The sequence below is a fragment of the Streptosporangium subroseum genome, assembly GCF_900188345.1.
GTDB lineage: Bacteria > Actinomycetota > Actinomycetes > Streptosporangiales > Streptosporangiaceae > Streptosporangium > Streptosporangium subroseum.
Genome location: NZ_FZOD01000001.1, coordinates 56,231 through 113,452, shown reverse-complemented (window position 1 = coordinate 113,452; position 57,222 = coordinate 56,231). Strand labels below are relative to the sequence as shown.

Here is a 57,222-nt window from a genome sequence, read left to right as displayed (position 1 = left end):
GACTCCTCCGGGATCGGGGGCGCCGCGAAGCCGTACAGGAACTCGCCGGAAGTCCCCGCCTGGGCGTTGCGCCAGCGGGACAGGTCCCAGACCAGGGTCTTGAGCACGTCCTTGATGGGGGCGAAGCCGCCCGCGGAGTCGCCGTAGAGGGTGGAGTATCCGGTGGCCAGCTCGCTCTTGTTGCCGGTGGTCAGGACCAGGTGGCCGTGCTGGTTGGACAGGCCCATCAGGATCATGCCGCGCACCCGGGCCTGCAGGTTCTCCGACGCTATGCCGGACAGCTCGATCTCCTTCTCGAAGCCGGTCACGATGTCGGCGATCGGCGCGATCCGGGCGTTGATCCCCTGCCGGTTCACCAGCTCCTGGGCGTCGCCCAGGGAGTGCTCGGAGGAGTAGCGCGAGGGCATCATCACCACGTGCACCCTGTCCGGGCCGATCGCGTCGGAGGCGATCGTGGCGGTCAGGGCCGAGTCGATGCCGCCGGAGAGGCCCAGGATGACCGACTTGAAGCCGTTCTTGGCCACGTAGTCGCGGACCGCGAGGACCAGCGCGGAGTAGATCTCGGCGACGTCGTCGAGGTGCTCGGAGATCGAGGGGGTCTCCGGTTCGTACGGTTCGACGGGGGACGCCGACAGCTCCAGCCGCTCCACCGTGATCACGGTCCCGTCCCCGGCGTCCACCTGGAACGTCCCGAGACCCCCGAACCTGGCCTCGGGCAGCTCCAGATCCGTGATCAGCAGTTCCTCGGTGAATCTCGCGGCCCGCGCGATCAGCTCACCGGAGGCGGAGACGACGACCGAGTCGCCGTCGAAGACCAGCTCGTCCTGCCCGCCCACCTGGTTGACGTAGGCGAGGGCGCAGCCGGCCTCGCGGGCGCGCCGGGCGACCAGCGCGAGCCGTACGTCGTCCTTCTCCTTCTCGTACGGCGAGGCGTTCGGCACCACCAGCAGCCCGGCTCCCGCCTCGGCCACCACCGAGACCGGTCCGCCCTCCTGCCACAGGTCCTCACAGACCGCGATCGCCACGTCGACCCCGTGCAACCGGAAGACGGGCATCCGGTCACCGCGGACGAAGTAGCGATACTCGTCGAAGACGCCGTAGTTCGGCAGGTGGTGCTTGGCGGTCTTGGTGACCACGCGACCCTTGTGGAGCAGCGCCGCCGCGTCCAGCGGAGCGCCCTTGGGCTGCCCGACGCGCGAGGCGAGGTTCGCCCGGTCGACGTAGCCGACGACCACGGGGATCTCGCCGAGGCCCTCGTCCGCCAGCCGTCGTGCGACTCCTTCGACGGCGGCGATCGACGCCTCCACGAACGAGTTGCGCAGCACCAGGTCCTCGACCGGATAACCGGTCAGGAACATCTCGGTGAAGACGACCAGGTGCGCGCCGCGGTCGGCGGCGCGCCGGGTCCATTCGACGAGTTTGTCGGCGTTGGCCGCCAGGTCGCCGACCACGGGATTGCTCTGGGCCAGGGCGATACGGAGTTGAGCCACGTGTTCCACCTTATTCCCGGCGGTGGAGGGACCTGTATCCCCGGCGGTCGAGGGAACGATCCACAGGTGATTCGGGCTCCTGTAAGCGGTTCTCGGGCCTGGCGAGCCCGCCTCCTGGCCGAAATCCCCGGGCGGATCCCGAGCCGCTTCACCGCCGCCGGCCCACCGGAGTCATGCCGGAACCACGATGAAAAACAGGTTCCCTCAGCCCGAAGAAGGCACGGTTGGCCCCCTCTAGCCGAGGACGTTGAGCAGGCCGAGGTTCTTGGCCTTGGCGGGCTCGGTCACCCGCTGGAGCTCCTTGCCGGAGGCGTTCAGGATCACCAGCGTGTTGGCGGCCGTGCCCTTGACGCGAACCGCGAGACGGCCGTCGTTCAAGTAGCGGGCGCCCAGCAGCCTGCCCTTGACGGGGATGGGGATCTTCTTGCCGGTCGAGGTTTCGTAGATCGACGGGTTGGTGAACAGGGGCCAGGAGCCGTCACCGCCCTCGGCGTTCGCGCCGATGGCGTTCACCACGACCCGGCTGCCGTTGGGGGACAGGCTCTCCACGTGGTTGGCGAGCTTGACGCCGCGGGCCTTGGCGGAGGTGCGGAGCCTGGTGTCCAGGAGGTAGACGCCGCGGGTGTCGCCGGCGTAACCGGCGAGGGTCCTGCCGTTGGCCGACCAGGTCAGGTGGCAGATACCGATGGTCTTGCCGGAGTCGACCGCGTTCTTGCCGTCGGCGCCGACCACGATCACGGTCGTGGCCGTGGCGGTGCCCTTCTTCGGATAGGCGATCCGCTTGCCGTCGGCCGTCCAGGCCGGGGTCGCGCAGGGCCCGATGTAGAGGGCGTCCTTGGCGATCACTCTGTCCCCACCGGCGGACTTGACGTGCAGACGGTTCCTGTCGTCGATCCAGGCGATCCGCTTGCCGTCGGGTGACGCGGAGAACTGCCCGGTGAGGGCTCCGCCGCCGACGGCCAGGCCGGTCCAGTCGCGCCGGTGGGTCAGCACCTCGATCTTGGACCCCTTGTAGCCGAGGTAGACGGCGCCCGCGACCGGGGCCGTCTGCGCCGAGGCCGGCTGAGCCATCCGTGGCGGGGTCGGCGGAGCGGTCTGGGACGAGGCCACGGCGGGAGCGGCGACTGCGGCGGTGGACATGGCGAGTGTGGCGCAGGCGGCCACGGTCCAGTGCTTCACAACGAGCTCCTCAGATCAATTCACCGGCGGATCGAATCCATCAACGGATAGTTAGAAGCCGGAGAGATCAAAAAGGTTCACATCCAACCGGCTGAAATCGGCGGGACGACCTCCTCCACCGTGCCGCTCCACCACCGGACCGGCCTCGATCACCGCGCCGACCTCCTCCACCGTGCCGTTTCACCACCGGGCCGACCTCCGATGCCGCACTGGTTCGTCCCGGTTTTTCCGTGTGGTGTTCGAGGTGACCTCGGCGAGCCCGGACGCGACCCGGTCGGCAGGAGTTTCAGAGCGGAGCCGGCTCCATACGGCGCCGCAGCGCCGGACCGATCGCGAGCACACTCCCGGCGGCCATCAGGTTGAGGGTGCCGACGGCCAGCCAGAGCACGGTGGGGCTCACCTCGAGCAGTCGCGTGCCGAGCAGCGGGGCGAGCATGGTCCCGCACGACCAGGCCAGGCCGTACAGGCCGGAATAGCGCCCACGCAGGTGGGCGGGGGCGAGGGCGGCCACGATGGCGCCCGCGATGCCCGCGGTGACGATCTCGCCCAGGGTCCACACGACCACGGTGGTCGCGTATCCGATGATGTCGGAGACGAACGCGGTCAGCGCGAAGCCCGCGCCGATGATCGTCAGGCCGACGGCGAGGACCGTGCTGTGGTCGCGCCTGCCGAACCAGTCGCCGGTCAGCGGTTGGAGGAGCACGATCAGGATGCCGTTGACCGCCATGATCATGCCGTAGTCGCCGGTGGAGAACTTCTCGTGGGTCATCGCCAGCGGCAGGGTGGTGAACGCCTGGGCGTAGACCACGGTGGAGAGCACGGTGATCAGGGTGAAAGTGACCATCAGCCGGTCCCTGAGCACGTCGGCGAAGCCGCCGCGAACCCGCTTGCCGGACTCGTTCGGGCTCCCCTTGCCATGCCGCTCGTCCCGTGCGGGCAGTGTCTCGGGCACCGCCCGCCACACCAGGAGGCCGAAGGTCACCGCGGTGGCGGCGTTGATCCCGAACATCCAGCCGTACCCGGCCTGCGCGAGCCAGCCGCCCGTGACCATCGCCACCGCGAAGCCCAGGTTCAACGCCCAGAAGAGAAGCCCGTAGGCGCGCGGCCGGTCGTGGGGCGGGATCAGGTCGGCCACCAGCGCGTTGGACGCGGGCCGGTAGGCGTCGATGGTCATGCCGAGCACGAACATGCTGATGACGATCGCCGGAAGCGAGGTGCTGTAGCCCAGCGCCACCATGGCGACCGCCGTCGCGATCATGCCGCCCGTCAGGGTGACTCGCCTGCCGAACCGGTCGGCCAGCCACCCCGCCAGGATCTGGGAGAGCAGCGAGCCCACGCCGAACACCGCCATCACCACGCCCGCCGCGCTGTAGGACATACCGCGCGCCTGGGTCAGGTAGACGCCGATGAACGGCTCGACCATCATGCCCACCCGGTTGACCAGCGTGCCGGCCCACAGGGCCCAGAAAGCCCTGGGCAGGCCGCCGATCTTCGATTGCAGGAAGGTGGGCTTCGGGAGGGTCGCGGTGCTCATGGGACCAGGTTGGACAGGCGTCCGGGCATGCGCCAATCTTTTAGCCGTGCCTAAAAAGTCCTGTTATGTCGAGTGGATCTTCGCCATGGACGACGTGACCAGGATCCGCTTCGCCTTCTCGCCGATCTGGGAGCTGGTGGCGAGTCTGCGCACCCTGCGCGATCCGGGCAGGCACTCCCTTCACCTGCCCTGGGTGCGCGCCGTACGGCCCCGCCTGACCGGGATCGACCTGTCGGAGTTGTTCGCGCTGGTCCCGCTCCAGGGATACCTGGTGGACTTCGTCACTCCGACGCCCGAGACGCCGATGCCCGACTTCGCCGCCGACCTAGAGCGGGTACGGCGGACGCACCCCGAGCGCGCGGCCGAGGAGGCGACCTGGGTGAGCGGGTCCGATCCCCGGGTCATCGAGCGCTTCCTGGCGGACCCCGAGGCGGGCGTGGCCCGGGTCGCCGACACGCTGGAGCGTTACTGGGAGCTCGGGTTCGCCGAGTTCTGGCCTCGGATCTACGGCCTGCTGGAGGGCGACGTGCTGCGGCGCTCCCGGCAGCTCGCCGTGGGCGGGGCCCGGGAGCTCTTCGGCGACCTGCATCCCAACGTGCGCTGGCGCGGAGACAGGCTCACCGTCACCCGTAACTGGGAGTATTCCGCGCCGTTGGGCGGCGACGGCCTGGTGCTCGTGCCGACCGCCTTCTACTGGCCGGACGTGGCCGTGATGGTCGAGCCGTACCAGCCGATGCTCGTCTATCCGGCGACGGGCGTCGGCACACTGTGGACCTCGGGCCCGCCGCCCGCCCCCGGCGCCCTCGCCGCGCTGCTCGGCCGGACCAGGGCGCAGATCCTGACCGCCCTGGCCGACCCCACGACCACCTCGGCGCTCGCCCGGCAGATGTCCCTCACCCCGGGCGCGATCAGCCAGCACCTGAGTGTCCTGGCGGACGGCGGTCTGGTCACCCGACGCCGCCTCGGCCGCGAGGTCGTCTACCGGCGCACCCCGGTGGGCGACTCCCTGGTGTGCGTCTCCTGATCTCCCCGGCGGTCGCATGATCGTTCGTCCGCTCCACGCCGCGCGTCCCGCTCTCACGGGCGGGCCGGGCCGGAGTCCCGCCGTTCCGAACTCCTGGAACGTCCCGCCCTCATGGGCGGGCCGGGGTCCCGCTGCCGCGGACCCCTGGAGCGTCCCGCCCTCACGGGCGGACCTTTCCCCGCATGCCTTCACGAGGACATGCGGGGATCGTACGGTTACGGCACGTCGTACCGGCTGGACTCCAGGAGCCATTCCAGCTGGGCCCTGGGCGCGGCGAGAAACGCGCACGCCACCCTGCTGAGGTCTCTGGCCTGGCCCGCCGGGATTCCGAGTTGGTCGAACAGCCCCGGCAGCCGTCTGGCGGCGGTCCGCAGATCCTTGGAACGGGCGGCGATCCGGTCGTTCACCCACGTGACGGCATCGCCGTCCGAGAACCCGAAGGCGACGGCGGCGACCGTCACGTAGTTGTGCACGTCGCCGTTCGCGCGTTCCTTGTGATGGGAGGCGACGTCGTTGCACCAGGCGGTGACGTCGTTGCAGGCGTCCATGAGGGTCTGCCAGGTCGGGGTCTCGCGCAGTTCGACCGGAACCTCCACCCCCAGACACGGTTCGACCAGGTCGAACAGGTAGGGGCCCGCCGTTCCCCGGCGGAGCGCCGGATACCCGGCCACCGAGGGCACCCGTCCCGAGCACCGGTTCTCGGCCTCCGTACGGCAGGCCGCCCCCTGGGCAGCCAGCCCCATGAGGAACCGCCGGCGCCAGCGCTGACCCATCCGCGCGGAGGTGACCTTCCAGAGGTCCTCGAAGGCTCTCTCGACGGGGGAGGAGGCGGGGACGGAGCCGCGGGCGATGAGATCAAGCCGTTCGAAGGCGACCTCCACGATCTCGACCGCGCGTCCCGCGGGCTTCTCGTCCCACTCGTCGTCGAAGTGGAACAGCCAGGTCAGCCACTTGGCGAACAGGAACGCCGCGTCCGTGCCCGACTCGGCGAAGGCACGGCCGGCCATCCGTTCGAACCCGGCCTGAGCGGGCGTTTCCAGCCCCATCTCGCGGGCCCAGCCGGCGAGTTCGGCTCCGATACGGTCGATCGAGGGGTGCATCTGGCAGCGTGCGGCCATCGCCGGGACCAGGTCGGTGAGGGGGAGCAGCAGGGCCGCGGCAACTCCCGGAGCCCGCTCCGGCGGTGAGGGAACCCCCGTTTCACCGGGGGTGTGGGGCCGGGTCGAGGGTTGAGCGAAGGACTGGGTGAGGGTCGGGGCCACTAGATCGGCCCGAAAAGCCAGTTGCCGGCGGCGTCGGGATCGGTGCTCGTGTAGTACTGCCGAGCCGCCTCGGCCAGCTCGGTGACCGAGATGTTGCCGTCCTGGTCGAGGTCCAGCCGGCCGAAGGCCGCCTCCACGTCCTCGTACGGGGTGCCGAACGCGGCCATCATGACCTGGAACTCGTCCGGCCCGACGGAGCCGTCTCCGTCGGTGTCGCACAGCTCGGCGAACGCCTCGGTCGCGGGTCCGAAGACCGTGTCGAACCGGTCACCCTCGATGAAGGCCGAGGTCATGCCCGCCCGGAACTCCTCGGGGGAGATCGCGCGGTCACCGGTGGCGTCGATCTCCGTGGACAGAGTCTGCCAGACCGACCCGAAGCCCTGGACGAGTTTGCTGCCGGCGGCCGAGGTCGGGGCCTCGCCGAAGCCGACGAGGATCCGGGCACCGAGGCCGAGAAGGTCACCGCGCTCGATCGAGCCTTTGCCGTTGACGTCCATGTGCCCGAAGGCGCGGTCCAATTTATGCTTGAGGAGCTCGAGGCTCATTTTGACTCCCACATTACGCGAAGAACTCAGATCGTTACCCTAAGTGACGATAGCGAGACGATTCCAGGAACCACTCCAGGTAAGCCCTGGGTATGGTCAAGAAAGCGCATGCCACCCGGGTCGCCTCGCGGGAGGCGGCGAATCCGAGATCGTGCCGTTCCAGAAGCAGGGGAATCGCGCGGGCGGCCGTCCAGAGCTCCTCCATCCGGGTCACGACGCGGTCGATCACCCATTCCACAGCCGTGTCGTCCGGGCGGTCCAGCCAGGTGGAGGCGACGGCCACGTAGCCGCGCCCGGTGGTCAGATCGTCGCACCAGGCAGCCACGTCACCGCTCGCCTCGACGACCGCCCGCCAGCGCGGGCTCTCCTGGACCGGGGCGGGCACCTCCACCCCGGCGCAGGGCTCCACCAGGTCGAACAGATACGGGCCGAAGGCGTTCCTGCCCAGCGCCGGGTAGTCCTCGATCGACGGACAGTCCTGGAACGGCGGGCGTTCCCCGGTCGACGGCCGATCTCGGATCGGAGTTCGCTCCCCGGCCGACGGCCGGTCCTGGATCGGCGTACCGATGGCGAGCAGCGCCTCGTGCTGGGCGGTCAGCCCGGCCAGGAACCGTTCGCGCCATTCCTGGCTCATCCCGGGCGCGCAGGCCCGCCACAGATTCGCGAAGGAACGTTCCAGCGGCAGCGCTCCCGGCTCGCCGCCCTCGGCCACCGCGAGCACTCCGGCGAATGCCGCCGGATCCTCGCGGAAGCGGGACAACCACGTCAGCCAGCGGGCGAACAGCGAGGCCGTGCCCGTGTCGTAGCCGGCGAACGCCCGCCCGGCCAGCCGGTGGGCGCCGGGATCGGCGTCCAGGCCGACCTCGCGCGACCAGTCGATGACCGCGGCCTCGATCTGGTACACCGACGGGTGCATGGGACACGGCATCGCCATCGCCGCGAGCCGTTCGGCCAGCTGGGCCGCCGGCGTGGCGGCGCACGGCGGTCTGCGGAGTTCGGTGCCCATCGTCGTCTTCCCCCCGGATAGCACTTCAGCGGCTCCGGTCGCACACTGTAAGAGGAGACGGCGCAGGTTGTGGGGAGGCGCGACGTGGCCGATGCCGCATCTCACCGTTCTCCCTCGTAACGTGTGCGAAACACGGAGCAGGCAAACTGGTAGACCACCAGGCGTGTCGCACCACGTCGGCAATGAAGGAGAAGCCTTGGACCGCCAGCAGGAGTTCGTTCTCCGCACTCTCGAGGAGCGCGACATCCGGTTCATCCGGCTGTGGTTCACCGACGTGCTCGGGTTCCTCAAGTCGGTGGCCATCGCCCCGGCAGAGCTTGAAGGTGCTTTCGCGGAGGGCATCGGGTTTGACGGCTCGGCGATCCAGGGCTTCGCCCGGGTCTACGAGTCGGACATGTTGGCCAAACCGGACCCATCGACGTTCCAGATCCTGCCGTGGCGCAGCGAGACGCCGGGCGCGGCCAGGATGTTCTGCGACATCCTCATGCCGGACGGCTCACCCTCGCACGCCGATCCGCGCTGGGTGCTCAAACGCACCCTGGCCAAGGCCTCCGACATGGGCTTCAGCTTCTACACCCATCCCGAGGTGGAGTTCTTCCTGCTGAAGGACCGGCCGGAGCGGGGCGATCGTCCCGAGCCGATCGACGACGGCGGATACTTCGACCACACCCCGCACAGCGCCGGTCACGACTTCCGGCGCAACGCGATCATGATGCTGGAGTCGATGGGCATCTCCGTCGAGTTCAGCCATCACGAGGGCGGCCCCGGTCAGCAGGAGATCGACCTGCGCTACGCCGACGCCCTCACCACCGCCGACAACATCATGACCTTCCGTCTGGTCATGAAGGAGGTCGCGCTGGAGCAGGGCATCTGGGCGAGCTTCATGCCCAAGCCCTTCACCGAGTATCCGGGCTCCGGCATGCACACCCACATGTCGCTGTTCGAGGGTGACCGCAACGCCTTCTACGAGCCGGGCGCCGACTACCAGCTCTCCAAGATCGGCCGCTCGTTCATCGGCGGCCTGCTCACGCACGCCGCCGAGATCACTGCGGTCTGTAACCAGTGGGTGAACTCCTACAAGCGGCTGTGGGGCGGCGCGGAGGCGATCGCCGGAGCCGGCGGCGAGGCCCCGAGCTACATCTCCTGGGGCCACAACAACCGCTCGGCCCTGGTCCGGGTGCCGATGTACAAGCCGCACAAGAGCGGCTCCACCCGCGTCGAGTTCCGCTCCCTGGACTCCGCGTGCAACCCCTACCTGGCCTTCGCCGTGATCCTCGCGGCCGGGCTGAAGGGCATCGAGGAGGGCTACGAGATGCCCCCCGGCGCCGAGGACGACGTCTGGGCGCTGACCTCGGCCGAGCGCCGCGCGCTGGGGATCCAGCCGCTGCCCCAGTCGCTGGACGAGGCCATCGCGGTCATGGAGCGCAGCGAGCTCGTCGCCGAGACCCTCGGCGAGCACGTCTTCGACTACTTCCTGCGCAACAAGCGCAACGAGTGGAACGACTACCGCCGCCAGGTCACCGAGTTCGAGCTCGGCCGTTACCTGCCGATCCTGTAAGCCCGGGTCGACGGGAGATTTCCTCAGAACGAAGGCGTGGGGCCGGCGGTGGTGAACCGCCGGCCCCACGCCGTTTCGTCGTGTCCCGGAGCCCTTGCCGACCAGCGGCGGAGCGTGTCACAACGGTTGCTCCGCGGTGGACCGCCGAACGTCATGCGGGCGTTACCCGTGGCTAACGGCGGCGTCATCGACCCCGAGTTGGCTGTACGTGCAACGACCCCGGTAAAATCGGCCTGTCCGTTTAGAGGTATTTCTGAGTATTAATCGCCATAAAAGGCGACAGGAGGTGCGGTATGACGACGGCTGCCGAGCTGCAGACCGTGGTGACCGTTCCGGCGCGTTTCCGGGGGCCCGAGGGCGTCGCGAACGGCGGATGGATCGCGGGTACGGTCTCCGAGGCGCTGCACGGCGCCCAGCACGACTCGGCCGTTGAGGTCACGTTGCACGCGCCCACGCCGCTGGACACACAGTTGCATCTGCGTCATCTCGCCAACACCGCAACCCTCACCCACGGTGAGAACCTGCTGGTCGAGGCCATCACGGTGGCCGAGGAGCTGGACGCCCCGGAGTTTGTGCCCTTCAACGAGGCGGCCCTCGCAGAGGGTGGATTTGTCGGATTTGTCGCCCACCCTTTCCCCGGCTGCTTCGTCTGCGGTGTGCGCGACCCCGGTGACGGCATGCGCATCTTTCCCGGCCGGGTGTCCGGCACCGATCTGGTCGCGGCCGGTTGGCGGGTGCCGATGACCGTCGCCGAGGAGGACGGCGTCGTCTCCGACGCGATCATCTGGGCCGCGCTCGACTGCGCCACCGGCTGGGCGCATTTCCAGCCCGGAGAGTCGGCCCTGCTGGGCCGCCTGACCGCGCGGATCCACCGCCGCGTCTATCCCGGCGGCACCTACTCCGTGGTCGCCCGCGCCACCGGTCGCGAGGGCCGCAAGCTCTTCGGCGAGAGTGCCGTCTACGAGGTCGACGGCACCCTGGTCGCCTCGGCCAGAGCCGTCTGGATCATTCCGGCATAGGACCCGCGCCGGGCCGGCTCTACCGGCTGAGATGCCGGGCGACCAGCGAGGCGCAGCGGTCCTGGAACAGGATCGTGTAGTGGTTGCAGTCCTCGACCAGCTCCTCCTCCAGGGCGGGCAGCCGCCCCTTCCAGGTGGCGGTGAGCTCGTCGGGGATCATGCCGACCGGCTGGTCGAGCAGGCCGCGAGGGGCCCGCAGCAGTGACAGCGGCGACTTCACCGCGTGGAGCGCGGCGCCGATCTCCTCGCCTTCGTTGAGCAGCCACCGGCCGTCCTGGCGGACCGGTTCCTGCCGCACCCGTGAGCGCACCGCGCCCTCGGGGCCGATCGCGTCGTAGCGGACGTACTCCTCCACGTCGTCGGTCCAGTTGCCGGCGAAGGCCGGGTGGGCCCTGAAGAAGTCCACGTAGGCGTCGGTGCTCGGAAAGGTCCGGTCGAGCCGGGCGAGAGCCGGGCCGACCGTGGCGTCCAGGGTCGCGTCGGCGTCCAGGCCGGGAAGCAGGGGCAGCGGGAGCCCTCCGTCGAGGAGTACGACCCTGGCGTAGTCGTGGCCCGCCGCGGCGAGGAGCGCGATGTAGGCGCCCATCGAGTGGCCGGTCAGCACGATGTCGGACTCCGCGCCCACGGACCGGGCGACCAGGTTCACGTCCTCGGCCTGCCGCGGCAGGCCGTACGGGCCGGGAAGCCCGGCGCTGTGGCCGCGGCCCCGGAGGTCCATGGCGACCAGCGACCATTCGGCGGGCAGCCGCCGGGCGACGGCGTTCCAGGCCATGAGCGAGGCGGTGATGCCGTGCACCGCCACGATCAGACGCGGTCCGGTGCCGAACCGGGCGACACGCAGCGCGCCGCCGGGAACCTCGACGTCGCTCAAGACAGGATTCACGGGACTCTCTCAAAAATCGCGGATGAAACGATGCTCAGGTTCGTACGGCTTCATGCGACTTCGTATGACGGGGCCGCGCCGTACCGGCCGGCCACCCGCATGCCCGTCCGGAGATCGCGGCAGGCATGAGGAGCGGGTCGTCCACGTCGATGGTGGCGGGTGTCTCCGTCCGGGGTCAACGTCCAACGATCAGAGTCGGAGAGAATTGTGACGGTTTCCACGGCGGTGGAGCACGTCCCCTGGTAGGCAGCATCGCCTCATACCAGCCCATAATTGCTCCATGAGGATTACCGTCATCGAGCATGAGGCCGACGCGGGCCTGGGGTTCTTCGCCGGATGGCTGACCGACGCCGGGGCGGAGTTCGAGGTCGTCCGGCCCTACCTGGGAGAGGCCGTGCCCGAGCGGGCCGCAGGCGGGCTGATCGTGCTCGGCGGCGAGGCGGCGGCCTGGGAGGACGAGCAGTACCCCTGGCTGCCCGCCACCCGGGACCTGATCCGGCGTTCGGTGGAGGGCGGCGTGCCGACCCTGGGGATCTGCCTGGGCGCCCAGCTCATGACGCTCGCCTGCGGAGGCGCCGTCGAGCGCGGTGAGCACGGGCTGGAGGTGGGCGCGTGTGAGGTCGTCCCGCTCCCGGCCGCCGGTGCCGACCCGCTGTTCGGCGGGCTGGGCCCCGCACTCGCCGTCCAGTATCACCGCGACGCGACGACGGCGCTGCCCCCGGGCGCGGTGCCGCTGGCCACCGGGGACCCCTACCCCAACCAGGCCTACCGGCTGGGGGACAGGGCCTGGGCGGTGCAGTTCCATCCCGAGGCCACCCCGGAGATCTTCACCGGCTGGACGGCGGGATCGGCAGATCACCTGACCGAGCGCGGCTACTCGGTCGAGGAGCTCAACACACAGGTGAAGGAGGCGAGGGAAGGTCTCGCCGGCACCTGGAAGTCACTCGCCGAGCGTTTTGTCACCGTCGTCCAAACCGCGTGACTGCGCGATTACGTTCCGAATCCGCTAACGACGGCGCACACTTTCAGGATTAGCGTGTGCGGCGACGCTCCGGATACCTGGGGGCGCGAGCCCGACCTGAGAGGGTGAGCGGAGAGGCCACATCGCCTCCATCGCCCGCCGAGGACCGAGGCGAGCGCGATGCGCAGGGGAGCGTGCACCTTTGATCGCTCGGGGTAGGGATTGAGGAAGGTCACCCGTGGTTGTGATCGAGGACGAGGGAGGGGCGGTGGACACCGTGCCCCGGATGCAGACGACCGCCGGGCGACTGGCCCGGCTCGGTTTCGCCGATGGGGCCAGAGCCGAGCGGCTGCTCGACGAACTGGGCCCCGAGGCGGTAGGCGACATCGATCTGCTGGCCTCCCTGGTCGGCACGGCGGACCCCGATCTGGCGCTCACCTCGCTCAACCGGCTGGCCGAGCGGGATCCGAGCGTGCTTGGATCGTTCCGGTCCGACCCCGGCCTGCGGACCCGGCTGCTCGGCGTCTTCGGCGTCAGCGCGGCTCTCGGCGAACACGTGGTCAGGCATCCCGAGCACTGGCGGCTTCTCGGCGGGGCGCAGGCCGTACAGCGGCCGACCGAGGCGGAGCTCCGTGCTGAGCTGCTGCTCGCGGTCGGCGCCGAACCGGAGAACCCCGAACCCCGCGCGGGCGACGCCACCACCGACACCCTGGTCGCGCTGCGTGTCGCCTACCGGGGCCGCCTGCTCCACCTGGCCGCCCGCGACGTCACCGGCGAGCTCTCGCTGTCCGAGGTCACCGCCGAGCTGTCCGACCTGGCCGGGGCCGCGCTGGAGGCGGGCCTCGCCATCGCGCGGTCCGAGCACCCGGAGTCCGACTCGGTGCGGCTGGCCGTCATCGGCATGGGCAAGTGCGGCGCGCGCGAGCTCAACTACATCAGCGACGTCGACGTCATCTTCGTGGCCGAGCCTCGCGAGGGCGCCGACGGGACCGTCGACGAGAACAGGGCCATCCAGCTCGCCACCCGGCTGGCCCAGGGCATGATGCGCGCCTGCTCGACCAGCACCCCGGAGGGGTCGCTGTGGGAGGTGGACGCGGCACTGCGCCCCGAGGGCAAGGCAGGCCCCCTGGTCCGCACCCTCGCCAGCCACCAGGCCTACTACCGGCGCTGGGCCAAGACCTGGGAGTTCCAGGCGCTGCTGAAGGCCCGGCCGATCGCGGGCGACGCCGAGCTCGGCGGGCAGTACGTCTCCCTGATGAACGACATGGTCTGGCAGGCCGCCACCCGGGAGAAGTTCGTCGAGGACGTGCAGGCCATGCGCCGCCGGGTGGAGGCCCACGTCCGTACGAGCGAGGCCGAGCGCCAGCTCAAGCTGGGGCCCGGAGGGTTGCGCGACATCGAGTTCGCGGTCCAGCTGCTCCAGCTCGTCCATGGCCGCATGGACCCGCTGCTGCGCCGCCGCGCCACGCTTCCCGCGCTCGCCGCCCTGTCCCGGGGCGGTTACGTCGGCAGGGACGACGCCAAGGCGCTCGCCGAGGCGTACACCTTCCTGCGCCAGATCGAGCACCTGATCCAGCTGCACCGGCTCCGCCGTACCCACGTGGTGCCCGAAGGCGTCGCCGACCTGCGGCGGCTGGGCCGGGGACTGGCGATGACCATCGACCCGGTGGGGGAGTTCACCACCCAGTGGAAACGGCACGCCATGGAGGCCAGGCGCCTGCACGAGAAACTGTTCTACCGCCCGCTGCTGCAGGCCGTGGCCCGGCTGCCCGAGTCGGAGGACCGGCTCTCCACCGTCGCCGCGAAGGCCCGCCTGGAGGCGCTCGGCTACACCGACCCGACGGGCGCGCTGCGCCACATCAGCGCGCTGAGCACGGGCGTCTCGCGTCGCGCGGCGATCCAGCGGACCCTCCTGCCGGTCATGCTCGGCTGGTTCGCCGACGCCCCCGACCCCGACGCCGGTCTGCTCGGCTTCCGCCAGATCTCCGACAAGCTCGGCGCCACCCCGTGGTACCTGCGTCTCCTCCGTGACGAGACCGCCGTCGCCTCGCAGCTGGCCCGGCTGCTCGGCACCAGTCGCTACGCGACGGGGTTGCTGATGGACGCCCCCGAGGCGGTGACGATGCTCGGCTCGGAGGCGGAGCTGGATCCCCGGCCGGTCGCGGCGCTGCTGTCGGAGGCGCGGGCCATGGTGAGCCGCTACCCGGGCGAGGCCGAGAAGGGGGTGGGCGCGGCGCGCGGGCTGCGCCGCAGGGAGCTGTTCCGTACGGCGATCGCCGACCTCTCCGGGCACATCGGCATCGAGGAGGTCGGCCAGGCGCTGTCGGCGCTCAACGACGTGACGATCCAGGCCGCGCTGGACGCCGCCGTCGGCAAGGTCGAGATGGAGAGGCGCACTCCGCTGGGCACCCGGTTCGCGGTGATCGCGATGGGCCGCCTGGGCGGGATCGAAAGCTCCTACGGCAGCGACGCCGACGTGATGTTCGTGCACTCGCCGCTGGAGGGGATGCCGGAGCGGGAGGCCACCGACGCGGCCTACGCCGTGGCCAACGAGCTGCGCCGCCTGCTGGCCCTGCCCTCCTCCGACCCGCCGCTGATCATCGACCCGGATCTCCGTCCTGAGGGCCGTCAGGGCGCGCTGGTCCGTACGCTGGCCTCCTACGCCGCCTACTACGAGCGCTGGTCGTCGCCGTGGGAGTCCCAGGCGCTGCTGCGTGCCCGGTTCTCCGCGGGGGACGCGGAGCTGGGCGTCTCACTCCTGCACCTGGCCGATCCGCTGCGCTACCCGGAGAGGGGCATCTCCGACGCGGCCGTGCTGCAGATCCGCAAGCTGAAGGCGCGGATGGAGGCCGAACGGCTGCCCCGCGGCGCCGACCCCGCCCTGCACACCAAGCTCGGTCCCGGCGGGCTGTCCGACGTCGAGTGGGTGGCCCAGCTCATCCAGCTCCGTCACGCGGGACGTCTGCCGTCGCTGCGGACCACCCGCACCCTGGAGACGCTGCGTGCGGCGGTCGGGGAGGAATTGCTGTCCGAAGCCGACGAGGACGTGCTCAGCCGGGCCTGGATCTTCGCCTCGCGCATCCGCGACGCCATCGTCCTGGTCCGGGGCCGCGCCGCCGACTCCATCCCGGTGGACGTCCGCGAACGCGCGCTCATCTCCCGCGTCCTGGGCTATCCGCCGGACGGCAGCGAGGACTTCGTGGACGACTACCGCCGCGCCACCCGCCGTGCCCGCCGGGTCGTGGAGCGCGTCTTCTACGAAGGCTGACCCGTTCCCCGAAGGCAGGTCCGGGCTCCAGAGGCGATCTCGGACCCGCCTCTGCAAAAGCCGTTCTGTGCTTCGGGGACGGCTTCAGACCCGCTGCTGTGAAAGTCGTTCTGCGCTTCGGAACGGTCTCGGATCCGCCTCCGCGAAGGCCCGTCCGGGTTTCGGGGCGATCTCGGACCCGCCTCTGCGAAAAGCCGTTCCGGACTTTGGGAGGCGGGTCCGTTCGGGCGATCGCGGATCCGTTCGCCGGATCGTGGGGGCGGGGCCGCAGGCCGGTTACGAAACCGACCTGTTTTACGTGATCGCGTTGCGCCGCCTGGGACAGGCGTGTATCAACGGTCCGGGTGATCCGATTGATATCTATTTACGTTGATTTGGCCATAGGCCTGATTCTGGCCTTCCTGCTCCTGTCCCTGCTGGTGAGCGGGGTCAACGAGGCCTTCGTCCGGCTGCTCGGGATCCGCAGCAAGTTTCTCTGGGCCTACCTCAGGGACACACTGGACGGAGGTCCCGAAGAGGGAAGGTCGTGGATCCCGTCGAAGATCGCTGACATCTTCGCGAAGCTGCCCTTCTCCAAGGACGACCCGCGTCCGGTGCACAGCCCCGACCCGGCGCCCTCGGTGGTCGAGCCGATGCGGGTCGACCCCGTGGCGGTCCCGGCCGCCGAAGAGCTCGCCACGGACGGCTCCACCGCGGACACCGCCGAAGGGCTCGCCGACGAGGGGGGCACCGAGGGGCTCGCCGCGGGGGAAGCCGCCGGAGAGCCCGTCGCCGAGTCCGCCGCCGGGAAGCCCGCTGAGGGGATCGCGCCGATCGACATGACCGCGCGGCTGTACGAACGTCTCCAGGAGATCGACCATCCCAAGGGCGCTCGCACCAGCATCGCCAACATCCCGCCCGAGCGGTTCTCCGGCGCGGTGATGGAACTGGCCTCCGCGGAGGAGAACGGGATCGAGGGTCTGCTCGCCAAGCTGGAGGCCATCAACAGCCCCCTGGCGGGCCACCTCAGAGGCGTGTGGGAGGGCGCTCAGCGGGACATGGGGAAGTTCCGCAAGGGCGTCGAGAACTGGTTCGACGGGGAGATGCAGCGGCTGTCCATGCTCTACGGCCGCTACGTCAAGCTGGTGGTGTTCGCGCTGGGAGTGGTGCTGACGCTGCTGTTCAGCATGGACGCGCTGGAGTACGGCAAGACCCTGCTGCGCGACAACGCCTACCGCACCGGGGTGACCGCCATCGCGGGGGGCGGCGGGGACGGATACGCCGCACTGAGGGACAAATGCGCGGGCTCCGAGGCCGGTGTCGCCGAGCCGTACGGGTGCGTCACCGAGTCCCTCAGCTCCCCGGCGCTGGTCAAGATCTTCGACCACGCCCTCGTGAGCGTCACGATGCCGCCCGAGGACTCCGACGAGCCTTCCTTCCACTGGAACGGCGGAGCCTGGTGGGACCGGCTGATCACTCCCGGGCACTGGCCCGGCTACCTGCTCACCATGGTCGCGCTGTTGTTCGGCGCCTCGTTCTGGTGGGACGTCCTGCGCCGGCTGACCGGCGTCCGAGGCCGGAGCTCCTAGCCGTCGCTTCCGCGGCCGAACGCGCCGGGTCGGCGGGAACCGCCGGTGAGTACGGGGTTCTCGCGAGCGCCGGGCGACTCGTGGCCCGCGCCGGTGGAGGCCCGGTTCGCCCGCGCGGAGCACACGCTCCCGTTCGGGAGCGCGGCTCCCGGGTTCAGCGGAGTTCGGCCAGGAGCAGGTCGACCTGGGGGAGGGGGTCCGGACCGAACGGGCGGACCACCACCGTGTCGGCTCCGGCCTCCCACAGCGACCTGACCTGGTCGGCGGCGATCTCGGGAGAACCCGCCGCCATCACGACCTCGCCCGGATCGATCTGCAGGAACTCCGCCGCGCCCGCCGCCAGACGTGCGACCGCCGCGGAGTCCTCACCGATGTACAGGTGGGTGAACACCACCAGCTCGTGATCGCCGCCACCGATCAGTTTCCGCGCCTCCTCGATCTGCGCGCCGCCGACCCCCTCGGGCAGGATCGTGCCCTGCGCCGCCCGCCCCGACAGCTCCAGCGAGCGGGGCCGTACCACCCCGGCGAGGACCGGCGGCGGAGTGGCGGGCGGATGCACCAGGCTTACTCCGTCGAGGTGGACGGCCCGGCCCTGGACGGTGACCGTCTCGCCGCGCAGCAGCGCGCGCACCGCCACGACGGTCTCCTCCAGCAACGCCAGCGGCGAGGGCGCGAGCACGCCCACCTGACGCATCCAGTCCTGGACGCCGTGGCCGATCCCGGCGGCGAGCCGGTGCGGGTACAGCCTGGCGAGGTTGCCGAACTCCATGGCGAGCAGGGCCGGATTACGCAGCGGCGCCGGAGCGATCCCGATGCCCACGCGGAGCCGTTCGGTGACGGCGAGCGCGGTGGCCGCCGACGAGATCGACCCGGTCCAGCCCAGATCCTCCACCACCCAGACGTCGTCCACCTCGGCCCCGTCCAGATGGCGGCAGAAGGGGACGAGTGACTCGGGAGGAAGGTCGCGGTCGAACATCACGCCGAGGCGCATATATCTCCTAGGGGAAACGGGAGTGAGACCGGCTATGGCAAACGGTAGTAACCGGCGAAACCTTTGACCGCCGTGATGGGGTCGACCCGGATCTCGGTACCGGTCCTGAGCGCATTGATCATCTTGCCATCGCCGATGTAGACGCCCACGTGGTGGGTCCTCACTTTACGCGCGCCCACCTTGCCGTAGAACTTGCGCGTGCCGACCTTGCCGTAGAACACGAGGTCTCCCGGCTGTGCCCTGGCGGCGGAGATCCTGGTGAGCCGCCGGATGTGATCGTTGGTGTTGCCCGGTCCCAGCACGTCCCGCCCGTAGGCGAGCTGGTAGACCCATCTGGCCAGCCCGGAGCAGTCGAGGCCGAGGGTCCTGGTGGCCGGACACGGCCGGACCGAACCCTGGTATCCCTCGCAGGTGCCGAAGGAGGGGCCGGGGGTCTTGTCGTGGCCGCCACCCCAGGAGTAGGGGATCTCGCCGCCCCGCCAGCCCGGCTGGTACTGCCCGGCCTCGATGGAGTACGCGATGGCGGTGAGCCGGTTCAGGGTGACGGGCAGGATCGGAGCGGAGGCCGAGCCGCTGAGGAGCAGGAACGTTCCCAGCAGCACGGCCGTCGCCGCCCGCCGCCGGCGTCTGGGCAGGTCGTCGCGTCCGGGCAGCCATCCGGGCAGCCATCCGGGCAGCCATCCGGGCAGCCATTCGGGCAGCCGGAGGCGTCCGAGGGGGTCGTGACGTCGCTCCCCGGTCTGGGGAGGCTTGGGATGTGCCCCTTCGTACCGGAGAACCTCTGTCACGTCACCTCACCGATTTGTCGCCATAAGTTATGGCCAGTCTGCCTAACAAGTCGGTGACGCGCGCCGGGCGAACCCCGCCTGATCCGGCCGGGCCCAGTCGTCGATCTTGACCAGATCGGGGTTCCGGATTCGTGGGCGGGCCCCGCCGCCGGAGCCGGACGGGGATCCTGTCCGCGTCCGGCTCCGGCGGCTCAGACCCCGCCCCGCGGGTCTGTCATGCCGGCATGGAGGTGGCGAAGCCGGCGATCGCCCGGGCGAAGTTCTCGGGCTCCTCGATGTGGCCGAAGTGACCGCTGTTCTCCAGGATGAGCAGCTCGGAGCCGGGAATCAGTTTGTTGAGCTCGCGTGACCAGCGCACCCCGCAGATGACGTCGTAACGGCCGACGATCACCAGCGCCGGAATCGTGAGCGAGCCCAGCAGTTCCCGGTCGTCGATGAGGTCGGGAGCGAGGTTCTCGTCGAGGCCCGAGATGTGTGATCCCCCCACCGAGGCCCGCATGGGCGCGAACTCCTCCACGCGCCCCCAGTAATCGGCGAAGTAGGCCGGGAGCAGCCCACGGACCGCGACGGTGAACTCCTCGTCGTTGGAGATGGCGGGGATCGACTGGAAGGCGTCGAGGACCTCCTGGAGCTCGGGGTTGCCCGCGTTCCTCCGGGTGAAATCCTCCAGGTTGCGCATGGCCTCGGCGAAGTGCTCGGCCCCGGTGAGCGGCGCGCTGTCGTACAGGATGACGCCGGCGAGACGGTCGGCGTGGCGCAGGGCGTAGTGCTGCGTCACGAAGCCGCCGTGCGAGTGGCCCAGGAGATACACCTTCGGCAGCGCAAGGTGATCGATCAAGCGGTCGAGAACCTGTGCGTAGCGGTCTCGCGTGTAGCCGTTGGGATGCGTCTCCAGGCGGCCGGATTCGCCCGTGCCGATCGGCTCCACGTACACCATGGTCAGGTGCTGTTCCACCGCCGGCATCCTGAGGTACTCCCAGGAAACTCCGGGACCGCCGGAGTGCGCCAGGCACACCGGTCCGGTGCCGTGGACGTGGTAGCGCTGGGTGATGCCGTCCACGTCGATGACATGGGTGCCGGGCGACAGTGGGTTCGTGGCAGAGATGCTCATGAGGTCTCCGGTCGTGGTGGTGGTGTGAACACCGACAAGATGCGGAGACCGCGGGTAAGTTCGATTCCATCTCTGTGATGGCGGTCACAGAACGGGCTGTGGGCGGCGAGCGCCTCACGCGTCGGAGGGCAGCCCGTTCGCGTCGAGCAGGACGACGGCGGTGCGTATGCCCACCCCGTCCAGGTTGCCGGGGTACATCATCACCCGGGCACTCAGCCCGTCGAACAGCATGGTCAGCTGGATCGCCAGCGTGGCGGGGTCGGCGGCGCCGCCGAGCTTCGCCTGTTCGGCGAAGTAGTCGGTGAGCTGCTGCTTGCCCTGCCGGGCGATCTCGCTCGCCGGGTGGGCGGGGTCCTTCAGCTCGATCGAGGCGTTGACGAACGGGCAGCCGAAGTACTGTGCCGCCGCGACCAGCTTCTCCATCTGCTCGAAGACGTGCAGGATCCGCCGGCGTGGGGCCCCGTCGGTGGACCGGTCGAGGAACAGGGCGAAGTTCGCCGGGCCGGACCGGGCCAGCACCTCGGCCAGCAGCTCGTCCTTGGTCTCGAACAGCTGGTACATCGACCGCTTCGACACACCGGCTGTCTGGCAGAGCTTCTGCACGCCGGTGGTGGCGAAGCCCTCCAGATAGAACAGCTCGGTCGCGGCCTGGATCAACCGCTCGCGGGGGGAGGTCTTCGCGGTCGACGTCATATCCGCAGCCTACCCCCTGGTTGGCATCTGGAAACCGATCGGTTTATAGTGGCTGAAACCGATCGGTTTCCAGCGGTCTCCGCCGCGCGAATCGTCCTTCTCCGTGCAAGGGAATTCACATGAAGATCCAAGGCTCCGTGGTGTTCGTCACCGGAGGCGGTCGCGGTCTCGGCAAGGCGCTCGTCGACGAGGTGCTCGCACGTGGTGCGGCCAAGGTCTACGCCACCGCCCGCGACCCGAAGACGATCACCAACCCGGACGTCGTCCCGTTGCAACTGGAGGTCACCGATCCGGCCTCGGTGGCCGCCGCCGTCGCGCAGGCCCCTGACGTCAACCTCCTGATCAACAACGCCGGCGTCACCCTGGCGGCGGACTACCTCAACGGGGATCTGGAGGAGGTCCGCCGGGAGTTCGAGATCAACTTCTACGGGCCGCTGCACGTGACCCGGGCCCTCGCGCCCCGGCTCATCGCCAACGGCGGCCACCTGCTCAACATCCACTCGGCGCTGTCCTGGTATGCGATGCTCGGCGCGTACGCGGCGTCCAAGGCGGCGTTGTGGTCGATGAGCAACGCGCTGCGGCAGGACCTGCACCCGCACGGGGTGGGCGTCACCGGCCTGCACGTCGGCTGGGTCGACACCGACCTCGCGACGCAGTGGGCGGGGGACGCGCCCAGGTCCGCCCCGGGCGACGTGGCCCGGCAGGCGATCGACGGTGTCGAGGCGGGTCTGCACGAGGTGCTCGCCGACGAGTGGACCCGCCAGGTGAAGGGCGCTCTGGCGGCGGACATCACCGCGCTCTACCCGCACGTGGCCGTCAACGCCTGATCCGGATCGGGAGGGCCGCGATCGCCGGCCCTCCCGACCTCCGGCGGGGCAACCGTGCCACCCGGGGGCGCACCGGCATCGAGGGCCCCCGCGAAGTGCCTCATGCCGCCGGGGGAGGAGCGCATGCGAAAGGCCGTCGAACCGGCCCTCGGAAGGAGGGACGGGTCAACGGCCTTTCGCAAGATGCCCGAGTGCCCTGTGCGTGATCTGGCGGATCAACCCGCCAGTGTGTTTCCGCAGATCAGAGGCTTGGCGGCTCAGACGTCGTAGTACAGCTCGAACTCGTGCGGGTGCGGGCGCAGGCGGATCGGGTCGATCTCGTTCTCACGCTTGTAGGTGATCCAGGTCTCGATCAGGTCCGGCGTGAACACGCCGCCTTCCAGCAGGTATTCGTGATCGGCCTCAAGGGCGGCGAGCACCTCCGGGAGCGAGCCCGGGACCTGCGGGATGTTGCGGGCCTCCTCGGGAGGAAGCTCGTAGAGGTCCTTGTCGACCGGCTCGACCGGCTCGATCTTGTTGCGGATGCCGTCGATGCCGGCCATGAGCTGGGCGGCGAAGGCGAAGTACGGGTTGCACGACGGGTCCGGAACGCGGAACTCGATGCGCTTGGCCTTCGGGTTGGAGCCCGTGATCGGGATGCGGATGCACGCCGAGCGGTTGCGCTGGGAGTAAACCAGGTTGACCGGGGCCTCGTAGCCGGGGACCAGACGGTGATAGGAGTTCACCGTCGGGTTGGTGAACGCCAGCAGCGACGGAGCGTGCTTGAGCAGGCCGCCGATGTAGTAGCGGGCGGTGTCGGACAGACCCGCGTAGCCGACCTCGTCGTAGAAGAGCGGCGCGCCGTCCTTCCAGAGCGACTGGTGGCAGTGCATGCCGGAACCGTTGTCACCGAAGATCGGCTTGGGCATGAAGGTGACCGTGTGGCCGTACTTCTGCGCCGTGCTCTTGACGATGTACTTGTACAGCATCAGGGTGTCGGCTGCCTTGAGCAGCGTGTTGAACCGGAAGTCGATCTCGGCCTGACCGGCCGTGCCCACCTCGTGGTGCTGCATCTCGACGTCGATGCCCGCCTCGATGAGCTTGCGGACCATCTCCGAACGCAGGTCGGTGAAGTGGTCCATCGGCGGAACCGGGAAGTAGCCGCCCTTGAAGCGCGGCTTGTAACCGAGGTTGCCGCCCTCCTGGGCCTTGCCGCTGTTCCAGGCGCCTTCGATCGAGTCGATGTGGTAGTAGCTCGAGTGCGCGTTGGTCTCGAACCGCACGTCGTCGAAGATGTAGAACTCGGCCTCGGGGCCGAAGTAGATCGTGTCGGCGATGCCGGTGCCCTTGAGGAACTCCTCGGCCTTGCGGGCGACGTTGCGCGGGTCGCGGCTGTAGGCCTCACCCGTCAGCGGGTCGTGCACGAAGAAGTTGATGTTAAGCGTCTTGTGCTGCCGGAAGGGGTCGAGCACGGCCGTGGACGGGTCGGGCAGCAGGAGCATGTCCGACTCGTGGATGGCCTGGAAACCACGGATCGACGACCCGTCGAACATGAGACCTTCAGTGAAGACGCCGGCACCGAAGTTCTCCGTGGGGAACGTGAAGTGGTGCGTCGTTCCCGGCAGGTCCGTGAACCTGACGTCAACGAACTGCACTCCTTCGTCCTCGATGAACTTAAGGACGTCTTCGGCGGAGTTGAACACGCGAACCTCCCAAGGGGCACGGGCTAGACACCGAATATAGGTCTCTGCCGTTACCGCCCCGTGTCTCGTTTGTTTCACCTGTGTTAAGGGAAAGCAGCCTCCACGTTAGTCCCGGGGTAAGACTGGACTCGTCATAAAAGCGCTTCCTTTGCCCGAGTTTCACGTGCCGATAGTAAGACTGCAGTCCTCGCTTTCCACGTCGCCGTCGAGCTCGTAGGGGTCTACCGGGGCAGTGGTGACCTTGGCGGCCTCCTCGTCGGGGGCGGAGTCACTGTAGAACGGGTGAACGAATCCGTCGTAGACGTCACAGCGAGAACCCGCGACACCGTCGGCATTCCAGGTGACGGGCCATATCACCAGCTTGCCGTTCTCTCGGTAAACCTGAACCTCGCCGAGGTTGTGCGCGATGATCCGTTCGGTGGGCTCCGGCCGTCCGGGGCGGTGGATGGCGTAGACGAACAGGTAGTTCACCGTGATGCGGGCTCCGGACCGGCCTTTCTGCTGGAAGGTGGAGTATTTCGTCTTTCCCTTGACCTTGATCACGTCGGTGGCCAGTTCGGCGGTCTTCGGTGCCAGGCTGGTGACCCAGTCTCTGCTGTTGAAGACTCCCTTCTTCGGCTTCCCTCGGTCCAGGTTCTTCAGGAACCACTCGCGCTGCTCCGGGTGCAGGAGCTTCGCCAGCGCCGTCGGCCTGCCGCCCATGAGCGTCCTGCGGTCAAGATGGGAGGCCTTCAGCATGTCGCGGGTGCGCTGCAGGGCGGTGGCGACGTCCTTCCGGCTCAGCCCACCCGTCGCCCTGGCCGCAGGCATCACCAGCCCCTTGGCGCCGTCGGCGTAGTTCTTGGCCGGAGAGCCCTCGAAGGGGGAGACCTTCAGCGGTCTCACATCGACCGGTGTGGTCTCTTCGGGAACCTGGCCGAGGCGCAGGGCGCCCAGGTCCATATCGGAGAACCGCTCGGAGACGACACCGGGGATCATGCTCACGACCTCGGGCCGGTAGGCGACGAACAGCCCGGCGCCCGCCACGACGGCGACCACGGCGAACGCCGCGATCCGCCGGTTGCGGCGGCGCCTGACGCGTGGCAGGCGCGCCCACTCCTGGGCGGCGGCCTTGTTCATCTTCCGCTGTTCGTTCTGGTCGATCTGCGCGGTGAGTTCGTTGAAGCGCTTATCGACGTCTTCTATGTCAGACACTGGGGGGTTCTCCGGTGGAAACAGATGTTGAGAAGTTGAATGACCATGATGTATGGCTTTTTGCCGGTCTGGTATTGGTTTGGGCGGATGCGGAGGCGAGCCTCGGGGCGGATACCGTTGGGGTTATGAGCAGCAGGCAGCAGCCCCGTTGGACCCAGACCTGGCTCGGTGGCGTCAGGTCGGCCGGAGTCGACCTGGGCTATCCGGGAGAGCGGCTCGGTCTGCCCAGGGAGGGCAGCGGTGCGGTCGCCGGATTCGGCCGCAGGATCGGCGCCATCGTGATCGACTGGCTGATCTGCACTTGGGCCATCACCCAGGGACTCCTGCGGATCGATCCCGTCCAGCAGGGCTGGGTCCCGATCCTGATCTTCGCGGCGGAATACGTCCTGCTGGTCGGGACGATGGGCATGACCTTCGGCATGCGCCTGCTCGGCGTCCGGGTCGCCGCCCTCGACGGCGGGCGCCCCGGGTTCGTCTCCGTGCTGGTGCGCACCCTGCTGCTGTGCCTGGCCGTGCCGGCTCTCATCTGGGACCGCGACCAGCGAGGCCTGCACGACCGCGCGGCGAACACCGTGGTCGTGCGGATGTGAACGGCCCATGCCCCGGTTGCGGACCTGTCCGTCTCCGATGAGTGGCCCGGGCCGAGGCTCCGGGTGTGTGCTCGTGAACGACCCGCGCCGAGAGCTCGGGCGTGTGCCCGAGAACGGCTCCGGACTCCGGACCGGATGCCGCCGCAGACCGTAAACGATCTCCTCGCCGGGGGCGAGAGGGAAGAACCCTTCGCCCCCGGTGAGGAGGAAATCCGCTACCGGCCCGCCGCGTAGCCCTGAGCGCCTCGCGGGTTGGCCGCGGCCCGCAGGAAACCGGAGGATCCGGTATCCCTGGACACCGCGCTGAGGCGGCCGAGCGACCAGGACTCCTGGACCTCGACCTCGTGCCCGCGCCGCCTCAGCTCCTCGACGATGGCGGGATCCACCCGATCCTCGATCATCATCACGCCGGGCCGGGACTCGCGGGGGAAGAACGAGCTCGGGAAGTGCTCGGAGTGGAACATCGGCGCGTCCACGGCCTCCTGGAGGTTCAGACCGCCGTGCACGACGGACAGGAAGAAGTTCAGGCTCCACTGGTCCTGCTGATCGCCCCCCGGCGTGCCGAAGGCCAGCCACGGCCTGCCGTCGCGGAGCGCGAAGGACGGCGACAGGGTCGTGCGGGGGCGAGCACCCGGACGCAGGGAGTTCGGCAGTCCTTCCTCCAGCCAGAACATCTGGGCCCTGGTGCCGAGGCAGAACCCGAGATCGGGGATCGTCGGTGAGCTCTGCAGCCAGCCTCCGCTGGGGGTCGCCGAGACCATGTTGCCGTGCCGGTCCACGACGTCCAGGTGGCAGGTGTCGCCGCGGACCCGCCCGTCGGAACGGACGGTCGGCTCGCCCGCGCCGGCGAACGACCCACCGGCGTGCGCCGCGTCGCCCGGAGTTCGCGTGGGAAGTCGCGGGGCCCGCCCGTCCGGGCTGCCGGGCCGCAGGGCGCCGTCGGCCCGGGGTCCGACCAGGGCCCGCCTCTCGGCGTTGTAGGCCTCCCCGAGCAGCGTCGCGAGCGGGACCTCGGTGTGATCGGGATCGCCGTACCAGGCCTCGCGGTCGGCGAACGCGAGTTTCGCGCACTCCACGACCGTGTGGAGGTAGTCGGCGCTGAGGTGCCCCATGCCGGACAGGTCGAACCCGGACAGCAGCGCGAGCTGCTGCAGGAAGGCGGGACCCTGCCCCCACGGCCCGGTCTTGCACACGGTGTACCCGTGGTAGTCGAAGGTCAGGGGGTCCTCGACGGTGGCTTCCCAGCCCGCGAGGTCCTCGGCGGTGAGCAGGCCGCCGTGGACCTTTCCCGAGGTGTCCTTCCAGGCCGTCTCGGCGCAGAACTTCGCGATCGCCTCGGCGACGAAACCGCGGTACCAGCTGTCGCGGGCGGCGGCGATCTGCCCCTCACGGGTGGTGGAGGCCGCCTGGGCCTCGGTGACCAGCCGCCGGTAGGTGGCGGCCAGCACGGGGTTGGCCAGCCGGGATCCGGCCTCGGGAACGCGGCCGTCCGGCAGCCAGGTCGCGGCGGAGGTGGGCCAGTCCTCGGTGAACATCTGCTCCACGGCCCCGATCGTGCCGGCGACGCGCTCCAGGACGGGGACGCCGTTCTCGGCGTAGGAGATCGCCGGCTCCAGCACATCGGCCAGCGTCCAGGTGCCCCAGCGTTCGAGCATGAGCATCCAGCCCCCGAACGCGCCGGGCACCGTGGCGGCAAGCAGTCCGGTGCCCGGGACGAGGTCCAGTCCGAGGCCGGTGAAACGGTCGACGGTGGCGGCGGCGGGGGCCACTCCCTGGCCGGAGACCACCGAGACCTTCTGCTCCGCCTCGTTCCACAGCAGGATCGGCACCTCGCCGCCGGGTCCGTTGAGATGCGGTTCGGCAATCTGCAGGACAAAACCGGCGGCCACCGCGGCGTCGAAGGCGTTACCGCCGCGCTCCAGCACGCTCATCCCGGTGGCCGACGCGAGCCAGTGGGTGCTGGCCACCATTCCGAAGTCACCTGTCAGCTCGGGCCTGGTCGTGAACACGTGGATCCTCTCACTTCAATGGGCTCCGACCGTTTTGCCGGGGTCCCACGGTTTTATTCTCCTGCGGTCGCGGTCGCGGTGGCGTCGGGCACATGGTCGGTCGTGACGAGGTGGCAGGCCACCGGATGGTCGCCGAGGCGAAGGTCCCGCAGTTCGGGCACCTCCGTACGGCAGCGGTCGACCGCGACCGGGCAGCGCGTGTGGAAACGGCAGCCGGGCGGTGGGTCGAGCGGGCTCGGCACCTCGCCCGAGAGCACGACGCGACGCCGCCGTCTCTGCTTGACCGGGTCGGGGACCGGCGCGGCCGACAGCAGGGCCTGGGTGTACGGGTGCCGCGGCGCGGCGAAGATCTCCGCGGTCGGTCCCGTCTCCACGATCCGCCCGAGATACATGACGGCGATCCGATCGGCCAGGAACTCCACGACCGAGAGGTCATGGGTGATGAACAGGCAGGAGAACCCCATGTCGCGCTGGAGGTCGGTGATCAGGTTGAGCACCGAGGCCTGTACGGAGACGTCCAGCGCCGACACCGGCTCGTCGGCCACCACCAGCTTGGGCTCCAGGATCAGGGCCCGGGCGAGGCTCACCCGCTGGCGCTGCCCCCCGGACAGCTCGTGAGGGAAGCGGCTCAGCGTCTCGGCGCCCAGCCCCACCCGCTCCAGCATCGCCGTGACCTGCCTCGCCGCCTCGCCACCCCGGGCGATCCTGTGCCGCCGCAACGGTTCGGCGACGATCTGCCCGATCGTGAAACGTGGGTTGAGCGAGGAGTACGGGTCCTGGAACACGATGTGGACGTCACGCCGGAGCGGGCGCAGCGCTCTGCGGGACAGGTGCGTGATGTCGCGGCCCACGAGGCTGACGGTCCCCGAGGTGGGCTCGGTCAGGCGCAGGATGCACTTCCCGACGGTGGACTTCCCGCTGCCCGACTCACCGACCAGCCCGAGGACCTCTCCGGGACCGATGGAGAGCGACACGCCGTCCACGGCGTGGACCACGTTCCCCCGTCCGGCGCCGTAGTGCTTGACCAGCTCGCCGACCCGCAGGATCGGCTCTGCCACGGGTGACGTCACGGGTGACCTCCGGGGTGGAAACAGGCGGCCAGATGCGCGTCCCCGTGCCGCTCCAGCGGGGGGCGGGAGGCCGTGCAGTCGGCCTGGGCCGACGGGCATCGCGGATGGAACGCGCACTCCTGCGGATCAGAGAGCGGCGAGGGCACCATGCCGGGGATCTCGGTGAGCCGCCTGCGCCCGTCCGGCCCGACGACCGCGGCCGCGGGAAGGGCGCGCATCAGCCCCAGCGAGTAGGGGTGGCGAGGCCGGGCGAACAGTTCCTCGACCGGCGCCTGCTCGACGGCCCGGCCCGCGTACATGACCACGGCCCGGTCGGCGATGTCGGCGACCACGCCCAGATCGTGGGTGATCAGAATGATCGCGGTGCCGAGCCGGTCGCGCAGGTCGCGGAAGACGTCGAGCACGCCCGCCTGGATCGTCACGTCCAGCGCCGTGGTCGGTTCGTCGGCGATCAGCAGCTGGGGGGAGCAGGCCACCGCGATGGCGATCATCACCCGCTGGCACATCCCGCCCGACAGCTGGTGCGGATACTCCCCGACCCGCCGGTGGGGGGCGGGGATTCCCACCAGCTCCAGCAGTTCGACGGCGCGGGCGCGGGCGGCCCGCGCGGACAGGCGTTCGTGCCGGCGCAGTACCTCGGTGATCTGGTAGCCGACCGTGAACGACGGGTTCAGGGAGGTCATCGGCTCCTGGAAGACGACCGCGACCTCCTTGCCCCGTATTCGCCGCATCTCCGCCTCGGGAAGGACCGTGAGCTCCCGCCCGTCGAGCTTGATCGACCCTGACAGGCGGGTCGTGGCGGAGGGCAGCAGCCGGGGCACCGCCATCGCGGTGACCGACTTGCCGCAGCCGGACTCGCCGCACAGCGCGAGGATCTCGCCCCGCTCCACGCCGAACGACACGCCCTTGACGGCGTGCACCGTACCGTCTTCGGTGTCGAAGCCGACCGTGAGGTCGGTGATCTCGAGGAGGCTCATCGGCCACTCCCGGGATTGACGGGGTTCATCGGCCGCTCCTTGGGGTCGGCGGCGTTCACGGGCCGCTCCTGGGGTCGAGGACGTCGCGCAGACCGTCTCCGAGCAGGTTGAAGCCGAGCGTGGCCAGCGCGATCAGCAGACCGGGCCAGATCGCCAGCCACGGAGCCTGGTCGAGGTACTGCTGCGCGTCGCTGAGCATCACGCCCCATGACGGCGTCGGCGGTTGCACGCCCAGCCCGAGGAACGACAGCGTGGCCTCACCGATGATCGCGGTGGGGATCGCCACGGTGGCCTGGACGATGAGGGGGCCGGCAGAGTTGGGCAGGATGTAGCGGAACAGGATGTGACCGTCGGTCGCGCCGTCGGCGATCGCCGCCGACACGTAGTCCATCTCCCGGATCGCCAGCACCTCGCCGCGTGTGATCCGGATGACCGCGGGGAGCTGGGCGAACGAGAGCGCCAGGACGACACCGCGCAGCGACGGGCCCAGGATGGCGGCCAGCCCCACGGCGAACACCAGGAACGGGAAGGCCAGCGTCACGTCGACCAGCCGCATCACGATCGAGTCCAGCCACCGCCGGTAGAAGCCGGCCGCCAGCCCGATCGGGATGCCGACGGCCATCGCCAGCAGCGTGGACAGCACCCCCGCCTGCAGCGAGGTCCGGGCTCCCGACGCGACCCGGGCGAACGCGTCGCGACCGAGATCGTCGGTGCCCAGCGGATGGTCGATCGAAGGCGGCATCAGGGTCGCCAGGTAGTCCTGAGCCGAGGGGTCTCCGCTCACCAGGGGGCCGAAGACGGCCAGCACCAGGAACGCCACGACAAGCGTCAGGCCGATCATGGGCATCGGGCGGCGCCGGAACCGGCGCCAGAGCCGGCGGCGGCGATCCGCCCGGCCCGAGTTCCACCGCACGATCGGCTCGGGGGGATGCGTTTTCTCAGCCACGTGAACCTCCCGACAGCCGGACGCGCGGGTTGAGCAACGCGTAGGCGATGTCAACGAGGAGGTTGACCAGCACGTAGCCGGTGACCGTGACCAGGACGACGGCCTGGATCACCGGATAGTTGCGGGTGAGGACCGCGTCGATGGTCAGCTTCCCGAATCCGGGAAGCACGAATATCTGCTCGACGACCACCGCGCCGCTGATCAGCGCCCCGAGTTGCAGGCCGAGTACGGTGATCACGGTGGTCAGGCTGTTGCGCAGGGCGTGCGCGCCGACGACCTTGGTCTCCGACAGGCCCTTGGACCGGGCGGTCCGGACGTAGTCGGCCGACAGCGCCCCGAGCATCGCCGACCGGGTCTGCCGCATCAGCACGGCGGCGAACCCGGTGCCGAGCACCAGGGCCGGTAGCACCATGCGCTGCAGGTTGCCCGCCGGATCCTGCGTGAAGGGGATGAACCCGGACGCCGGCAGCCAGTGCAGGGTGACCGAGAACAGCAGGATGCCGAGCAGTCCGAGCCAGAAGTGCGGGACGGACAGGCCGATCAGGCCGAACCCGGTGGCGACGTAGTCGGCGAGCCGGCCGCGCCGTACGGCGGCGACGATGCCGGACAGCACGCCGATCATGATCGCCACCAGCAGGGCCAGGGCGGACAGTTCGAGCGTCACGGGCAGGCGCTCGACGAGGATCTGCCCCACCGGCAGCTGGTCCTGGGTGGAGCGGCCGAGGTTGCCGCTCAGAACCTGGCCGACGTAGTCGACGTACTGCGTGGGCAGGGGCTTGTCGAGGCCGTAGGCGTGGCGGATGGCCGCGACCGCCTGGGGCGTCGCGTCCTCACCGGCCATCACCAGTGCGGGGTCGCCGGGCAGCGCCCTGATCCCCAGAAAGATCAGGACGCTGGCCAGGAACAACACGATCAGTGCCGCTCCGCCTCGGCGGAGGACGAACCAGAGCATCTGGCCGGTCCTACTGGGCGAGCCCGGCGGTGGTGAACCGCGGGAGCCCGTCCTCGTAGTACTTCACGCCGGCGACGTTCTTGTTCATGCCCAGGTAGTACTTGTTGTGGTACAGGTAGATGACGCTGCGGATCTCGGCCGCCCGCTGGACCGCCTTCGCGTACAGGTCACGACGCTCGTTGACGTCGCCCGTCGCCGCGGCCTCCTTGATGGGGTCGTCGATTCCCGGGTCGGACATGCCGCCGAAGTTGTTCGTGCCCCCGCTGGTGATCAGGTTGGTGACGTTGCCGTCGGGGTCGACCCGGCCGGACCATCCGTTGAGGAAGGCGTCGAACTTGCCCTCCCTGCCCTGCTCCAGGGTGGTGACGAACTCGGCCGTCTGCACGGTGACGGCGAACCCGGCGTCCTTGACCATCTGCTGGATCACCTGGGCCAGCCGCTGGTTGGTCGCGTCGTTCGGCGAGAGCAGGGTCACCGGGATCGGGGTCTTCACTCCGCTCTCCGTGACCAGCTGCTTGGCCTTGGCCGGGTCGTGCGGAGGGCACTTGAGGTCGGGCGAGCGGTAGGGGCTCTTCAGCGGGAGGGGGAAGCAGTCCGGCTCGTACAGGCCGTTGTAGACCGTCTTGTTGATCACGTCCCGGTCGAGGGACAGCTCGAAGGCCTCGCGGAGCCGGGGATCGCCTGCCAGCGCCGTGTCGACCTTGCCCGGCTTCTCCGTGGCCCCCTTGGCGTTGCCCACGTTGATGGTGAAGCCGTAGAAGCCCAGGCCGCCGCCGGAGACCACCCCCAGGTTGGGGTCGGCCTGAACGCCGGCCACCGTGGTGGTGGCCAGCTGGTCGGCCACCTGGACGTCACCGGACTTGAGGTTGGCGGCCCGTACGTTCGGATCAACGATGATCTTGTAGGTGAGCTTGTCGAGCTTGACCTTCGCGGCGTCGTAGTAGTCCGGCGCGCGCTCCAGGCGGATCTCGCTGCCGGAGGTGCGGCCGGCGAACTTGAACGGTCCGACGCAGACGGGACCGGCCCCGAAGTTGTCGCCCTCGCTGTCCAGGGCCTTCGGCGACATGATCATGCCCGCGCGGTCGGCGAGCTGCGCGGTCAGCGGGGTGAAGGGACGCGACAGGGCGAGACTCACCGTCTCCGGGTCCACGACGGTCACCTCCTCCACCGCGGCCAGGTCGGCCTGGCGGGACGACTTCTCCCACGTGCGGTGGCGGTCCAGCGACTTCTTGACCGCGGCGGCGTCCAACGTCGTGCCGTCGTTGAACTTGAGACCGGTCCGCAGCTTGATCGTGACGGTCTTGCCGTCCTCCGAAACCTCCGGAAGTTCGGCCGCCAGCTGGGGAACAAGGGCGGAGGTGGCGTCTATGTCATAGAGCTTCTCGCACATGTTCACAAATACCTCGCGGCCCACGAGGGTCGTCGACAAGCTCGGATCCAGGGCGTCCGGGTCCGCGTTGAGCGCGACGGTGAGGGTTCCACCCCCCTTGACCTGACGGTCGTCGGCCCCGGCACCGGTGACGGAGGGGGCCGGTGCGCTGCCGCCTCCGCCTCCACCGCAGGCAGTGAGGACTAAGGGTGACACGGCGAGGGCCACGACCAGCCTGCGGAAGCTCAAGGGGGATCGCATGGGGGGCTCCTTCTTTCCCGAGACAACTCAGGGGCAAGTCAGGAGACTGTATACGATGTACGGTTTCGGAAGTGTTTCTCCTTTACAACAGGAGAGGGGCCTTCCTGTCACATGACAGGTGCAACATCGGCCCCACCTGCACCTTGTGCCCCCTCGGACCGCCGCGTATTCGGCTCGGTCGAAAGTGGTGAATCGGTTAACAGGGTCGTAAAAAAACCGGACCCCGCGTGGGGCTCGGCCGGGAGACGTCCTGCGGCTACCTCACGCAGGTGAAGATCGCGGTGCCGGGGAGGTGGCGGCCGCGCAGCGGGCTCCAGCCGCCCCACTCACGGTCGTGGCCCTCGGGCCACTCCGGCTCGGTCAGCGCCGTCAGGGTCATCCCCGACGCGGTGATGTGCCCGATCCAGTCCGCCATCGTCCGGTGGTGCTCCACGTAGGTCGGCTGCCCGTCGTCGCCCATCTCCACGTACGGCGAGCGATCGAAGTAGGAGCGGTCGGCGGTCAGCCCGCCGGGGCCAGGATCGTCGGGGAAGGCCCAGCGGACCGGATGGCTCACCGAGAAGACCAGGCGGCCACCCGGGCGCAGCACCCGGCGGGTCTCGGCGAGAACGGACCTCGCGTCGGCCACGAACGGCAGCGCGCCGAACGCCGAACAGGCCAGGTCGAACGACTCGTCGGCGAACGGCAGGGCCTCCGCGTCGGCCTGGACCACCGGGAGCGCGGAGTCGGTGTCGATGTCGATCCGGCGGGAGTGCTGGAGCTGGCGGAAGGACAGGTCGAAGGCCGCCACCCGGGCCCCCCGGCCGGCCAGCCATCGACCGCACTGTCCCGCGCCGCAGCCGATCTCCAGGATGTCCCTGCCCACGACGTCGCCCAGCAGGTGGGCATCGGCCTCGTCGAGGCCCTCGGGGCACCAGACGAAGCCGGAGTCACGCAGGAACTCTCCGTGCTCCGCCTGGTATTCGTCCGCGGCGCCGTCCCACCAGCCGCGGTTGGCCCGCGAGGTGACCACGGCGTCCACTCGATGACGACCGATCCCTGCGAGGCTCATCAACGCATCTTCGGCCGAGGCATCCTGGCGCCGCGCGGCAGCGGCCCCTTGGGCATCGGCAGAGTCTGCGGAAGAGCCTTGAGCCGGCTGTTGATCTCGTAGACGGCGGGCTTCTTGAGGTTGCGGGGCAGCTTCATCAGGTGCCGCTGCAGCTTGGCCAGCGGGATCTGCCCGTCGCCGTCACCGCACTGGATGTCGTAAACGGGGACGTCGAGGGCGACGCGCTGGACACGCTTCTTCTCGGAGACCAGCATCTTCTGCACTCGGCTGCCCGGCCCCTCGGAGACGAGGATGATGCCGGGGAAGCCGACCACGCGGTGCACGATGTCCTGGTCGCGGGTGACCGCGACGGCCGGGGTGACCTCCCACTGGCCGCGCATGCCCTGCAGGATCGCGGCTGCGGCGCCCACCTGGCCGTGCAGCATGGAGTACTGGGCTCTCTGGGCGAGCTGGCCGAACACCACCAGTCCGACGGTGAGGGCCAGCATGACCCCCAGGAAGAGCAAGTACCAGATCAAGCCCGTGACCAGGCCGATGACGACGCACAGCACGAGTGTGCCGAGCGCCGACGCGTAGACAATCGGCATCCCCTTGGGGTTGGCTTCCTTGATGATCTTCGCGATCATGCCGAGCTGCTTGATGCGCCCCGGGCGCTCTGATTCTGCGGGCTTTTTGGCCATACTCCGAGAATACAAATCCAGGGGTCAAGATGTGAAAACGTGACCTGCCGCTTTCGGGTGTAAAGGGGCGAAGAGGCCACGAAGGCGAAGGGCCCCGCACGGAGGTGCGAGGCCCTGGGACCACGGGTGCCCGGAGGTCCGGAAGCCCGGATCAGGCGTGCTGACGAGCCCCGATGGCCTGCTTGTAGAGGCGGCCGGCCCGGTAGGAGGAACGGACCAGCGGGCCGGACAGGACTCCGGCGAAACCGATGGCCTCGGCCTCCTTCTGCAGCTCCACGAACTCCTCGGGCTTCACCCAGCGCTCCACGGGGTGGTGGCGCGGGGTGGGACGCAGGTACTGGGTCACGGTCAGCAGGTCGCATCCGGCCTCGTGGAGGTCGCGCATGGCCTGGACGATCTCCTCGCGCTCCTCGCCCATGCCGAGGATCAGGTTCGACTTGGTCACCATGCCGGCCTGGCGGGCCTTGGTGATCACGCCCAGGGATCGCTCGTAGCGGAACGCCGGCCGGATGCGCTTGAAGATCCGCGGCACGGTCTCGATGTTGTGCGCGAAGACCTCGGGCTTGGCGGAGAAGACCTCCTCGAGCTGGTCCTGGTCGCCGTTGAAGTCGGGGACCAGCAGCTCGACGCCGCAGCCGGGAAGCAGCGCGTGGATCTGCCGCGCGGTCTCGGCGTACAGCCAGGCACCGCCGTCGGGCAGGTCGTCACGGGCGACCCCGGTCACGGTCGCGTAGTTGAGGCCCATCTGCCGCACCGAGTCGGCCACGCGGCGCGGTTCGTCGGTGTCGTACTCCTTGGGCTTGCCCGTGTCGATCTGGCAGAAGTCGCACCGCCGGGTGCACTGGTCGCCGCCGATGAGGAAGGTGGCCTCGCGGTCCTCCCAGCACTCGGAGATATTGGGACATCCGGCTTCCTGGCAGACGGTGTGCAGGCCTTCGCGTTTGACCAGCGCCCTCAGCTCGGTGTGGTTGGGACCGGTTCGGTACTTGGTCTTGATCCACTCGGGCTTCTTCTCGATGGGGGTCTCCGCGTTGCGGACCTCCAGCCGGAGGAGCTTCCGGCCTTCAGGGGCAACGGTCATGAGATCTCCTTCGCCGGTCGGGGGACCGGGGCGCTGAATACATCGGTTCGCTTGTCACGCTGGCTCACCGTCTCAGCTTATGTCCCGGAAGAACCTGGGGCGGACCCGGGGCTCAGCGCCGGAAAAGGTCCTCCTCGGGAAGCTCGAAGGCCTGCGCTCCGAGCGCCTCCGCCAGGTGCTTCTCCGCGTACGGCATGACCTCGTCGACCACGATCCGGCGGCCGGTCTCGGCCGACAGCGAGGAGACCCCGGCGTCGCTGATCCCGCACGGGACGATCCGGTTGTACCAGCTCGGGTCGTTGGAGCAGTTGAGCGCGAACCCGTGCATCGTGACGCCCCCCGCGACCCGGATGCCGATCGCGCCGACCTTCCTGTCCGGGAGGCCGTGCGAGGGGTCGCCGGCTACCCAGACGCCGCCGCGGCCCTCCACCCGGCCCGCCTGCACCCCGAAGTCGGCGCAGACGTGGACGAGCGTCTCCTCCAGGATCCGGATGTAGGAGGTCACGTCGAGCCGCTCCCCGAGCCTGATGATCGGATAGCCGACCAGCTGGCCGGGACCGTGCCAGGTGATCCGGCCACCCCGGTCGACGTCGATGACCGGGGTGCCGTCGGAGGGTCGCTCGTGCGGGGCCGTGCGTTTTCCCGCCGTGTAGACCGGTGCGTGCTCGAGCATCAGACAGGTGTCGGGAATCTCATCGGCCGCCCGGCGGGCGTGGATCCGCCGCTGAAGATCCCATGCCTGCTCGTAGGGGAAGTCAACGCCAAGACGGACGATCGCCAGCTCACTCACGCATCAAGAGTAGTTGACCCATCGGGGCTCAAGACGTGAGAAGTCGAGGCTCGATGCGGAACTCCTTGGCCCCACCAGCCCCATCGTGCTCCACTTTGTACGCGTAGGCGCCTTGGTGCACGGTAACGGCCTGGATGAATTCCGTGCCGACGTAGTGCAGCGCGACGCCCTCGTCGGCGGCGTAGCCGTCGGGCAGCTCACCGGAGGAGACCGACTGGTGCAGCAGCTCGCGGCGCTGCGGGTCGGAGTTGTAATGAACGCCACACGAGTGAGGCAGGAACCCGAGGCCGTCGGACCACGTCCGCAGGGTCGGGCCGAAGGAGTCGGTGTTGCCGCCCACGTGCCAGCAGAGAGCTCCCGCGCTCTGCCCGGACAGCACCACACCCGCCTCCCAGGCCTCCCTGAAGGCCTCGTCCAGGCCGTGCAGCCGCCACAGCGCCGCCAGGTTGGCCACGCTGCCCCCGCTGACGTAGATGACGTCCTGGCTCAGGATCCACTCGCGAGGATCGGCGACGTTGGGCATCGGGAAAACGGTCAGATGGCTGACCTCGACGTCCCATTCGCCGAACGCGCCGTACATCTTCAGAAGCCATTCCGCGTCGTCTCCGGTGGCGGTGGCGAGCAGGCCCAGCCTGGGCCGGTCCTGACCGGTCAGATCAAGGGCGTATCTGAGCAACGGGCTCGCCTCGAGGACCCCGTGGCGTGCGGAGGGGCGGAAGGAGCCGCCCCCGATGGCAAGAATGTGAGACTGCCCGGACCTGCCCATACGTATCTCTCCAGTGGCTCCAACGGCGACAAGGGACCCTAGAGTACGGTGGCCAGTGCCTCGTTGAGACGCGTATGCCGGAACGCATGGCCGCTGTCGAGCAGGCGCCGCGGAAGCACCCGCTGCCCGATCAGCACACCCTCCTCCGCGAACCCGCCCAGGGCGGTGCGGAGCACGATCCCGGGCACCGCCAGCGGCATCGTGGGCCGGTGGACGGCCTCCCCGAGGGCTCTGGTGAACTCCGTGTTGGTGACCGGTTCGGGGGCGGTCAGGTTCACCGGACCCGATATTTCCGGATTTTTCATGAGACTCCGGACAGCGAGTACCCAGTCCTCGGCGGAGATCCACGACCAGTACTGCCGCCCGGATCCCAGCGGGGCGCCCAGCCCCAGCTTGAAGATCGGCAGGATCCTGGACAGGATGCCGCCGTCACCGCTCAGCACCAGGCCGGTGCGGAGCAGCACCACCCGGATGCCCGCCTCCTCGGCGGGTGCCGTCGCCGCCTCCCACGGCACCACCACCTCCTCCGCGAGGAACCCGGTGCCCGGCGGGGCCGTCTCGTCCACCGCGCGGTCGCCGGTGTCCCCGTAGAAGCCGATCGCGGAGCCGGACAGCAGCACCGGGGGCTTGGCGGACAGGCCGGCCAGCGCCTCCGCCAGCGTTCCCGTCCCCTTGACCCGGCTGCGAACCACCTCGCGCTTGTAGTCGTCGGTCCAGCGCCGGTCGCCGAGGCCCGCCCCGGCCAGGTGGACCACCGCCTCCGCGCCTTCCAGGGCCGCCGGGTCGACGATGCCCTTCTCCGGGTTCCAGAAGGACTCGTCCGCGTCCCGTGGGACACGCCGGACCAGACAGACCACCCGGGCGCCGTCGGCGCGCAGAGCCTTGACCAGAGCCGATCCCAGCAGTCCCGAGGACCCCGTCACGATGATCGTCATGTCGCTCAATCTAATCGACCTCCCCCCACATATTCGGAAGGCGGGCGCTCACCGGACGCACCGGATTCACGGCGCGCCGGAATCCGCCGTGGAATCTCGCGGGCCCTCACGAAAACGCTGAGGAGGACGGAACCCTCGGGAGCCCGGGACGTCTTCCGGACGGACGCCCGTTCCGGGCCGAAAATCGGGGAGGTCGCCCGCCGACGCCGGTCTGAAGGTGATCTTCGAGATCGTTGAGGAGACTTCAGGAGGCCTCGGGGGAGGCTCGCGGGAGAACGGAACGGGCCGGCCCGCGAAAACGCGGACCGGCCCGGCGGAGAGAAGAGGGCTGAACGGACTAGCCGTTGAGACCCAGCTGGTTCTCGAAGTTGCCCTCCTCGAGACGACGCTTGATCGTCGTCAGGAAGCGGGCGGCGTCGGCACCGTCGACCAGACGGTGGTCGTAGCTGAGCGCGAGGTAGACCATCGAGCGGATCGCGATGACCTCGCCCTCGGCGGTGTTGATGACCACCGGGCGCTTGACGACGACGCCGGTGCCCAGCATGCCGACCTGCGGCCTGTTGAGGATCGGCGTGTCGAACAGCGCGCCCCGGCTGCCGGTGTTGGTCAGCGTGAACGTGCCGCCGGTGATCTCGTCCGGGCTCACCTTGTTGGTGCGGGTGCGCTCGGCCAGGTCGGCGGTCTTGCGGGCGAGCCCGGCGATGTTGAGGTCACCGGCGTCCTTGATCACCGCGACGAGCAGGCCGCGCTCGGTGTCGACGGCCATGCCCAGGTGCTCGGCGTCGAAGTACGTGACCTCGTTGGTCTCGTCGTTGATCGTGGCGTTCAGCTTCGGGTGCTGCTTGAGCGCCTCGACGGTCGCGAGCGAGAAGAACGGCAGGAACGAGAGCTTGACGCCCTCACGCCGCTGGAACTCCGCCTTCGCCCGGTCGCGCAGCTGAGCGATCCTGGTGACGTCGACCTCGACCACGGTGGTCAGCTGTGCCGCGGTCTGCAGCGATTCGACCATGCGCTTGGCGATGGTCTGACGCAGGCGGGACATCTTCTCGGTACGGCCGCGCAGCGTGGTGTCCACCACGACCGGCTCGGGAGCCTGCGCGGCGGCCTGGGCCGGAGCCTGGGCGGCCGCCTGCGGGGCGGGGGCGGGAGCCTGTGCGGCGGCCCGCTCACGCTGGTTGCGGGCCGCCTCCAGGACGTCCTGCTTGCGGATCCGGCCGCCGACGCCGGTGCCGTTCAGCGAGTCCAGGTCGACGTCGTGCTCGCCGGCGAGCTTGCGCACCAGCGGGGTGACGTACGGGCTGTCGCCGGAGGCCGGCGCGGCCGGCGTCGTCGAGATCGGGGACGGCGGAGGCTGGGTGGCCTGCGGAGCCGGGGCGGGGGCGGCCTGCGGGGCGGGGGCCGGAGCAGGAGTGGGCTCGGGGGCCGGGGGAGCGGCCTGGGGAGCGGGCTGGGGGATCGAGGAGATCGGCTGCTGCGCCTGCTGGGGGGCGGGCGCGGGCTCCGGCTCGGGTTCGGGCTCGGGGGCCTTCTCCTGGGCGGGGGCGGCGGCCGCGGAGCCGTTCTCGTCGATGATGGCGAGCTCGGCGCCGACCTCGACGGTCTCGTCCTCGGCTACGATGATCTTGGTGAGGATGCCCGCCGCCGGCGACGGGATCTCGGTGTCGACCTTGTCGGTGGAGACTTCGAGGAGCGGCTCGTCCGCCTCGACGCGCTCACCCTCCTTCTTCAGCCAACGGGTGACCGTGCCCTCCGTGACGCTCTCACCGAGCTGGGGCATCTGTACGGACTTCGGCATTGGTGTCTTCTCTCGCGTTCCAGGTGAGGGCGTAGTTAGTTGTGAACGTGCAGGGGCTTGCCGGCCATGGCCAGCATCGCCTCGCCGATGGCCTCCGACTGGGTCGGGTGCGCGTGGATCAGCTGTGCGACCTCGGCGGGGAGAGCCTCCCAGTTGTAGATCAGCTGCCCTTCGGTCACGAGCTCGCCGATACGACGGCCGACCATGTGCACGCCGAGCACCGGGCCGTCCTTCGCAGTGATGATCTTGACCGCGCCCTGCGTCTGCAGGATCTGGCTCTTGGGGTTGCCCGCGAGGTCGTAGGTGAACTCGACGATCTCGTGGCCGCGCTCCTTGGCCTGGACGGCGGTGATGCCCACCGAGGCGACCTCGGGGTCGGAGTAGGTGATCCGCGGCACGCCGTCGTAGTCGATCGGGACCGGGTTGAGCCCGGCGATGTGCTCGGCCACCAGGATGCCCTCGGCGAAGCCCGCGTGAGCGAGCTGCAGGGTCGGGATCAGGTCGCCGACCGCGTAGACGCCCGGCACGCTGGTCTGGCAGAACTCGTTCACGGTGACGGTGCCGCGCTCGATCGCGACACCCGCCTCCTCGAGACCCATGCCGGTGGAGACGGCGCCGCGGCCGACCGCGACGAGCAGCAGCTCGGCGTCGAGGGTCTTGCCGTTGGCGAGCGTGACGACCACGCCGTTGTCGGTGATCTTGACGCCCTCGAAGAACACGCCCAGTTCCTGCTTGATGCCGCGGCGGCGGAAGGCGCGCTCCAGAAGCTTGGAGCTCGACTCCTCCTCCAGCGGGAGCAGGTGCGGCAGGCCCTCGACGATCGTCACCTCGGCGCCGAACGAACGCCAGACGCTGGCGAACTCGACGCCGATGACGCCGCCGCCCAGGACGACCACGGAGGCGGGCACGCGGTCCAGCTTGAGCGCGTGCTCACTGGTGATGATCCGCTCGCCGTCGATCTCCAGACCGGGCAGGGACTTGGGCGCGGAGCCCGTCGCCAGCACGATGTTGCGGCCCTCGTAGACGGTGTCGCCCACGGCGACCCCGTTCGAGACGAGACGGCCCTCGCCCTCGATGATCGTGACGTTCTTGCTCTTGAGCAGACCCTGCACGCCCTTCCAGGCGCGAGTCACGATCTTGTCCTTGAACGCGTGGACCGCGGGCACGTCGATGCCCTCGAAACGGGCTCGGACGCCGTAGGTGGCGCTTTCCCGCGTCTCGTCGGCCACTTCCGCGGAGTGCAGAAGAGCCTTGGTGGGGATGCATCCCCGGTGCAAGCACGTGCCGCCGATCTTGTCCTTCTCGATCAGCGCGACCGTCTTGCCCAGCTCGGCCGCCCGCAGAGCGCAGGCATACCCACCGCTACCGCCACCCAGGACGACGATGTCGTAGGGGCCGCTGCCATCAGCCACAGGAAAAGCTCCTTGTCGGATCGGAATACCGTGTTCACGGTCGCGCCCGTCCCGGGCACTCGCCGGCTCCGCGGATCCCGACTCGGATCCGCACCGCCGCTCTTGTGCCCGGCTCGACGCTGTGCCGGTGCCCCGCCTCTGGCTTGACCCCGACAACCGCATCTTTTCATTTGTCTACGTCGCTTGTGACCCGCTTACGCGGGCCATGACTAGCCCGCGTAACGCTCGGCGAGACCGACGAGGGTCCGGGTGATCGCCCCGGTGCCGCCCTTCGGCGTGTAACCGTGGGCCTCACCCTTGTTGAAGGCGGGACCGGCCATGTCGATGTGTGCCCAACGGACGCCGTCCGGCACGAATTCCCGCAGGAAGATGCCCGCCGTCAGCATCCCGCCGAAGCGCTCGGGGTGCAGGTTGGCGATGTCGGCGACCGGGGAGTCGAGGCCCTTGCGGAGCTCGTCGGGCAGAGGCATGGCCCACACGGCCTCACCCTGCTCGCCCGCGATCTCGACGATCTCCGCACGGAGATCGTCGTCGTTGGCCATGACGCCCGCCGTCCGCCAGCCCAGCGCGACGATCTGGGCTCCGGTGAGCGTGGCGACGTCCACGATCAGGTCGGGGTTGTCCTGACCGGCGCGGGCGATGCCGTCGATCAGGACGAGGCGGCCCTCCGCGTCGGTGTCGAGCACCTCGACGGTCTTGCCCGAGAAGCTGGTGAACACGTCGGAGGGACGCTGGGCCGAGCCGCTCGGCATGTTCTCCGCCAGGCAGAGGTAGCCGATCACGTTGACCTTGAGGCCCAGCCTGGCGATCGCGAGGAGCGCGCCGAAGATCGAGGCCGCACCTCCCATGTCCGCCTTCATCCAGTCCATCGCGGCCGACGGCTTGAGCGACAGGCCGCCCGAGTCGAAGGTGATGCCCTTGCCGACGAGTGCGATCGTCTTGGCGGCCTCGGGGTGGCCGTAGGCGAGGCGGACCAGGCGCGGCGGGCGGATCGAGCCCTGGCCGACGGCGACGATGCCGCCGTATCCGGCCTCCTCAAGCTCCTTCTCGTCGAGGACCTCCACCGACAGGCCGGCCTTTGAGCCGGTCTCCTCGGCGATCTCGGCGAAGCGGGCCGGCCACAGGTCCGACGGCGGGGTGTTGACCAGGTCGCGGACCAGCGAGACCGAGTCGGCCAGGGCGGAGGCGCGCTCGATCGCGGGCCCGGCGCCCTCGGCGTCGCTCAGCACGGTCAGCTCGGTCACCGGGGCGCTTCGCTCGCCGGTGGTCCGGTATTTGACGAAGGAATAGGCGCCCAGCAGGCCGCCGATGGCGACGGCCCCCGCCTGCTCCGCATCCGCGGCGGGCAGGGCGAGCGCGACGCGGCCGGTGCCGGCCAGGGCGCGGATCGCGGTGCCGGCGGCGCGGCGGAGGACCTCGGCGTCGTAGTCGCCCTCGGGTGCGTCGCCGAGACCGACGACGACCAGCAGGGGAGCGGTCAACGCGCCGAAGGTCGGCACCTTGGCGACCTCGCCCGGCTTGCCCTTCATGCCCACGCTGTCGAGCGTCGCGGCCAGTCTGCCGCCCAGCGCCTCGTCGAGGCCGTCGGTCCCGGGGGCGGGGCGCAGACCGTCCGGGCCGGTATGGATGCCGACGACCAGGGCGTCGGTATCGAACGAGACAGCGTTGTCAGTTGGGTTCAGCCGCACAGTGGTCACGTAGGCCGATGCTAGTCGCGCTTGGCGAATGCGCGTTAACGAGGGTTCGTCCTACGAATCGCCGCATCTGATGGTGCCACAGTGGGTAGCACCATTCAGGGAAATGATGCTAATGTCGTTAGCACTATGTTGCTTACCCTGGATCTGAACGATCTCCGGCCCCTGCACGAGCAGGTCGCCGAGGCGATCCGACGAGCCGTCGCCGAGGGGTCATACGCACTCGGAGACCGGCTCCCGCCCGCCCGCGATCTGGCCGAGGCACTGGGCATCAACGCCAACACCGTCCTGCGTGCCCTGCGCGACCTGCGCGACGAGGGCGTGCTGGAGTTCCGCCGCGGCCGCGGGGTGAGCGTGCTCAGCCGCCCCGACCCGCGCAGCGTGATCGAGGAGAAACTGCGGGCCCTGCTCTCCGAGGCGGGCCAGTACGGCTACCGCCACGACGACGTCATCGAGCTCATCAGGGAAATTTCATGACCGGGCCCCGCTCCCGGTCCTCTAGAGGGGAAACCGTCATGGGCCTGCGAGGCCGGTTCCTTTCCGTGGCAGTCGGCTGGTTCGCGCTGCTGACCGTCGTTCTGGTCGCCGTTCCCCTGGCGCTGCGGAATCGGCTGCCCGAGCCGATGGCCTCCCACTGGGGTCCGTCGGGTGCTCCCGACGGATCGATGCCCTTCGCCGTCCTGCTCGCCCTGCAGGTGGGCATATGGGTGCTGATCGGCGGCGGGGCCTGCGCGGGCGCCCTCCGCGACTCCTGGGTGCTCCGGCGTCGCGCGAGCCGGATGGGCCTCGGCGCCCTGCTGTGCGGCGGTGGCCTGTTCCTCGTGGGACTGCAACTGGTCACGCTCTCCGCGAACCTCGACGTTCCCACCTGGTCGGGAGCCGCCTCCCTGTCATGGGGCGCCCTGTTGGTGGTCGCCGTGATGCTGCTGGGCGGCTGGCTGGGAGCGCTCGCGGCTCGGCCCGGCCCCGACGAGTCCCCGCGATCGAGCGGCACCGCGACGGAGACGATTCCGCTCCGTCCCGGCCAGCGCACGGTCTGGGTCTCCTCTGTCCGCAACGGCTGGGTCTCCGGGATCGGCGGATCCCTTCTCGCCGCGGGGGCGGGCTTCGCGGCGGTCGCCCTGCTCAACGGGAACGACGCGCTGTGGCCTCACTCAGTGATCATGATCGTGACCGGCCTCCTGGCCCTGACCTTCAGCTCGGCGCGCGTGCAGATCACCGAAGACTGCCTGCGGATCTCCTACGGACCGCTGCGCCGGCCCCGCAAGCACATCCCGATCGAGCGGGTGCAGCGAGCCTGGTCGGAGGAGCGATCCCCCTGGGAGGTGGGCGGCTGGGGCATCCGGGGCATGCCCGGCGCCGCGACGGTCATGCTCCGAAGCGGGGAGTGCCTGGTCGTGGGCTACGTCTCCGGTGGCCGGTTCACCATTTCGATCGACGACGCCGAACACGGCGCCGCCCTCCTGAACACCCTCGTCGCCAGAGCGCCCACCAGCACCGGTTCGAGCTGACCTCCCGTGCCGATCGACCCGTTCCGGTAGCCGTCCGTCCAGACCGCCCCCGCTCCGGGGCTGCCCCTGCCTCGGCAGGCCCCCGCGGGGCGGCCCCAGGACTCCAGGCCCCCGGACTCCAGGCCCCCAGACTCCCAAAAGCCCCCTGAAGCCCCCCAAACCCCCTGAAAGCCTCCCGAAGGCTCCTGTGAAGGTGAAACGTCATGCCTCGTCGTTCGGCTGACCTCTGGCTGTTCCTGCTCCTCGCATTCGGCCTGTCCTGGTTGTTCGCCCTTCCCCTCTGGCTGACGGGCGCATCCCTCGGTTCTCTGATGGTCACGGTGGTCGGCTTCGCGATGATGCTCACCCCGACGCTCGGTGTCCTCGCCGTCCGGTTGTACGGCCGGCGGAAAGGACAGCCCGGGACCACCTGGCGCGAGTGGGCCGTGCGGACCGGTCTGTCCCTGGGTGAGCGCCGAGGGCGCACGTTCGCGCTCATCGCGCTGGCCTGGTTCGGCACCCCGCTGCTGGTCGTCGTGGCGATCGCGCTCAGCGCCGCCCTCGGGCTGCTCTCCGTGGACCTGGGCGGACTCAGCCTGTTCCGCCAGAGTCTGGCCACCGCTACCCCGGGGCAGGCGCTTCCGCTGGAGCCCGAGGTGCTGTTCGCCGTGCAGATCGTATCGATGGTCCTGATCGCCCCACTGATCAACTCGATTCCGGCCTTCGGGGAGGAGTGGGGCTGGCGAGGTTGGCTCCTGCCTCGGCTGATGCCGCTCGGCACCTGGAAGGCGCTGCTGGTGTCCGGAGTGATCTGGGGGGCCTGGCACGCCCCGCTCACCCTGCGTGGCTACAACTATCCCGAGCTGGGAGCGTGGGCCGCGCCCATGTTCGTCATCTTCTGTGTGGTCTTCGGGGTCGTGCTCGGCTGGCTCCGCCTCTACTCCGGCAGCGTCTGGCCGGCGGTGATCGGCCACGGTTCCCTGAACGCGTCGGGCGGTCTCGTCCTGCTCATCGGCGACGCGGCGGATCCGCCCAACCTCGTCGCCGGGATCACCGGGCTGGTCGGCTCCGCGCTCCTGGCTGTCATCTCGGCCGTGCTGCTCAAGAGCCGGCCGATCCGGCACATCGACTCTGTCGCGGTCTGAGCCCGTCTTCCTGAGCGTCGGTCGGTCCGGCCGCCTGCTCACTCCCTGCCGCCATTGCGGTCCGAGGCCCGGTCAGCTCCTTCCCGCCCATATGCGGTCGGGGCGATCATGGGGCGATCCGAGGGAGCGGGTGAGTGCGGGGCGATCCGAGGGAGCGGGTGAGTGCGGGGCGATCCGAGGGAGCGGGTGAGTGCGGGGCGGCCCGAGGGAGCGGGTGAGTGCGGGGCGGCCCGAGGGAGCGGGTGAGTGCGGGGCGGCCCGAGGGAGCGGGTGAGTGCGGGGCGGCCCGAGGGAGTTGGTGAGTGCGGGGCGGCCCGAGGGAGTTGGTGAGTGGGGGCGACCCAAGCGGGGTGGTGAGTGTGGCGAGTGGCCGGGGGTGGTCTCAGCGAGATCCGGGGTGGTCAGGCGATGATGACGCAGGCCACCAGGGCTGCGGCTGTGGCGGTCTCGACGAGAGCACCGAGCACGTCTCCCGTGATCCCGCCGAGCCGCCGTACGGCCCTTCTCCGCAGGACCCAGGCCGCAAGCAGTCCCACGAGGACGGCCACGGGGAAGCCCCAGAACACCGGTAGTCCACTCCCGGCTGCCGGATCTCCCAGAAGAAGGCCGGGACCGTCAGACGCGCCCGCCATGCCGGTCCCCTCGAAGAGGCCGTACCCGCTGGGAGGCGAGAGGAAGACCTCAAACCGTGAATCCGGCAGCCGCGACGCGAGGACGTCGCTGAAGTGAAAGAAGGCCACGGCCGCCGTTCCGGCGAGCACGAGGACGGTCATGACCAGCGCGACGCCTCGCCGCACGGTGCCCGCGACCATCGAGCCGAGTCCGCCCGGGCGGGCCGAGGGGATGCCCACGAGGCAGGCCCAGGTGAGGGCGAGCCTTCCCGTCACGCAGGCCGCGACCAGCGCGATCGGGCCCACCCCCGCGGTGGTGGCCTGCGTCAACGTCCCGACCTGGATCAGCAGGGTGAAGACCAGCGTCACGACGCCGAACGGGCCGATGTCGGACCGTTTCATGATGTCCAGTGCCTGCTCGGCGGGCTTGCCGCTGCCCAGCCCGTCCGCGAGATCGGCCAGCCCGTCCAGGTGGAGTCCCCGGGTGAGCAGTGCCAGGGTCCCCACCGCCAGCACCGACGCCGGAAGCGGGGTGATCCCCAGCTCCAGTGCCAGCGTGAGCACCACCCCGGCGACGGCACCGAGCAGCACCCCCACGATCGGTGCGACCGTCATCGCGATCCCACCGGCCCGGCGATCGACCACCCCCGGACGGACCGGGAAAACACTCAACGTGCCGACCGCGAGACGGATCCCGTCGGCGAACGTGGACGAACTCTCGGAAGGCGGCGTTTCAGACACGATCGGTGATCGTAGCCCGGAGGCCGCCTCTCACGGCATGCCTCACGGCGAGCGTGGGTGTCCCCGCCTCCGTTTCCTTCTTATCCTGCGTGGACGTTGTCGTAGGACGGGCAGTTCCGAGGTGGACGGGCCTGAGGTTGTCGTGGGGTGAGCCGTTCCAGAGCGGGCCGATCGGAGGTTGTCGTGGGGTGGGTGGTTCTGGATTGGGCGGGCCGGATGTTCTTGCGGGATGGGCGATCCCGGGGCCGGTCAGATGGGGAGGGAGAGAAGGCGGCCGGAGACGACCAGGGCGACGTCCTCGGATTCGAGGGCGAGACGCTGGTTCAGGCGTCCGAGGACATCGCGGAACATCCGGCCGCTGGAGGTGGCGGGCACCACACCGAGGCCGACCTCGTCGGAGACCGCCACGACGCGGGCACGGGTCTGCCGCCAGGCTGCGACCAATTCGTCGCATCGGGCCGTGACCGCGTCCCTGGCATCCCCGCTGTTCCCGCCGCCCTTGTCGGTCCCGCTGTTCTCGTCGTTTCCGTCGTTCCCGCTGTTCTTGTCGTACGTGCTGTTCGTGCTGCCTTCGTCCGTCCAGGCGTCGCACTCGTCGAAGACCGCGGCGACCCATGTGCCGAGCCCGTCGATCAGCATCGGGGTTGTGACGGTCCGCAACAGGCCGACAAGATCGGTGGTCTCGACCGTGTCCCAGTGAGCGGGCCTGCGGTCCCGGTGCGCGTCGATCCTGCGCCGCCACTCGGGATCGTCGCCGCCGGAGGGACCGGTGGCGACATAGAGGACCTCGGGCTCGGCAGCCAGCCGGAGCTCGGCCTCCGCGGACTTTCCTGACCGTGACCCACCCAGCAACAGGGTCCTGCGAGGGAGCGGGGGCAGGGGAGGCACGGGCTCCCGGGTGTCGATGACCGTTCCGTCCGGTACGGCACGCACCCCCCACAGCGCGGCTCGCCGGGTCAGCTCGGTCTCCGTCGGCACCCGGTGATCGATGTCCACGGCCACGACATGGGTCCGCTCGCCGACCAGGCCTCTGCGGCGCAGGTCTCCCAGACGCTCCGGCCGGTCCAGCACGTCCACCAGAACCAGGTCCAGCGCCTTCTGACCATGCACTTCCTGAGTCGGTGCCCCTTGGCCCGGCGTCTTCTGCCGGTTGTCCGTCAGCGCGGGGCTTCGCGGCTCGGTCCGCTCGCCGTACCGGCCTGGGGGAGAGGCGGGGAGCGGGGCCGCGTAGAGGATCCGGTCACCGTCGGGTGTGGTGACGGTGAGGCCGTCGGCGCCGGTTGCGGTCCGGTAGCCGGAGGGGAGCGGGCCGGCGAGGGGAAGTCGTACGGAGTCGGCCAGGACGATCGCGGTGGGGCGGCGATGGCCGTGGACCAGGCGGGCGCAGGAGGCGCACCCGCAGCCCGGAAACGGCCAGCCGCCCGCTCCCGCCGTACCGGAGATCAGGACCTTCACCGAGCCCTCCCGAGGATGCCCCGGCCTTCGGATCGGGGTTGTTGATGGCCTCAGCGTACGGGCGCCCGATCTGGCCGATGTGGGCGGCATGATTTTTGGCTCCACGCTCGGGGCGCCTTTGAGAGGTAGGGTTCGTTGAGCCGTCGAGGGGGCACCAGCAAGACCCGTAAAAGGAGCGTATTGCATGACTTGGCACTGGCGTTATGAAAACGCAAATGGTGGCGAGGTAACTGAGGGAGTTTTGCCGTCCGACATGTTCCCAAGTCAGGCCGATGCCGAGTCCTGGCTTGGCGAGAGCTGGCGTGAGCTGCTGGAATCCGGTGTTGAGAAGGTCACCTTGCTTGAAGGTGACCGGGTCGAATACGAGAAGATGTCACTGCGCTCCGAATGAACGAGAAAACCCCTTGAGTTTCCCCGTCAACGGGAAAACTCAAGGGGTTTTATTTATTGCGATGATTACGGGCGCTTCTCGGGGCTGACGGTCTTGGCGGGGTCCCGCTCGACGATCGAGCCAAGAACATCGTCGATCTTCTTCAGCACGTCGGTGTCCAGCTTCACGCCCGACGCCTTGACGTTGTCATGGACCTGCTCCGGCCTGGTCGCCCCGACGATGGCGGAGGCCACGTTCGGGTTCTGCAACACCCAGGCCACGGCGAGCTGGGCCATGCTCAGGCCGAGGTCGGCGGCGATCGGCTTCAACTCCTGGACGCGGGCGAGCACGTCGTCGTTCAACAGCCTGGCGATCATGTTGCTACCGGACGGGTCGGTGGCCCGGGAGCCGGAGGGCGGCGGCTGGCCCGGCAGATACTTACCGGTGAGCACACCCTGGGCGATCGGGGAGAAGACGATCTGGCTGACCCCCTCCTTCTCGCTCAGCGGCACGATCTCGGACTCAATGACCCGCCACAACATCGAGTACTGCGGCTGGTTGGAGACCAGACGGTCGAAGCCCATCTCATCGGCGATCTTCAGAGCCCGGGAGATCTGGTCGGCATTCCACTCGCTGACGCCGACATAGAGGACCTTGCCCTGCCGTACGAGGTCGTCGAAGGTCTTGAGGGTCTCCTCCATCGGCGTCTCGTTGTCGAAGCGGTGAGCCTGGTACAGGTCGACGTAGTCGGTCTGCAGACGCCGCAGCGAGCCGTGGATGGACTCGGTGATGTGCTTGCGGGAAAGCCCGCGGTCGTTGCGGCCCGTGCCGGTGGGCCAGTAGACCTTGGTGAGAATCTCCAGGGACTCACGGCGGACGCCCTTCAGCGCCCGGCCGAGCACTTCCTCCGCCCTGGTGCCCGCGTAGACATCGGCGGTGTCGAAGGTGGTGATTCCCTCGTCGAGGGCGGCCTGCACGCACTGCTTGGCGGCGTCCTCCTCGACCTGGGAACCGTGGGTGATCCAGTTGCCGTAGCTGATCTCGCTGACGATGAGACCGCTTCGGCCAAGGTGACGGAATTCCATGTGTTTGACCCTAGTGGGCATCATGAAACAAGCTCATTTCGGGATACTCTGCCCCGGTGCTGAAGTTGATCACCTCCCGCTGGGTACGGTTCGCGCTCGTGGTCGCCGCGGTGGCGGCGATCGTCGCGACGGTCCTGCGCCTGCGCCCAGCGCGGCAAGGCCCGGCGATTCCTGGAGGCGCGGCTGAGGGTCCTGGGGACAACGCGTCCCGGGGTCCCGGGATTGCGGCCGGGGACAGGGTGAGCGAGGCGGGGGAGACCGGGAGCGCGTCCGATTCGCCGTGGCCTCCGGTCCCGATCCTGGGCCTCCCCACCGGCGACTACCTTGCGCGTTATGCCGCCGGGCGGTCCACTCCGAAGGGGTTCTCCAGGGACCCCCTGCCGCGATTTTCCCTGAGCGAGATCACCCGGAACCGTCCGCTCCTATGGGGCGTTGTCGGGCTCGCGCTGTGCCTCCTGGTCTTCGGCACGCAGGTCCTCGAGAACACGGCCTTCTCGAAGGAGGTGGAGACCGTCGAGGAGTCGGCGGCCTTCGTGGGAACCTCCGACTGGAGGCCGGACGAGCCTGACAACGACTTGTGTCCCGAAATGCCGGACAACTTGGCAGGAGAAAGGCCAGATGACCTGGCGGCCGAGGGGACGTATGGCCTGATACGCACGTTCGGCCAATGTCTGATCGATGTGGGGTCAGTCGCGGAAGGGTCGGACGCCCCGGTTTCCACATACGTCGACCCGGGCGGCCTGGACAGCGTGGGGACGCTGGAGGAGGTCCCCTCCGACGAAATGCCGGTCGGCGAGGAGCCGGTCCCGGTCCGCGAGCCGGTCGCGGACGCGGACTGCCGGCCGGAGGTCCGGGCGCCGAGGGTGCGAGCCGTCAGTCCGGGGGTGACCCGGGCGGTCAACCGGCAGTGGCGGCGGATCGAGACGTGGCTGAAGACCAACGCCCCCAAGACCCGTCTCACGCTCGGCAGGCCCGGCAAGGCCCGGACGATCGCGGTCGCGGAGGCGCAGATGGGCCTGCGGTTCCCCGACGACCTTCGGGCCTCCCTGCTCCGTCATGACGGAGCCGTCTCCGTGGAGGACACCTGGGCTTTCGGCTTTCTCGACAGCGAGAACCAGGGGGTTCGCGGTATCCGCGACACCTGGCGAGGGCTGTGTGAGGCTGATGGGGAGGAGAGGAGCGACGATCCGCGATCGGACTCGTGGGACGGGCGGATGATCCCGATCGGTGCCGACGGGAGCGGCAACCATCTGGTGATCGACTCGGTGGTGGGCGACGTCGGGGACACCGACAACGAGGGCACGATGAGCTTCACACCGGGGGAGATCCGGATCGGCTCGTACTACGAGCTGCTGAAGGCGACCGCGAACGCCCTGGAGACCGGCGGGTTCATCGGTTACTGGAAGCCGGAGGTGGTCGACGGCGAGCTGGAGTGGAACATCCCCGACTAGCCATGATCAACGGCAGCTCCGACATCCGGTCGAATGGGATAAAAGCATCAAATGCTGCATAAAAGTCTTATTGCGACAAGTTCTGTATACAGCTAATTGTTAGAAAACTCCCAGCTAGCTATCAGAAATCGCACCCGAAATCCCCCGCGAACGGGTCCCGCACAGCAAAAACCCCGCCTCTCCACGGGAGAGACGGGGTCGGGAAGACCTACTTGCCCGCGCTCTACTTCTTCGGCGGGACGGGCTTGCCGCCGGGCAGGAAGGCGGGGGGCGGGAAGCGCAGCTTGCGGATCTGCAGCGCGCGCATGGCGGCGTAGAAACCGACGCCCTTGAGGCTCTCGTCGGGGAACTTCTCGGCGACGAGTTTCTTGACCTTCCAGGACACCCAGACCGAGGTGAACAGCACGCCGACCATCATCACGGGCCAGCCGATCGTGATGACCGCGACGTAGACGGGCTGGCGGATTTCCGGCGGGAAGGGAACCCAGGTGAGAAGGAGGATGACCAGCGAGAACGGCAGGAAGTACTGGCTGATGACACGGCGAGAGTCGACCCAGTCGCGGGCGAACTTGCGGCCGGGCCCCCGGTCGCGTGCGGGGAAGTACTTCTCGTCGCCGCGCATCATGCCCTCGCGCGCCTTGACGCGGTCGGTGGCCTGGCGCGTGCGGAGCTGTTTGTAGGCCTCTTTGCGATTCTGGGGGGCGTTCACCGGCTGGCGGCGACGGCCTTCGGCGTCCCGGCGCTTGGGTGTGGGACGCCCCTTGCCCGCAGGCTTAGGATCGTTATCGGAGGCGGGGGAGTCGTCCGCGGTGGTCTGGGTACGTCGGAACACATCGTCAGCCTACCGGGACTGCAACTTAGTGACGCCCCCGCGCGTTATGCGTAGGGTGAACCCTATGGTGGTTCCGGCGTTTTTACGGGGGGCTGGAATCGCTGGGGTGACCCGAAGCGCACTTGAAGAAGGGGACGGCCGACGCGCATGAGCGTGATGAAGAGACTTTCGTTGATCTTCAGGTCCAAGGCGAACAACGCGTTGGACAAGATGGAGGATCCGCGCGAAACCCTGGATTACTCCTATCAGCGCCAGTTGGAGTTGTTGCAGAAGGTGCGCCGGGGCGTGGCCGACGTCGCCACCTCGCGGAAGCGGGTGGAGTTGCAGATCAATCAGATCGAGGCCCAGTCGCGCAAGCTTGAGGAGCAGGGCCGCAAGGCGCTCGGCGTTGGTCGTGAGGACCTCGCTCGCGAGGCGCTGACCCGCAGGGGAGGCTTGCAGACCCAGATCGCCGACCTCCGTGTGCAGCACGACAACCTGCAGGCCGAGGAGGAGAAGCTCACCACCGCCTCGCAGCGACTGCAGGCCAAGGTCGACTCCTTCCGCACGAGGAAAGAGACGATCAAGGCGACCTACACCGCGGCCGAGGCGCAGACGCGGATCAACGAGGCCTTCTCCGGCATCTCCGAGGAGATGGGCGACGTCGGTCTGGCGATCCAGCGAGCCGAGGACAAGACGGCCTCCATGCAGGCCCGCGCCGGCGCCATCGACGAACTGCTGGCCAGCGGTGCGCTCGACGACTACAGCGGACAGCGCGGCGACGACATCCAGGCCGAGCTCGACCGCATGGGCGGCGGTCACGACGTGGAGCTGGAGATCGCGCGGATGAAGGCCGAGCTCGGCCAGGGCTCCGCGCCCAAGAGTGCGATCGAGCCGGGTTCGCCCCAGCAGCAGCCGAATCAGCAGCCGCAGTCGAACCAGACGCAGCAGCTGCGCCAGCCGGGGGAGGGGCTGTGATCGTTCGCATCATGGGAGAAGGACAGATCGAGATCGGGCCTGACGATCTCGAGGTCCTCAACGCTCTGGACAGTGGCCTGGAGGCCGCGATCGAGGCCGGGGACGAGGAGACGTTCCGGGTCCAGCTGCACGCCCTGCTGGACAAGGTCCGCCACGTCGGCAAGGCACTTCCGGACGACAGTCTGGAGTCCTCGGAGCTGATTTTGCCTCCGTCTGACGCTTCCATGGACGAAGTGCGGGAGATGCTCGGCAACGAAGGGCTGATTCCCGGCTAGCTTGGACATATGGCACAAACCCGGTTTGCCCCGGACCGGGGCCTGACCAGTCGCATGGTTCTGACCATGTTCCTGCTCGGACTGCTCTATGTCGTCTTCGTGGGCGTGCTGATCGCGCTGGGGATGCGGTCGATCACGGTGCTGCTCATAGCGGGCGGCATCCTGCTGGTCCAGTACTTCATGTCCGATCGCATCGCGCTGTTCGCGATGCGCGGACGTGTGGTCTCACCGCAGGAGGCCCCTGAGCTGCACGGCATGATCGATCGGCTCTGCGCCATCGCCGACATGCCGAAGCCGCGGGTGGCGATCGCCGACTCGGATGTTCCGAACGCTTTCGCCACCGGCCGCAACCAGAAGAACTCGGTGGTCTGCGTGACCACCGGGCTGCTGCGCCGCCTTGACGGGCCCGAGCTCGAAGGCGTGCTCGCCCATGAGATGTCCCATGTGGCCCACCGGGACGTCGCGGTGATGACGATCGCGTCCTTCCTCGGTATGGTCGCCGGGCTCATGACCAGGATCGCGCTCTACAGCGGCCTGGGCGGGCGCAGCCGCGACGACAGGAGCGGCGGCCTCCCGATCGGTCTGATCATCCTGCTGGTCTCGGTTCTGGTGTACGCGGTCAGTTTCCTGCTCACCCGGGCTCTGTCGCGCTACCGCGAGCTTGCCGCCGACCGCGCCGGAGCGCTGCTCACCCAGCGGCCCTCGGCCCTGGCCAGCGCGCTGGTCAAGATCAGCGGCGAGATGGCCCGCATCCCGACGAGGGACCTGCGCGAGGCCGAGCCGTTCAACGCCTTCTTCTTCGTCCCGGCCCTATCCGGAAAAGCCAGCCTGGCCGCGATTCTGGCGACCCATCCGCCGCTGGAGCGGCGCCTGGATCAGCTGGCCAAGATCTCCGCTCAACTCGGACGGGGAGTGTGATCCATGAGCTGGTGGGACGTGCTGCTGGGCCGTACCGAACCGGCGAAGGCCGACCTGGACGCGCTGTTCGCACTGCCGTCGGCGTCGGTGACCCTGCAGGCCGCGACCGGTTTCGCACCCACCGGGTCGGGAGCGGTCTGCTTCCGTTCGGCCGAGGGCGGAGCCTTCGCCACGCTGCAGCGTGACATCGCCGAGTTGCTGGACTCCGGGGGCGGGCCGCCGGTGGAGATCTCCCAGGACTCCTACGGATACACGTGGCTGCTGGTGCGCCGCGCGCCCGACCAGTTCGGCGACCTGGTCACCGACCTGCACGCCGTCAACTCCTCCCTGGAGGCGGCGGACTTCGGCCCCTCCCTGCTCTGCTCGCTGGTCTCCTTCACCGACCCGAACGGTCGCAAGCTCGCCCTGGTCTACCTCTACAAGCAGGGCACCTTCTATCCGTTCGCGCCTCTGCCCGGCCAGCGCAGGGAGAACACGCTGGAGCTCGAGATACGGGGCGCGCTCGCCGGGGAGCTTCCGATCGAGCCCGACCTCGGCCGCTGGTTCCCGCTCTGGGGTGCTCCGGGTCTGTAGAGGTTCCGGCGCGTACCGCGGACCGGGTTCCCACGCTGCTCACCGGCCGGTGAGTCCGGCGGACGCCGCTTTCCCCCGATCCGGCCACCCGGCTGGCACATGGGCTTTTGATGCATAGATCGTGATTTTCTGCCTTCACAATGAGGTGCTAAAAGCCCTCAAGGGAAGGTGTGGCCATGCCGGACCTCGTGCCCTTGCGGACCGGGGATCCCCAGCGGATACGGGAGTATCGGCTCACCGGGCGGCTCGGCGAGGGCGGCCAGGGAACGGTCTATCTGGGTGTGTCGCCCACGGGCGCCCGCGTCGCGGTCAAACTGCTCCGCCCCGGCCGTACCCAGGACGGGGAGGCGACGGAGCGTTTCGTCCGCGAGGTCGGCATGGCCCAGCGGGTCGCACCCTTCTGCACCGCCGCGGTGATCGGCACCGGGGTCGACCGGGGACGGCCGTACATCGTCAGCGAATACATCGACGGCCCGACGCTGGAAGCCGTCGTGACCTCCGAGGGGCCGCGCGAGGGATCGGCCCTGCACCGCCTGGCGGTCGGCACCGTCACCGCACTGGTCGCGATCCACCAGGCGGGGGTCGTGCACCGAGACTTCAAGCCCTCTAACGTGCTGCTCGGCCCCGACGGCCCCCGGGTGATCGACTTCGGCATCGCCAAGGCGCTCGACCGGACCTCCACGCTGACCGTGACGACGATCGGCACCCCGTCCTACATGACCCCCGAGCAGCTGGCGGGGGAGGACGCGGGGCCGTCGGCCGACATGTTCGCCTGGGGCGCGACGATGATCTTCGCGGCCACCGGCCGGCCGCCGTTCGGCGTCGACAGCCCGCCCGCGATCTTCAACCGGATCATCAACCTGGACCCCGACCTGCGGGCGATCGCCGATCCGGCCCTGCGAGACCTGATCGGGCAGTGCCTGGACAAGGACGCGGGCGGGCGCCCCACGGCGGGGGAGGCGCTGCTGCGACTGCTCGGCCACCCGGGCGGGGCGCCCGGGGCGGCGACGCCCGCCGCACCCCGCGGCATCCTCGCCGAGGGCTCGGCCGCCGCCTCGCCACACCCGCTGTACCCCGCGCGGGGAGAAGGGCCCGCCAAGGGCCGGAGCGGACTCCGGATCGCGGTCGGTGCAGGGCTCGCGGTCGCACTCGTGGCGGCCGGGGGGATCACCCTGGCGCTGAGGGGCACGCCGCCCAAGATAGTCGGGCCCATCTGGACCGGCGACACGCGGGACGTGACCACCTCACCGTCTCCCGATCCGGTCCCGGCCGTCTCCGGCCCGCCCCGTGCGAGCAGGGCGATCAAGCTACCCGGCAGCTCGATCACGGTCTACGAGAGCGACGACGATCCGATCCGGCTGAGCTCCTACAGCCTGGAATGGGACAAGCGCCTCTACGTGCGCGAGCCCGGAAGCAGCCGGTTCACCAAGAACGACGACTATTTCCAGTACACGGTCAACGCCTCGGGCAGCCACGCGCTGGCCACCGGACGGAGCTACGACAAGCGCGGCTACGCCATCGTCTCGGTCGTCGACCGGCGGTCCGGTACGGCGAGCCGGATCAGGATCGCCAGGGATCCGGTCTACCCGACCCTGCCGCAGTGGTCCCCGAACGGCGAACAGGGCCTGGTGACCCTCTACGAGGTCGTCGGGAAGGACCGGAAGGAGAGCAGGGAGTACGGTTACGCGATCATCGATATCGCCACGAAACAGGCCAGGGTCGTCCGCGTGAAGGAGAAGGACGCGGGCACGTGGAGCTACTTCTGGCGGGGGGACGGCCGCGCGGTCGGCACCTGGGCGCTCACCGGCGAGACCCAGCGCATCCGTTTCTATGACCTACGGGGCACGGTGCTGCAGACTTTGCTCGACGTCGGCACGCCGATCACCGTGGAGGGCGACGACGTCTCTCCGTCGGGCTCGCTGCTCGTGACGTACTGCAAGGGGACCGAAAAGGAGATCTGTATCTGGTCCACAGCCGCCGACGGGGAGGCCAAGGCTCGGATCCCGTTCGAGACCGAGCGGCTCATCGGCTGGTACGACGACCGGCACCTCGCCGGCTGGCGGAAAAGGGGCACCGGTTACGAGGCCGTGGTGATCGACTTCCAGGGAAAGGCCGGGCGGGTGCTGGCCACCAGCGCCGAGCCGGCGGAGTACGACAGGCAGTTCATGCGCTACACACGAGGGAGCTGAGATGAGGGACTGGAGCCACGCCGAGCACGTCCAGGCGGCCGGGGTGGAGATCGTCCGGATGGCGGGCGTCCTGCGGGACGGTGACATGTCCGCTCCGGTACGGACCTGTCCTGGCTGGAATCTGGCCGAGCTCACCGCCCACCTCGGTGGTCTGCACCGATGGGTGGCC

Annotated in this window: 51 protein-coding genes (2 of these 51 only partly in view); 19 read left to right on the top strand and 32 right to left on the bottom strand. The window is 69.3% G+C overall.

What is annotated here, in order from left to right; genetic code table 11:
• The 3 genes from CHC08_RS00530 to CHC08_RS00520 form a co-directional block, all read right to left on the bottom strand.
• Window positions 1–1,490, bottom strand: partial view of an NAD+ synthase gene (locus CHC08_RS00530; protein WP_089205123.1) — the 5' portion only. 295 nt of this gene lie to the left of the window's left edge; only the first 1,490 of its 1,785 coding nucleotides appear in the window; it begins with the start codon at window positions 1,488–1,490; its stop codon lies beyond the left edge, outside the window.
• A 234-nt stretch (window positions 1,491–1,724) separates the two neighbouring features.
• Window positions 1,725–2,669: a TolB family protein gene (locus tag CHC08_RS00525; protein ID WP_089205122.1), complete on the bottom strand. Its 945-nt coding sequence runs from the start codon at window positions 2,667–2,669 to the stop codon at window positions 1,725–1,727.
• A 286-nt stretch (window positions 2,670–2,955) separates the two neighbouring features.
• Window positions 2,956–4,203, bottom strand: coding sequence for an MDR family MFS transporter (locus CHC08_RS00520; RefSeq protein ID WP_089205121.1), 1,248 nt, complete (start codon window positions 4,201–4,203; stop codon window positions 2,956–2,958).
• Window positions 4,204–4,249: 46 nt separating this feature from the next.
• Between CHC08_RS00520 and CHC08_RS00515 the strand changes: the two genes are divergently transcribed.
• On the top strand, window positions 4,250–5,227 hold the full coding sequence (locus tag CHC08_RS00515; protein WP_089205120.1) for an ArsR/SmtB family transcription factor: 978 nt from the start codon (window positions 4,250–4,252) through the stop codon (window positions 5,225–5,227).
• Window positions 5,228–5,442: 215 nt separating this feature from the next.
• Here the strand turns inward: CHC08_RS00515 and CHC08_RS00510 are convergent, their stop codons facing one another.
• Genes CHC08_RS00510 through CHC08_RS00500 form a run of 3 tightly spaced genes read right to left on the bottom strand, consistent with a single transcriptional unit; the run spans window position 5,443 to window position 8,040 of the window.
• The gene (locus CHC08_RS00510; protein ID WP_179281814.1) at window positions 5,443–6,489 is read right to left on the bottom strand and encodes a terpene synthase family protein; all 1,047 of its coding nucleotides are present in this window, start codon (window positions 6,487–6,489) and stop codon (window positions 5,443–5,445) included.
• The gene (locus CHC08_RS00505) at window positions 6,489–7,034 is read right to left on the bottom strand and encodes an EF-hand domain-containing protein (protein WP_089205119.1); all 546 of its coding nucleotides are present in this window, start codon (window positions 7,032–7,034) and stop codon (window positions 6,489–6,491) included. Before CHC08_RS00505 ends, CHC08_RS00510 begins: the two co-directional genes overlap by 1 nt.
• A gap of 34 nt (window positions 7,035–7,068) precedes the next feature.
• Entirely contained in the window at window positions 7,069–8,040 is a 972-nt protein-coding gene (locus tag CHC08_RS00500) for a terpene synthase family protein (RefSeq protein WP_089205118.1), read from the bottom strand.
• Between the two features lie 196 nt (window positions 8,041–8,236).
• On the opposite strand from CHC08_RS00500, the gene glnA (CHC08_RS00495) reads away from it, so the two are divergent.
• Window positions 8,237–9,598, top strand: a complete 1,362-nt coding sequence (glnA, locus tag CHC08_RS00495; protein ID WP_089205117.1) for a type I glutamate--ammonia ligase — start codon at window positions 8,237–8,239, stop codon at window positions 9,596–9,598.
• Window positions 9,599–9,891: 293 nt separating this feature from the next.
• Window positions 9,892–10,617, top strand: coding sequence for a PaaI family thioesterase (locus tag CHC08_RS00490; protein WP_089205116.1), 726 nt, complete (start codon window positions 9,892–9,894; stop codon window positions 10,615–10,617).
• 19 nt (window positions 10,618–10,636) lie between these two features.
• Here CHC08_RS00490 and CHC08_RS00485 read toward each other — a convergent pair whose 3' ends face one another.
• On the bottom strand, window positions 10,637–11,500 hold the full coding sequence (locus CHC08_RS00485) for an alpha/beta hydrolase (protein ID WP_089205115.1): 864 nt from the start codon (window positions 11,498–11,500) through the stop codon (window positions 10,637–10,639).
• A 280-nt stretch (window positions 11,501–11,780) separates the two neighbouring features.
• Between CHC08_RS00485 and CHC08_RS00480 the strand changes: the two genes are divergently transcribed.
• From CHC08_RS00480 to CHC08_RS49280, 3 genes are all read left to right on the top strand, one after another.
• Window positions 11,781–12,482, top strand: coding sequence for a type 1 glutamine amidotransferase (locus tag CHC08_RS00480; RefSeq protein WP_089205114.1), 702 nt, complete (start codon window positions 11,781–11,783; stop codon window positions 12,480–12,482).
• Between the two features lie 265 nt (window positions 12,483–12,747).
• Window positions 12,748–15,729 carry a bifunctional [glutamine synthetase] adenylyltransferase/[glutamine synthetase]-adenylyl-L-tyrosine phosphorylase gene (locus tag CHC08_RS00475; protein ID WP_089205371.1) on the top strand — a complete coding sequence of 994 codons (2,982 nt, stop codon included), beginning with the start codon at window positions 12,748–12,750 and terminating at the stop codon, window positions 15,727–15,729.
• A gap of 374 nt (window positions 15,730–16,103) precedes the next feature.
• The gene (locus CHC08_RS49280; RefSeq protein WP_179281813.1) at window positions 16,104–17,297 is read left to right on the top strand and encodes a hypothetical protein; all 1,194 of its coding nucleotides are present in this window, start codon (window positions 16,104–16,106) and stop codon (window positions 17,295–17,297) included.
• A gap of 154 nt (window positions 17,298–17,451) precedes the next feature.
• Here the strand turns inward: CHC08_RS49280 and CHC08_RS00460 are convergent, their stop codons facing one another.
• The 4 genes from CHC08_RS00460 to CHC08_RS00445 all read right to left on the bottom strand — a co-directional run bounded on the left by CHC08_RS00460 (window position 17,452) and on the right by CHC08_RS00445 (window position 20,880).
• Window positions 17,452–18,288 (bottom strand): LLM class flavin-dependent oxidoreductase, encoded by an 837-nt coding sequence (locus tag CHC08_RS00460; protein ID WP_089205113.1) that lies wholly within the window; start codon window positions 18,286–18,288, stop codon window positions 17,452–17,454.
• Window positions 18,289–18,320: 32 nt separating this feature from the next.
• Entirely contained in the window at window positions 18,321–19,076 is a 756-nt protein-coding gene (locus tag CHC08_RS00455; protein ID WP_275937135.1) for a C40 family peptidase, read from the bottom strand.
• A 214-nt stretch (window positions 19,077–19,290) separates the two neighbouring features.
• A complete protein-coding gene (locus CHC08_RS00450; protein ID WP_089205112.1) occupies window positions 19,291–20,187 on the bottom strand; it encodes an alpha/beta fold hydrolase in 897 nt (298 codons plus the stop codon).
• Window positions 20,188–20,301: 114 nt separating this feature from the next.
• The gene (locus CHC08_RS00445; protein ID WP_089205111.1) at window positions 20,302–20,880 is read right to left on the bottom strand and encodes a TetR/AcrR family transcriptional regulator; all 579 of its coding nucleotides are present in this window, start codon (window positions 20,878–20,880) and stop codon (window positions 20,302–20,304) included.
• 119 nt (window positions 20,881–20,999) lie between these two features.
• Here CHC08_RS00445 and CHC08_RS00440 point away from each other — a divergent pair, with 119 nt between their 5' ends.
• On the top strand, window positions 21,000–21,707 hold the full coding sequence (locus tag CHC08_RS00440) for an SDR family oxidoreductase (RefSeq protein ID WP_089205110.1): 708 nt from the start codon (window positions 21,000–21,002) through the stop codon (window positions 21,705–21,707).
• 257 nt (window positions 21,708–21,964) lie between these two features.
• Here the strand turns inward: CHC08_RS00440 and glnA (CHC08_RS00435) are convergent, their stop codons facing one another.
• Together glnA (CHC08_RS00435) and CHC08_RS00430 are read right to left on the bottom strand one after the other, a co-directional pair.
• A complete protein-coding gene (gene glnA / locus CHC08_RS00435; protein ID WP_089205109.1) occupies window positions 21,965–23,389 on the bottom strand; it encodes a type I glutamate--ammonia ligase in 1,425 nt (474 codons plus the stop codon).
• Window positions 23,390–23,548: 159 nt separating this feature from the next.
• The gene (locus tag CHC08_RS00430) at window positions 23,549–24,583 is read right to left on the bottom strand and encodes a hypothetical protein (RefSeq protein WP_089205108.1); all 1,035 of its coding nucleotides are present in this window, start codon (window positions 24,581–24,583) and stop codon (window positions 23,549–23,551) included.
• A gap of 125 nt (window positions 24,584–24,708) precedes the next feature.
• Between CHC08_RS00430 and CHC08_RS00425 the strand changes: the two genes are divergently transcribed.
• On the top strand, window positions 24,709–25,173 hold the full coding sequence (locus CHC08_RS00425) for an RDD family protein (RefSeq protein ID WP_089205107.1): 465 nt from the start codon (window positions 24,709–24,711) through the stop codon (window positions 25,171–25,173).
• 215 nt (window positions 25,174–25,388) lie between these two features.
• Here the strand turns inward: CHC08_RS00425 and CHC08_RS00420 are convergent, their stop codons facing one another.
• From CHC08_RS00420 to CHC08_RS00350, 15 genes are all read right to left on the bottom strand, one after another.
• Window positions 25,389–27,143: a gamma-glutamyltransferase gene (locus CHC08_RS00420; protein WP_179281839.1), complete on the bottom strand. Its 1,755-nt coding sequence runs from the start codon at window positions 27,141–27,143 to the stop codon at window positions 25,389–25,391.
• A 92-nt stretch (window positions 27,144–27,235) separates the two neighbouring features.
• A complete protein-coding gene (locus CHC08_RS51135; RefSeq protein WP_245878046.1) occupies window positions 27,236–28,252 on the bottom strand; it encodes an ABC transporter ATP-binding protein in 1,017 nt (338 codons plus the stop codon).
• On the bottom strand, window positions 28,249–29,229 hold the full coding sequence (locus CHC08_RS51130; RefSeq protein WP_089205104.1) for an ABC transporter ATP-binding protein: 981 nt from the start codon (window positions 29,227–29,229) through the stop codon (window positions 28,249–28,251). The genes CHC08_RS51135 and CHC08_RS51130 overlap by 4 nt, the downstream gene beginning before the upstream one ends.
• A 55-nt stretch (window positions 29,230–29,284) precedes the next feature.
• A complete protein-coding gene (locus tag CHC08_RS00405; protein WP_218825048.1) occupies window positions 29,285–30,175 on the bottom strand; it encodes an ABC transporter permease in 891 nt (296 codons plus the stop codon).
• Window positions 30,168–31,127, bottom strand: coding sequence for an ABC transporter permease (locus CHC08_RS00400; protein ID WP_089205103.1), 960 nt, complete (start codon window positions 31,125–31,127; stop codon window positions 30,168–30,170). Before CHC08_RS00400 ends, CHC08_RS00405 begins: the two co-directional genes overlap by 8 nt.
• A 10-nt stretch (window positions 31,128–31,137) precedes the next feature.
• Window positions 31,138–32,757: an ABC transporter substrate-binding protein gene (locus CHC08_RS00395; protein ID WP_089205102.1), complete on the bottom strand. Its 1,620-nt coding sequence runs from the start codon at window positions 32,755–32,757 to the stop codon at window positions 31,138–31,140.
• A 256-nt stretch (window positions 32,758–33,013) separates the two neighbouring features.
• Complete coding sequence (locus CHC08_RS00390; protein WP_089205101.1) at window positions 33,014–33,808, bottom strand: class I SAM-dependent methyltransferase; 795 nt, start codon at window positions 33,806–33,808, stop codon at window positions 33,014–33,016.
• Window positions 33,808–34,488 (bottom strand): DUF4191 domain-containing protein, encoded by a 681-nt coding sequence (locus tag CHC08_RS00385; protein WP_089205100.1) that lies wholly within the window; start codon window positions 34,486–34,488, stop codon window positions 33,808–33,810. Before CHC08_RS00385 ends, CHC08_RS00390 begins: the two co-directional genes overlap by 1 nt.
• 151 nt (window positions 34,489–34,639) lie before the next feature.
• Window positions 34,640–35,569 (bottom strand): lipoyl synthase, encoded by a 930-nt coding sequence (gene lipA, locus CHC08_RS00380; RefSeq protein WP_089205099.1) that lies wholly within the window; start codon window positions 35,567–35,569, stop codon window positions 34,640–34,642.
• A 112-nt stretch (window positions 35,570–35,681) separates the two neighbouring features.
• Window positions 35,682–36,359 carry a lipoyl(octanoyl) transferase LipB gene (gene lipB / locus CHC08_RS00375; protein WP_089205098.1) on the bottom strand — a complete coding sequence of 226 codons (678 nt, stop codon included), beginning with the start codon at window positions 36,357–36,359 and terminating at the stop codon, window positions 35,682–35,684.
• 28 nt (window positions 36,360–36,387) lie between these two features.
• The gene (locus CHC08_RS00370) at window positions 36,388–37,125 is read right to left on the bottom strand and encodes a Type 1 glutamine amidotransferase-like domain-containing protein (RefSeq protein ID WP_089205097.1); all 738 of its coding nucleotides are present in this window, start codon (window positions 37,123–37,125) and stop codon (window positions 36,388–36,390) included.
• Between the two features lie 38 nt (window positions 37,126–37,163).
• Window positions 37,164–38,060 carry a TIGR01777 family oxidoreductase gene (locus CHC08_RS00365; RefSeq protein ID WP_089205096.1) on the bottom strand — a complete coding sequence of 299 codons (897 nt, stop codon included), beginning with the start codon at window positions 38,058–38,060 and terminating at the stop codon, window positions 37,164–37,166.
• A gap of 337 nt (window positions 38,061–38,397) precedes the next feature.
• Window positions 38,398–39,855: a 2-oxoglutarate dehydrogenase, E2 component, dihydrolipoamide succinyltransferase gene (sucB, locus tag CHC08_RS00360; protein ID WP_089205095.1), complete on the bottom strand. Its 1,458-nt coding sequence runs from the start codon at window positions 39,853–39,855 to the stop codon at window positions 38,398–38,400.
• 35 nt (window positions 39,856–39,890) lie between these two features.
• Window positions 39,891–41,267 carry a dihydrolipoyl dehydrogenase gene (gene lpdA, locus CHC08_RS00355; protein ID WP_089205094.1) on the bottom strand — a complete coding sequence of 459 codons (1,377 nt, stop codon included), beginning with the start codon at window positions 41,265–41,267 and terminating at the stop codon, window positions 39,891–39,893.
• A 209-nt stretch (window positions 41,268–41,476) separates the two neighbouring features.
• Window positions 41,477–42,964, bottom strand: coding sequence for a leucyl aminopeptidase (locus CHC08_RS00350; RefSeq protein WP_089205093.1), 1,488 nt, complete (start codon window positions 42,962–42,964; stop codon window positions 41,477–41,479).
• Between the two features lie 126 nt (window positions 42,965–43,090).
• Here CHC08_RS00350 and CHC08_RS00345 point away from each other — a divergent pair, with 126 nt between their 5' ends.
• The 3 genes from CHC08_RS00345 (at window position 43,091) to CHC08_RS00335 (ending at window position 45,596) form a co-directional block, all read left to right on the top strand.
• The gene (locus CHC08_RS00345) at window positions 43,091–43,438 is read left to right on the top strand and encodes a GntR family transcriptional regulator (RefSeq protein ID WP_179281812.1); all 348 of its coding nucleotides are present in this window, start codon (window positions 43,091–43,093) and stop codon (window positions 43,436–43,438) included.
• 38 nt (window positions 43,439–43,476) lie between these two features.
• Window positions 43,477–44,472 (top strand): DUF1648 domain-containing protein, encoded by a 996-nt coding sequence (locus CHC08_RS00340; protein WP_089205092.1) that lies wholly within the window; start codon window positions 43,477–43,479, stop codon window positions 44,470–44,472.
• Window positions 44,473–44,675: 203 nt separating this feature from the next.
• On the top strand, window positions 44,676–45,596 hold the full coding sequence (locus CHC08_RS00335) for a CPBP family intramembrane glutamic endopeptidase (protein WP_089205091.1): 921 nt from the start codon (window positions 44,676–44,678) through the stop codon (window positions 45,594–45,596).
• A gap of 401 nt (window positions 45,597–45,997) precedes the next feature.
• On the opposite strand, the gene CHC08_RS00330 is transcribed toward CHC08_RS00335, so the two are convergent.
• Window positions 45,998–46,948, bottom strand: a complete 951-nt coding sequence (locus tag CHC08_RS00330) for an adenosylcobinamide-GDP ribazoletransferase (RefSeq protein WP_143653029.1) — start codon at window positions 46,946–46,948, stop codon at window positions 45,998–46,000.
• Window positions 46,949–47,197: 249 nt separating this feature from the next.
• Window positions 47,198–48,403, bottom strand: coding sequence for a bifunctional adenosylcobinamide kinase/adenosylcobinamide-phosphate guanylyltransferase (locus tag CHC08_RS00325; RefSeq protein WP_245878045.1), 1,206 nt, complete (start codon window positions 48,401–48,403; stop codon window positions 47,198–47,200).
• A gap of 184 nt (window positions 48,404–48,587) precedes the next feature.
• On the opposite strand from CHC08_RS00325, the gene CHC08_RS00320 reads away from it, so the two are divergent.
• Window positions 48,588–48,794 carry a hypothetical protein gene (locus CHC08_RS00320; protein WP_089205088.1) on the top strand — a complete coding sequence of 69 codons (207 nt, stop codon included), beginning with the start codon at window positions 48,588–48,590 and terminating at the stop codon, window positions 48,792–48,794.
• Between the two features lie 65 nt (window positions 48,795–48,859).
• On the opposite strand, the gene CHC08_RS00315 is transcribed toward CHC08_RS00320, so the two are convergent.
• Window positions 48,860–49,858 (bottom strand): aldo/keto reductase family protein, encoded by a 999-nt coding sequence (locus tag CHC08_RS00315; protein ID WP_089205087.1) that lies wholly within the window; start codon window positions 49,856–49,858, stop codon window positions 48,860–48,862.
• A gap of 56 nt (window positions 49,859–49,914) precedes the next feature.
• On the opposite strand from CHC08_RS00315, the gene CHC08_RS00310 reads away from it, so the two are divergent.
• A complete protein-coding gene (locus tag CHC08_RS00310; RefSeq protein ID WP_089205086.1) occupies window positions 49,915–51,309 on the top strand; it encodes an SMI1/KNR4 family protein in 1,395 nt (464 codons plus the stop codon).
• Window positions 51,310–51,532: 223 nt separating this feature from the next.
• On the opposite strand, the gene CHC08_RS00305 is transcribed toward CHC08_RS00310, so the two are convergent.
• A complete protein-coding gene (locus tag CHC08_RS00305) occupies window positions 51,533–52,141 on the bottom strand; it encodes a DUF3043 domain-containing protein (protein WP_089205085.1) in 609 nt (202 codons plus the stop codon).
• 147 nt (window positions 52,142–52,288) lie between these two features.
• Between CHC08_RS00305 and CHC08_RS00300 the strand changes: the two genes are divergently transcribed.
• The 6 genes from CHC08_RS00300 to CHC08_RS00275 all read left to right on the top strand — a co-directional run.
• Window positions 52,289–53,098, top strand: a complete 810-nt coding sequence (locus CHC08_RS00300) for a PspA/IM30 family protein (RefSeq protein ID WP_089205084.1) — start codon at window positions 52,289–52,291, stop codon at window positions 53,096–53,098.
• Complete coding sequence (gene pspAA / locus CHC08_RS00295; RefSeq protein WP_089205083.1) at window positions 53,095–53,373, top strand: PspA-associated protein PspAA; 279 nt, start codon at window positions 53,095–53,097, stop codon at window positions 53,371–53,373. Before CHC08_RS00300 ends, pspAA begins: the two co-directional genes overlap by 4 nt.
• 9 nt (window positions 53,374–53,382) lie before the next feature.
• Complete coding sequence (gene htpX, locus CHC08_RS00290) at window positions 53,383–54,291, top strand: zinc metalloprotease HtpX (protein WP_089205082.1); 909 nt, start codon at window positions 53,383–53,385, stop codon at window positions 54,289–54,291.
• A 3-nt stretch (window positions 54,292–54,294) separates the two neighbouring features.
• Window positions 54,295–54,864, top strand: coding sequence for a PspA-associated protein PspAB (gene pspAB, locus CHC08_RS00285; RefSeq protein WP_089205081.1), 570 nt, complete (start codon window positions 54,295–54,297; stop codon window positions 54,862–54,864).
• 176 nt (window positions 54,865–55,040) lie between these two features.
• Window positions 55,041–57,053, top strand: coding sequence for a serine/threonine protein kinase (locus tag CHC08_RS00280; protein WP_089205080.1), 2,013 nt, complete (start codon window positions 55,041–55,043; stop codon window positions 57,051–57,053).
• A 1-nt stretch (window position 57,054) separates the two neighbouring features.
• Window positions 57,055–57,222: the 5' portion of a maleylpyruvate isomerase family mycothiol-dependent enzyme gene (locus tag CHC08_RS00275; RefSeq protein WP_089205079.1), read on the top strand. Its footprint extends 585 nt past the window's final position; the window shows 168 of its 753 coding nt (coding positions 1–168); the start codon lies at window positions 57,055–57,057; its stop codon lies off the right edge, out of view.

Bases quoted from the DNA above. Each gene is read 5' to 3' on its own strand.
- CHC08_RS00520 (WP_089205121.1), bottom strand. From the start codon at position 4,203: ATGAGCACCGCGACCCTCCCGAAGCCCACCTTCCTGCAATCGAAGATC.
- CHC08_RS00505 (WP_089205119.1), bottom strand. From the start codon at position 7,034: ATGAGCCTCGAGCTCCTCAAGCATAAATTGGACCGCGCCTTCGGGCAC.
- CHC08_RS00500 (WP_089205118.1), bottom strand. From the start codon at position 8,040: ATGGGCACCGAACTCCGCAGACCGCCGTGCGCCGCCACGCCGGCGGCC.
- CHC08_RS00490 (WP_089205116.1), top strand. From the start codon at position 9,892: ATGACGACGGCTGCCGAGCTGCAGACCGTGGTGACCGTTCCGGCGCGT.
- CHC08_RS00480 (WP_089205114.1), top strand. From the start codon at position 11,781: ATGAGGATTACCGTCATCGAGCATGAGGCCGACGCGGGCCTGGGGTTC.
- CHC08_RS00475 (WP_089205371.1), top strand. From the start codon at position 12,748: ATGCAGACGACCGCCGGGCGACTGGCCCGGCTCGGTTTCGCCGATGGG.
- CHC08_RS00460 (WP_089205113.1), bottom strand. From the start codon at position 18,288: ATGCGCCTCGGCGTGATGTTCGACCGCGACCTTCCTCCCGAGTCACTC.
- CHC08_RS00450 (WP_089205112.1), bottom strand. From the start codon at position 20,187: ATGAGCATCTCTGCCACGAACCCACTGTCGCCCGGCACCCATGTCATC.
- CHC08_RS00445 (WP_089205111.1), bottom strand. From the start codon at position 20,880: ATGACGTCGACCGCGAAGACCTCCCCCCGCGAGCGGTTGATCCAGGCC.
- CHC08_RS00440 (WP_089205110.1), top strand. From the start codon at position 21,000: ATGAAGATCCAAGGCTCCGTGGTGTTCGTCACCGGAGGCGGTCGCGGT.
- CHC08_RS00425 (WP_089205107.1), top strand. From the start codon at position 24,709: ATGAGCAGCAGGCAGCAGCCCCGTTGGACCCAGACCTGGCTCGGTGGC.
- CHC08_RS00420 (WP_179281839.1), bottom strand. From the start codon at position 27,143: ATGGTGGCCAGCACCCACTGGCTCGCGTCGGCCACCGGGATGAGCGTG.
- CHC08_RS51130 (WP_089205104.1), bottom strand. From the start codon at position 29,229: ATGAGCCTCCTCGAGATCACCGACCTCACGGTCGGCTTCGACACCGAA.
- CHC08_RS00400 (WP_089205103.1), bottom strand. From the start codon at position 31,127: ATGCTCTGGTTCGTCCTCCGCCGAGGCGGAGCGGCACTGATCGTGTTG.
- CHC08_RS00395 (WP_089205102.1), bottom strand. From the start codon at position 32,757: ATGCGATCCCCCTTGAGCTTCCGCAGGCTGGTCGTGGCCCTCGCCGTG.
- CHC08_RS00390 (WP_089205101.1), bottom strand. From the start codon at position 33,808: ATGAGCCTCGCAGGGATCGGTCGTCATCGAGTGGACGCCGTGGTCACC.
- CHC08_RS00385 (WP_089205100.1), bottom strand. From the start codon at position 34,488: ATGGCCAAAAAGCCCGCAGAATCAGAGCGCCCGGGGCGCATCAAGCAG.
- lipA (WP_089205099.1), bottom strand. From the start codon at position 35,569: ATGACCGTTGCCCCTGAAGGCCGGAAGCTCCTCCGGCTGGAGGTCCGC.
- CHC08_RS00370 (WP_089205097.1), bottom strand. From the start codon at position 37,125: ATGGGCAGGTCCGGGCAGTCTCACATTCTTGCCATCGGGGGCGGCTCC.
- CHC08_RS00365 (WP_089205096.1), bottom strand. From the start codon at position 38,060: ATGACGATCATCGTGACGGGGTCCTCGGGACTGCTGGGATCGGCTCTG.
- sucB (WP_089205095.1), bottom strand. From the start codon at position 39,855: ATGCCGAAGTCCGTACAGATGCCCCAGCTCGGTGAGAGCGTCACGGAG.
- CHC08_RS00345 (WP_179281812.1), top strand. From the start codon at position 43,091: ATGTTGCTTACCCTGGATCTGAACGATCTCCGGCCCCTGCACGAGCAG.
- CHC08_RS00340 (WP_089205092.1), top strand. From the start codon at position 43,477: ATGGGCCTGCGAGGCCGGTTCCTTTCCGTGGCAGTCGGCTGGTTCGCG.
- CHC08_RS00335 (WP_089205091.1), top strand. From the start codon at position 44,676: ATGCCTCGTCGTTCGGCTGACCTCTGGCTGTTCCTGCTCCTCGCATTC.
- CHC08_RS00320 (WP_089205088.1), top strand. From the start codon at position 48,588: ATGACTTGGCACTGGCGTTATGAAAACGCAAATGGTGGCGAGGTAACT.
- CHC08_RS00315 (WP_089205087.1), bottom strand. From the start codon at position 49,858: ATGGAATTCCGTCACCTTGGCCGAAGCGGTCTCATCGTCAGCGAGATC.
- CHC08_RS00300 (WP_089205084.1), top strand. From the start codon at position 52,289: ATGAGCGTGATGAAGAGACTTTCGTTGATCTTCAGGTCCAAGGCGAAC.
- htpX (WP_089205082.1), top strand. From the start codon at position 53,383: ATGGCACAAACCCGGTTTGCCCCGGACCGGGGCCTGACCAGTCGCATG.
- pspAB (WP_089205081.1), top strand. From the start codon at position 54,295: ATGAGCTGGTGGGACGTGCTGCTGGGCCGTACCGAACCGGCGAAGGCC.
- CHC08_RS00280 (WP_089205080.1), top strand. From the start codon at position 55,041: ATGCCGGACCTCGTGCCCTTGCGGACCGGGGATCCCCAGCGGATACGG.